We start from the raw sequence: 57671 nt of genomic DNA on the forward strand, positions 1-57671 counted from the left end.
AATCCAAATCACAACCGACATCGGGGTTGTCCAGATTAATGGTTGGCGTAACCACTTTATCTTGTAACGACAATACGGTAATGATGGATTCAACCGAACCCGCCGCACCCAGTAAATGACCAATCATTGATTTAGACGAACTGACCATCACTTTATCAATGTTGTTGGCAAATACCGATTTAATCGCCATCGTTTCAGCAATATCACCCGCCGGAGTAGAAGTACCATGAGCATTAATATAAGCAACTTGCTCAGGGTTAATTTGCGCATCGTTTAATGCATTACGCATAGCAGCGGCTGCACCAGCACCGTTTTCTGGTGGCGATGTCATATGGTAAGCGTCGCCACTCATACCAAAACCAACTAGCTCGGCATAAATTTTAGCGCCACGTGCTTTAGCGTGCTCGTATTCTTCAACTACCATTACACCCGCGCCGTCGCCTAGCACAAAACCATCTCGGTCTTTATCCCACGGCCGACTCGCTTGCTGTGGTGAATCGTTACGTGTCGACAGCGCCCGCGCTGCACCAAAACCACCCATGCCTAAAGGCGTAGAGGCTTTTTCAGCACCACCGGCAATCATAACGTCGGCATCGCCGTAGCTAATCATACGTGCAGCATGGCCAATATTATGCACACCTGTAGTACAGGCGGTTACAATACTGATATTAGGGCCTTGCAAACCCAACATTATTGATAACTGACCAGCAATCATATTGATAATGGTTGATGGCACAAAAAACGGTGATAACCGCTTCGGGCCACTTGCCATTAATTTAGTGTGGTTTTCTTCAATTAAGCCTAAACCACCAATACCAGAGCCTATAGCAGCACCAATACGTGGCGCATTTTGCTCAGTTATTTCAATGCCCGAGTCACGAAATGCCTGAATACCAGCAGCGACACCATACTGAATAAAGAGATCCATTTTTTTCGCGTCTTTTGTCGAAAAATACGGCTCCACATCAAAATTTCTTACCAAACCAGCAAACTTGGTAGTATAGGCACTAGTATCGAAATGATCGATCAGCGATATACCACTTTTACCCTGCTGTAAGCCTTTCCAGCTTGAGGCGACATCATTACCCAGCGGCGTTAACATGCCTAAACCGGTAACTACCACACGACGTTTTGCCACAAAATCCTCCGCCATGGAAATTTTCTTTTATAAACAAAAACGGGTAGCCAGGCTACCCGTTCTGCAAGCTGTTCGCTTACTCTGCGTGTGCTTTGATATAATCAATAGCAGACTGAACAGTCGTAATTTTTTCAGCTTCTTCGTCAGGAATCTCAGTATCGAATTCTTCTTCAAGCGCCATTACTAATTCAACGGTATCTAATGAATCGGCACCTAAATCTTCAACGAATGACGCTTCGTGCTTCACTTCGTCTTCTTTAACACCCAGTTGTTCGATAATAATTTTCTTTACGCGTTCTTCGATGTTGCTCATCTTTTTTTCCTTTTTCTCATATAAATCGCAACAATTCGTGCAATTTTGTGTGGCGCTAGTTTATGCGTAAGTTTTATGGGTTGCAAGTAAACAAAACAGCATTTTTTGCTGGTCAAACCTGCTTATATTCCCAATACTTACACCATATACATCCCGCCGTTTACGTGAATCGTTTCACCAGTAATGTAAGCCGCCTGATTAGACGCTAAAAACGCAGCTGTTGCAGCAATTTCTTCTGGCTTACCTAATCGGTTTGCTGGTACTTGGCCAAAGATACTTTCTTTTTGTTCTTCAGACAGCTCTTTAGTCATGTCAGTATCAATAAAACCTGGAGCAATAGCATTTACGGTAATTCCGCGCGATGCAACTTCACGGGCTAATGATTTAGTAAAACCCAGCACCCCGGCTTTAGCTGCCGCATAATTGGTTTGGCCTGCGTTGCCCATAGAGCCCACTACCGAACCAATATTAATGATACGACCAAAACGTTTTTTCATCATGCTACGCATTACCGCTTTGCTTAAGCGATAAACTGATGTCAAATTGGTTTGTATTATGTCAAACCATTCATCATCTTTCATGCGCATTAGTAAATTATCGCGCGTAATACCGGCATTATTAACTAAAATATCGATATCACCAAACTGGTTTTTTATTTGCTCTAAGCATTGTTCAATTGACGCTGTATCGCCAACGTTTAACACTAAGCCACAGCCTTTATCACCTAAATAACTACTAATAGCCGCCGCGCCTTTTTCTGAAGTTGCCGTACCAACGACTTGCGCTCCTAGCGCCGCTAACTGCTCGGCAATCGCGCGGCCTATACCACGGCTAGCGCCAGTGACCAGTGCTACCTTGCCTTCTAATGAAATAAAATTTGTCATTTTTAACCCTTATTCATTAGCTAACGCTGCTTGTAGTGCTGCGCTATCGCTAACCGAAGCTGTAATTAGTTCTTTATTGATACGTTTAATCAGACCACTTAATACCTTACCCGCACCTAATTCTATTACCTGTGTTACACCTTGTGCCGCTAACCATTCAATGGTTTCTGTCCAACGCACTGGGCTGTATAACTGGCGTACTAACGCATCTTTAACTGCGGCCGCATCGGTAGCGATGGCAACATCAACGTTATTAATCACAGGTATTGCCGCGTCGCTAAAATTAAGCGCAGCTAAATCAATGGCCAATTGCTCGGCAGCTGGGCGCATTAATGCGCAATGTGACGGCACACTTACCGGTAATGGCAGTGCACGTTTAGCGCCGGCCGCTTTACATAGTTCACCAGCGCGCTCAACAGCCGCTTTATTACCAGCAATCACCACTTGGCCTGGCGAATTAAAATTAACCGGCGATACTACTTCGCCTTGCGCCGCGTCAGCACAGGCTTTGGCAATAGCAGCATCGTCTAAACCAATAATAGCCGACATAGCCCCGACACCCGCAGGTACGGCTTGCTGCATGTAGTTACCGCGCTTTTCAACTAACTTAACCGCATCTGCCAGTGATAACACACCTGCACACACTAATGCTGAGTACTCTCCTAAAGAGTGACCCGCAAAGTATACTGGCGTCGTGCCATTTTGCTGCTGCCATAACCGCCACACTGCAACCGATGCAGTTAATAGCGCGGGTTGGGTGCGGTGCGTTTCGTTTAAATCAGCCTCAGGACCATTAGCAACTAGTGCCCATAAATCATAACCTAAGGCTGCAGATGCTTCAGTAAAGGTATGCTTTACTACATCATATTGCTGGTGTAAATCGGCCAACATACCTAAGCTTTGCGAACCTTGACCTGGAAATACAATCGCCAATTTTGTTGTCATTTTAGATCCTGAAAATTGTATTGTTGGTATTGGCGTTTAATAACGCACTAACGCTGATGCCCATGCAAAACCACCACCGAAAGCTTCAAGTAGTAAGGTTTGTCCGCGTTTAATGCGACCATCACGAATGGCTTCATCTAATGCGGTAGGCACAGTAGCTGCCGAGGTATTGCCGTAACGGTCTAGGTTAATAACTACCTGATCCATCGACATATCCAGTTTACGCGCAACTGCAGCAATAATACGTAAGTTAGCCTGATGCGGTACTAACCAGTCAATTTCTGATTTTTGCATATTATTCGCCGCTAACGTTTGCTCAACAGCTTCAGAAAGTTTAGTTACGGCTACTTTAAATACGTCGTTACCTTTCATCGAACCCCAAGATTCATGTACCGATTGCTCGTTACCACGAATAGGATTATCAACGTACAGTAATTCAGAATACTTACCATCAGCGTGAATATGGGTAGATAAAATGCCAGATTGCTCTGAGGCTTCAAGCAATACCGCACCAGCAGCATCGCCGAATAAAATAACCATGCTGCGATCTTCTGGCGAAATTAAACGCGACAAACAATCTGAACCAATAACTAAAATACGCTTGGCCATACCGGTTTTAATATACTGATCGGCAATACTTAAACCGTAACAAAAGCCGGCACAAGCCGCAGCAATATCAAAGGCGGGAATAGCAGGTATTTCTAGCTCACGTTGAATTTCACAGGCCGAGCTAGGTAATGCGCGCGAACCACTCGTGGTTGCACAAATAATCATATCGATGCTGTTTTTATCAATACCGGCTGCTTCAATGGCTTTTAGTGCAGCTTGCGCGCCCATAGTGGCAACGGTTTCGTTCTCACCAATAAGCCTGCGCTCTCTAATGCCGGTACGTTCGATAATCCATTCGTCGGTAGTTTCTACCATTGTTTCCAAATCCGCGTTACTGCGGATCTGTGACGGGAAGTAACTCCCGGTACCTATAATGCGTGAATACATGCGAACCTACGCTTTATCAATTAATACGTGTTCCAACCGGTCTTTAATTTTAGCAGGCACTTGACGTTCAACCTCACGTACCGCTTGCCGGATGGCACTTAGAAATGCATCTTTAGTCGCATTTCCATGACTTTTCACTACAATTCCGCGCAATCCTATCAGACTTGCCCCGTTATAGTGGTCGGGGTTCACCCCCTGATAAAGGCTTTTTATAAAAGGTTTAATCATCCAGCCGAATAATTGCGCAGTTACACGATCTTTGATACTGGTTTCAAAGCGGCGTAAAATGAGTTTGGCAACACCTTCACAGGTTTTAAGCGCGACATTACCAACAAAGCCATCACAAACCACTACATCAGCTTTACCACTGAAAATATCATTACCTTCAATGTAACCAATGTAATTAATGTCGTTGCATTCAGATAACAGCATAGATGCGCGTTTAATCTGATCTGAACCTTTAATTTCTTCTTCGCCCATATTCAGTAACGCCACCTTGGGTTTACTGATCCCAATAACCTCTTCTGCCATTACTGCACCCATTACCGCGAACTGAAATAAGGTGTCAGCGTCAGAGTTTACTGTAGCGCCTAAATCGAGCATATAAACGGGTGTGCTGTCTAATGATGGCAAGGTACTGATAAGCGCAGGGCGGTCAATACCATTAAGCATTTTCAGTACATAATGTGCCATCGCAATCAGTGCGCCGGTATTGCCGGCACTAACACAGGCTTGTACCTCACCCTTTTCGACCAAATCTAGTGCAACCCGCATCGACGAGTTACGCTTAGAGCGCAGGGCAACAGCTGGCTTATCAGCCATGGTTACAACTTGGGTACTAGGATGCAAAGTAAGTTGTGGATGCGGAAATACACCGTGCAATTTTAATTGCTCGGTCAAAATAGCTTCATCGCCACACAAGATAAGGTGTAACTCAGGAAATTCACATACCGCAGCGAGTGCCGCAGGAATAGTAGTATGGGGGCCGTGATCGCCCCCCATCATGTCTAGTGCAAGTGTCAGCTTAGTGGGCTGCACTGAGTGCATCCAAACTTACTTAACTTTACGGCCTTTGTAGTAACCATCGGCAGTAATGTGGTGACGACGATGCGTTTCACCAGTAGTAGAATCAACTGACAGCGTTGGGCCAGTTAATGCATCGTGTGAACGACGCATGTCGCGGCGGGCACGTGATTTTTTGTTTTGCTGAACAGCCATGGTATATCTCCTAAACTCACTTTTTCTTTAATTCTGCCAGTATAGCAAAAGGATTGGGTTTTTCTGGTTCGGGACCAATATCACCAAAACTCATCAATGCCGCACTAACGGCGCAAACCGCTTCGTCATGCATCGGAAATAATGGTAATGCCAAAATCAGCTCATCTTCCACTAACTGCCGTAAATTTATTTCGCCGTGTTCATCTTTATCGATCACGTCGTAACGCTCAGGAATTAATTCCAAAGCTGCGTTATCTCCCGCTTTTACAGGAGTGTATGCAAAATTGCAGTCCAGCGACATGTTAATGGCTTCGCCACAACGTTCGCAGGTTACACTGACTTCGCAAGCGGCGCTACCCTGTATTACGGTTAGGCCTTGCTGATCAGTACTGCATTCTATTCGAACCGCCACATCGCCCTGCGGGTTAAGCAGGCTTTCAGTTAATCGGGTTAAATCTACTAATGGCGTATTGCCTTCATAGTCAGAGCGTTTTTGCGCTGCTTTAACCGGATCTATAGTAATGGGCATTTTTACTTTTTGCATAAGGCGCGCATCATATAGAACCGCCCCGTTGCTGTCAAAGGGAACTGACAGATTTTTATCGTTTTTATCGCGCATTTTTTCCATTCTGTTTATAGTACCGCATATTCTGAATATAAAGGCTGTTTCCTCAATGCCACAGCGCACTATCCCAAGCTTATACTTAGCATCTACCTCGGTGTATCGTCAGCAGCTATTAGCCAAATTAACACCGCGCTTTACCATGATAAAACCAGAGGTTGATGAAACACCTTTACCTAACGAAACAGCAACTGAACTTGTTAGCCGATTAGCTATCGCTAAGGCGCAAGCCGTCGCCGGTAACTTAAGCGAGGGTTTGGTAATAGGTTCAGATCAGGTTGCGCTATTTAATAACCACATTATCGGAAAACCACACACCTCAGCCAACGCTTATCAGCAATTAAGCGACTTTAGTGGCCAAAGTGTCACATTTTTAACGGGGTTGGCGCTAGTTAATGCCCAAACCCGACATATCCAAGTTATTACCGACCCCTTCACGGTACATTTTCGTCAACTATCAGCAGCTGAAATAACCGCTTATATTGAAAAAGAACAACCGTTAGATTGTGCCGGTAGTTTTAAAAGTGAAGGCTTAGGTATTAGCTTATTTAGTAAGCTCAGCGGCGATGACCCCAATAGCCTTGTCGGTTTGCCGTTAATTCGCCTTAACCAACTGCTACTTAACGAAGGTGTAAACCTGCTATTAGGTTAAAGCACCTGCAACAGTTGTGGTATTGAATCAATAATGGCTTTAGGCGCAAATTGGCTTAATACCTCGCGATCATGCACGCCGTGCGTTACGCCAACGCGCGGCATATTTATCGCTTGTGCCATCTTCATATCGTGACTGGTATCGCCCACCATTACCGCATGCCCAGCCTTAACACCTAGTTGCTGCAAAATTTGCTGTAACATATCAGGGTGTGGTTTCGACTGTGCTTCATCGGCGCAGCGGCTGGTATCAAAGTATTGTTCTAGTCCAGTATCGGCAAACATACGGTTAAGGCCTTTACGCGCTTTACCGGTGGCAACGGCTAATAATACATTTTGTTCTTTTAGCTGTTTAAGCACCTGCTCAACACCAGCAAATAACGGTGTTGGTGTGGTATCGTGAGTAAGATACTGATCGCGATAATGATCAAACAGCTGTTGGCGTTGCTTGTCGCTAACACCTGGAAACAACACATCAAATGCTGGGTCTAGGCTTAAACCAATAATTTGCTTTACCGCAAACTCGCTAGGAACAATTAACTCGGTTTTCTCGGCCGCCGTGCGCATTGATGAGACAATGCGACCAACCGAGTCCATTACCGTGCCATCCCAATCAAATACCACCAGCGATACCTTATCCGTTACATTTTGCATTACACTCTCATTAAATTACTTTCTCGTTAATCTTGTCAGTGCTTGTTCTAAGCTAGGGTCCAAAGGTGCTTCTATCCGCATTGTGGTTTCGGTATTAGGGTGAATAAAGCTCAAACTTTTAGCGTGTAAAAATAGCCGATTTAAGCCTATTTTCTGCATTTGTGCGGTAAAGGTGTTATCGCCGTATTTATCATCACAAGCTATTGGGTGGCCTTTACATGCCGTGTGCACCCGAATTTGGTGCGTGCGGCCAGTTACCGGAAATGCCTCAACTAAGGTGCCTTCTTGATAGCGCTGCAAAATACGAAACCGAGTTTCTGACTCTTTACCCTCAGCTTCGTCAACCCGCACTACTCGCTCGCCAGATTGCAGGGTATTTTTCTTTAATCGCTCAGTAACCTTGCGTACGCGGTTGTCCCAATCGCCAGCAACTAAGGCCCAATATTTTTTTTCTACAGTTTTATTACGCAATTGTTCATGCAAATGCGTAAGTACTGAGCGTTTTTTGGCAATTAACAAGCAACCTGACGTATCGCGATCTAAGCGATGTACCAACTCTAAATGTTTTGCCAACGGCCTAAGCGCACGTAAGGCTTCTATTACACCAAATTGCAAACCGCTACCGCCATGCACTGCCATGCCTGATGGCTTATTCAGCACAATTAAATCGTTATCTTCAAATAAAATATGTTGCTCTAAATTTTTCACCATCGACAACTTTATCGATATCGGCTCACCCTCAGGTGCCACGGTTAATGGCGGAATACGTACCACATCATCTTGTTGTAATTTATACTCAGGTTTAATGCGTTTTTTGTTTACTCGCACCTCTCCTTTTCGCAAAACCCGATAAATAACACTTTTGGGCACGCCTTTGAGCCGTGCTAACAGAAAATTGTCTATACGCTGACCAATAAAATCAGGTTCTATTTCAACTATTTGCACAGGTAACTTGATTTCATCAGTCATGGGTTTCGAATACTCTGCTAATATAAGATTTCAGTTGCTATCGGCTGCTTATTAGTGGGATAATCCCGTTGCTAATTATGCCAAAACTGGCAATTAGGGCGCTCAAAGTAACGTAAGAGAATTTGTGCGGCAGCGCTTGGGGAAGTGATCATACCGAATTCGTGGTGAAAACCAACGTTTTTTATACCCCCAACGTAAACCAAACGCCATTTGCCTGAGATAATGTTGCGTAATCTATTATCAACAACGGCAAAACATGAATTCCGGTTAACCAGAGCAATAAAAGATATTGCTATAACGCAGCGCTGCAAAGCGGTGTGTTTCAGATTCAAAAACGAAAACAGCATACGCTGTGCAGAAGCTACATTTAGCTAGCATAGTGACAATTTGGTTTCTTCAGACATTCCAGTCGTGAGACTGCACCAATTAGTGTTTGATAACGTCTGAACACGCAGGTGCCCATTGGGCTGCGTTGTGGCTGCAAAAATGCGAGTCACTACACATGAAAAGAATGTTAATAAATGCAACGCAAGAAGAAGAAATTCGCGTTGCGCTGGTCGATGGCCAGAAGTTATATGATTTAGATATTGAAAGCCCAGGTCACGAACAAAAAAAAGCCAACATTTACAAAGGTAAAATTACCCGCGTTGAACCAAGCCTAGAAGCGGCGTTTGTTGATTATGGTTCAGACCGACATGGCTTTTTACCGCTAAAAGAAATCTCACGCGAATACTTCCCTTCTGGTTACAGCTTCGATGGTCGTCCAAACATCAAAGAAGTAGTAAAAGAAGGCCAAGAAGTTATTATTCAAATTGATAAAGAAGAGCGCGGCCAAAAAGGTGCAGCGTTAACTACCTTTATTAGTCTTGCCGGTTCCTATTTAGTTTTAATGCCTAACAACCCTCGTGCCGGTGGTATTTCACGCCGTATCGAAGGCGACGAACGCCAAGAGTTAAAAGACTCGTTAGGCCAATTAGAAATGCCCGATGGCATGGGTTTAATTGTTCGTACTGCAGGTGTTGGCAAGTCATACGAAGAACTAGACTACGACTTAAAAGCGTTATTAAAACATTGGTCAGCTATTACTGCTGAAGCCGAAAAACGCCCGTCACCGTTTTTAATTCACCAAGAAAGCAACGTAGTATTTCGCGCTATCCGCGATTACTTACGCCGCGATGTCGGTGAAATTCTTATCGATAACCCACGTATTTTTGAAGAAGCCAAAGTATATATTCAGCAATTTCGCCCAGACTTCGCGCATCGCGTTAAGTTATATCAGGGTGAAGTGCCACTATTTATGCATTTTCAAATTGAAACGCAAATTGAGTCGGCATTTCGTCGTGAAGTGCGCCTACCCTCTGGTGGCTCTATCGTTATCGACAGCACTGAGGCCTTAACCGCTATCGACATTAACTCGTCAAAAGCGACTAAAGGTGGCGATATTGAAGAAACGGCATTTAATACCAACCTAGAAGCGTCTGACGAAATTGCCCGCCAATTACGTTTACGTGACTTGGGTGGCTTAATCGTAATCGACTTTATTGATATGACGCCAGTACGGCATCAGCGTGAAGTAGAAAACCGTTTAAAAGACGCCGTTAAACATGACCGTGCCCGCGTACAAATTGGCCGCATTTCACGTTTTGGTTTGTTAGAAATGTCACGCCAACGTTTGCGCCCTTCTTTAGGTGAGTCAGCCACGCATGTATGTCCACGCTGTCATGGCCGCGGTACTATTCGTAGTATCGAATCGTCAGCCTTATCTATTTTACGTTTAATCGAAGAAGAATCGATTAAAGATAATACCAGCCAGATCCACGCCCAAGTGCCAGTATCTGTAGCAACCTATTTAATGAACGAAAAGCGTGATGCTATTCGCCGCATTGAAACACGCCAAGGCATTCGCGTGTTTGTTATACCAAACGAGCACATGGAAACGCCTAACCACGAAGTTATCCGCATCCGCATTGATGAAGAGATAGACGACGTAAGCTACAACATGGTTAAAGCGCCTGAGTTATCAAGCACCTTATACCAACCGAGTTCAGATGCCGTAAAAGAAAAACCGGCTATCTCTGCTATTAATATCGCCGATGCTAATGCTCAGCGTCCTGCACCTAAAGCTGCACCTGTTGCAGAGCCAACACCAAGTCTATTTGCTGCAGTAAGCAACTGGTTTGGTAAGTTATTTGCACCAACAGAAACTAAAGCTGAAGTTAAAGCTGTAACGACAAAACCAACTGAGCGCAATGGCTCTCGTTCAAGCAACAACGACAGCAATCGCGATAACAACCGCAACCGTCGTAATAAGCCACGCCGTCGTAACGAAAACGAAGAGCGTACAGTAACAACGGCTGTAACTAAAGATGATGCGCAGCCAGTTAAAACTGAACGTCAGCCACGGCCACAGCAAGAGCCTCGCGCACCGCGGCCACAACAGGACATTAAAAAGCCAGTTGAAAAACCCGCTGTCGTAAAAGAACAAGACGACGATAGCGCACCGCAACGTGTAGCTGAGCGCCGTCAACGTCGCAATGTGCGCAAGTCAGTGCGTATGGACAAGCCTGTTGCTGCAATTAGTACTGCTGCAGCCCCAGTTGCTACCGCAGTAGCAGCAGAAGCTGAGGTTACTGCCGTTATTACACCGGTTATCGACACCACGGCAAACACAGTTACTACACCAGTAACTGAAGCAATGCCCGTAGTTGATGCAACAGCCCAAAGCGGAGTCACTGAAAGCAACACCGATAATACTACTGAGCAGGATCCTGCGGAGTCACGCAGCCGTAATCGTCGTTCACCACGCCATTTACGTGCCGCTGGGCAAAAGCGTAAGAAAGATCAAGAGCAAAGCGAAGCCGCTACTGATACTGCAGATGCCGCTACTGAAACCAAAGTCATAGCCGACGTGCCAGTTACTGCCACTTCTACTAACGAAACTTTAGCCAATGAAACATTGGTTAGTGAAGCTTTAGTTAGTGAAGCTAAAGCGACTATCGTAACTGAGCCAGTAGATACTGAAAATGGCGCTGAAGAAAAGCCAAAAACGCGTAGTCGTCGTAAACCAGCAGTGAAAAAAGCTGATACAGTGGCCACCGATACTGCAGCGGATACTGTGCTAGAAACTAGCACCAGCGTTCCAACAGAAGCCACAGTTGAAGCTAAACCAGCTAAAGTAGCTAAGGTAGCAACCGAAGCAGCGCCAGTAATTGCTGAAGTAACTGCGCCGGTAGAAACCCCAGCTGTTACAGCTGAAGTTAAAGCCGAAGCAAAAACAGAGTTGCCAGTTAAAGCTAAACCAGCGGGTAGCCGTTATGCGCAAATGGTTGTTGCTACCATGACTAAACCTGAAACAGCAGCAAGTACCGCGGCGGCAGAAGCAGCACCGGTTGCTATGCTAGCAGCTGAGCGCCCTGTTGTTGCCAGCTCGTCACGCCCTGCGGGTTCAGCGTTTGCTCGTCAAGCCGTATCCGCACCAATGACCAAACCTAAAGCGGATGAGTAATCCGCTTTAGTTAATAAAAAAGCCAGACATTGTCTGGCTTTTTTGTTGGCTTATTTAACAGCACTACCGCTTTTTAAGCATCTAGATAAAAGCTATACCAATACTTGGCGGGTATTGGCAATAAAGTGATGAACTTCAGTTTCAACCTTAATATCAATCATTTGCTCTGGACGGCGCCCTTGTGGGCAAGGCATGCGCGGTGTAGTACCAAATAACCGACAAATTAACGGCCGCTCATCATAAACAGTGCAACCATTAGGCCCCAAATGCACACAGTTAAAGTGTTCTAATGCCGCTTTATACTCAGCATCAGTTTTTACCGGCAAACGCGATATCTCTTCTGACGACGTAGTGACTGGGCCACAACAATCGTGACAACCTTTTACACAGGCAAATGACGGAATATTATCGCGCAGCCGTGCAATGGTATCTCTATTTTTGTACATTAGCGTTCACCCTTTTCGTTCGCCAGCATGTCATGCAGGCTTGTTGCTTACTCAGTTGCCAATAGTGTTGCTAGTAGCTCATCTATCTCTAGTTTAAACTCTTTATCTTCACTTTTATTGGCATGAGTTTTAGCGTTTTGCAGGTTTTTTATCGCGGCATCAGTCTGGCCTAATTCAATTTGCAACACTGCCATAGAAAATGCAATTGATGCCATATGATCTTTGGAGTTTATCGCAGTAGCTTAAACTAAGGCTTTTTCGTAACCGGCTAAAGCTTCATCCATCTCAGCAGTAAAGTCCGCCAATGTTTCCCATTGCTCTGGATGGTCTTTGTCGGTATTTTCATTTGTTATACAAATTGCTTTTAACTCTGCATACAAGGCATCAAAGGCTTGCATATTGCCTTTACTATCAGCATCCATTAGCTTTTCAGCTAACTGATAAACCGACTTATATATTTTGGTATTAATCATGTCTCGTTACCCTATTTATCATTGCGATTTACCCATTATACCTTTGGTTCTGACCAGACGGCATTTCAAGATAGTTAATTTTTCCCGCCGGTTACTTACCCGTTAACTGCCTAACCTTGATTTAAATACAAAAATAGCGTAACATATTGATTGTAAAATATTTTTTATTTGGGGTTTATTCTAAGATTAAGGAGAACATTATCACTATTAATCAAGGCGATCGTATCTATCATCCCGGTTATGGTATCGGTATTGTAAAATTGATTAGTAACAAAAGCTTTGTCGGAGAGAAAAAAACCACGTTTATCCAACTCTATTTCGCACGCAATGGCCTAACGTGGCAGGTACCAGCTAACAATATCCCAAGCACTATTCGCAGTATTATCAGTGCCACAGAAGCCAGAAAAATTATTAGCCATTTGCAAAGCTGGAAAGGCAAAGTAAGCGAGCAATGGAAAGTTCGCGCTACGGCTAACCAAGCAGCTATCGCTATAGGTGATCCCTACCGCTATGCCGAAGTTGTAAAAGGTTTAAGCCTAATGAAAGAGCACAGCACATTAAGTGCAACGGATCTTAAGCATTTAAGCCTAGGCTTAGAGTTTCTTTGTGAAGAGCTCGCAGAAGCGTTAAACAAAACGCAAGAAAGAGTCGGTGAGTTGATTAAAGACGCCATAGCGTCACCACCTGCCGTAGCTTAACCTCTTAAAGCCACGAAAGCCGCATACACTCTGCGCTTTACGTGGCTTTAATAGCGGCTTTTTTGTAGCTAGAATTGTTTAAGTTTAAGGCTTTATCGGCGCTTGATACGCCTCGGTGCCCCACAATGGCACGGTAGACATAGCATGTTTATAGCTGCCACTGGTTTCTTTAGTACTGTACGCTAGATACACTAATGACTGACTTGTCTCATCATATATACGTCGAATTTTTAGACTTTTAAAGAAAATGCTTTTTGATTTTTTAAAAACAACATCACCGCTTTTTGACTTATCAATGGCGTCAATCATGGCCGCCGTAATTTGTCCAGTTTGCCGGCAACTTATCGACATGTCAGAAGGGTCAGCCAAGTTTAAATCGGCAACGATGTTCGACATATGACAGGTTACACCCGGCACTAAAGGGTCGGCTAGTACCTCTATTTTAATGTCTTTGGTGGTAAATAAGCCAAGAGAGACATCCCCTACTTCATTGTTATCACAACCACTTAGCATTATGGTTACCATAGCTGCTAGCATCAATTTGTTCCACATAGAATGTCCTCGTTGGCTGGCGATAAGATTTGTTTGTTAGCGCTCTTTGTTTTCACTTCTTTACTGCACGGCTTGGTTCATGACCATCGTACCTAGGCATTACTGCATCCAGCTCATCCCAGTTTGCTCGGGATGATACAAAATTGTGCGACATTGGCCTCTCCACAATATCGGTATCTAAAATGCCTAGCCGTAAGCGTATTAGCTCTGGTGATGCATCGTTACTGCTAAAAATTGGCGATGCACAAACTTTACAAAAATGCCGTTTTTTGCCAGGAGCAGTTTCATAATAACCAATTTGCTCTTCGCCTGTTTTAATTCGGAAACCCGCTTTAACTACAAAACCATTTGTTGCGTATGCCGTGCCGCTACTTTTTCTACACGTTGAGCAATGACAGTGAATAATTGAATCAATACCACCATTTACCGCTATTGCTACCGCACCGCATAGACAGCTACCCTGATACATCTAATTTCCTTATGCTAAGCCCGCTTAAGCGGGCGGAAATAGTTGATTAAGATTGTGAGGAACGAACAATCGCCAACTGTTGACGTTCCGTTTAAAGCGCTTATTAGGCGTAACTATATTAATCAGCTAGATATTTATTAAAATTTTGAACCATCTACAATACATAAATTATCTTTTTCGATTGCTTTTTGTAATTCATCTGTACTTCGCAAAAAAAGCTCACTAACATTTGGTATAGCTATTCGAAAGGTATGCTTTAATTCAACTACGTTAACGCTGCCATTGGGAAATGAAACACCGAGCTCTTTTTCAATTGCAAACATGCCAATGCCATTTGGCTCAATATTAAAATCACCTCCATCCACAACGTGCCTAACAACACAATTACTCATCACAGCCACTTGTTAAAAGTATAGAAGTAATGGCTGATGCAATAATTAGTTTTTTCATGTTATTTCCTTGTTTTATTAAATTTGAGATTAAAATTAAAATAGCTGTATGTTGGCAGCTACGCCTAACACCGCGCTTTGCGGCTGATTTGGAGCGCCGCAACGGAAAGACCGTCCCAGCCCCAAAGGGGCGTTTTGATACAACTTGTTATGTTTACCTATCACTTGTAGCATTGATTAAAACGATATTACAGCTATAACGCCCAAAGCAAGCGCGCGGTACGCGTCGCCGTGCCTTTACTTATTAGAAAACTGTGCTTCCGATTGATAGATGAATGGTGTTACCAGCAAATGCCCAAACACCCATTAGTAGCCCAAAGTGGTACCAGCTATGGTTATTGTTCGTTTCATATATGCTGACGTTTGGATTGAATAAAATTATTAAAAAAAATAGAGGCATTAATAGACCATGCCACAGCCCCGATAGAAACGTTGCCGGTGATTCATCTTCAATTTTATATTTAGAGCCGCTACCTGGCATTGATAAGGCATTACTCACTTGTTACTCCTTAATTGATTGAAAGATTTTCTAACAGCTTAATATGATGGAAAACCCACGCTTTCATTCTGCCACACGTCCCTTCTATCACGAATTTACATTTCGCTAAACTAACTAACATGTTTCAGTAAATCAACTGCATCTTTCATCTTTATGCTGGAATGTTCGGTATGAAAGCGTGTTTTAAGCTTGCCATTAACTGGTTAGCACTACATTAACTAAAGCTGAGGGTTTAAACAGTATGAAATAAACGATGTGGTACTGGCGGGTATAACAGCAACCGCATTTAATAATAGGGTTGCTGTTAATAAATATACGGCTTAGTAAAAATTATTAAAAATCGTATTTAGCGCTAAATTGTACGCGGTTCATATCACCATCTAAACCTGATTCAACTTCGCGGTTGGCAAACTTATACTCAACGCCTACCATCAGTTTTTTATTGGCTTGGTACAATAAATTGGCGCTATAGCTTTGCGTCGTTTTAGTTACACCTAAACCCGTTAAATCGGTATTGTTATCTGCCATTAGGGTTGAATACAAGAACGTAGAGCGCCACTGATCACTCCATAAATGCCGGTAGGCAACTGAAAACGCCGTAACATCTATCGATTTTAGCTTGCCGTTAGCATCTAGCACGGCGCCATTAACGGTATTTAAGCCAACATAGCGGCCCAAACCTTTGCCAGTGTTAACGGTAATACGAATATCGTCTTTGCTTGCTAAGTCTATTTTAGTGCTTACCGATAAGCCGTAAGAGGTAATTTGGTCGTCATAAACACCGTCATCTATGGCAATTTGACGCAGTAAACCGGCAACCTTCACCACACCCCAATCAGTTTTTAGGTTATAGCTGGCGGTAAAGTCAGGCATGGCGTTGTCGTCGGTGGTAATTCTTCCACCGGCACGATATGGCGTAATGGTTGATTCAGGGTTTTCAACTGAAAACGAAAAATTGCCTTGTGTATATCTGACCTGAGCTTGGCGAATAAACACTGCGGCATCGGGGTTACCAACAAAATCTAGCGTGTCTGGTAACGAGGCAACGTCCATAAAGTTTGACCAAGTTTGGCCAAGCGTCCAGTTGTTATATTTAATGAACGCATGGCGTAGTACAGGGCTGTAACCATTGGTTGTGCGTTCGTCATTACCGTTATTACTGGTCATAAAGTCAAATTCTAGATGCCCAGTAATTTTATCGCCACCCTCAAGTTCGGTAGCTGTAGAGAAGAAAAAGCGCGACTGACGTGCGTGCATATCAAAGCGCGTTGCTGTATCGCCGCCTATTGGTGTTAACGATGGTACATAGAAATCACGGCCTAGAGCGGCAATTTCACCGTCAGAGCTGCTTACCATTGCATCTAGTTTTACAAAACCACCAAAGTTAACCGTTGTGCCGCCAATATCAAAACCATTGGCCTGAACACCGGCTGAGGCCAGCGCCATGCAGGCACTGAGGTAAGATAATGTTATTATTTTTTTCATTTCCCGTCTCTCCATCTATATGCTTTTAATAATAATTTAACGCCACAAATGTGGTTCATCGATACCATTACTGCAATTAGCCTTTAGTCGCACATAACCTGATGCGGTAATTAATAACGCAACTGTACGCTTGAGAGAAATGCGTTAACATTCCCCTCAAGCGTGTGTTGTCTATTTATGATGAGGTAGGTGTAAGTGGGTATAGCTTTATCTAGTAAATTAACACTCGGCAATATTTACCGCGATGGCAAGGCCACCTTCTGAGGTTTCTTTAAAGCGCTCATTCATGCTTTGTGCGGTTTCCCACATGGTTTGAATAACTTCATCTAAGGTTACTCGAGCATTAGCCGGATCACTTTCAATGGCAATGTTAGCGGCGGTAATTGCCTTAATTGCGCCCATTGAGTTACGCTCAATACATGGAATTTGCACCAAGCCCGCAACTGGATCACAGGTTAAACCTAAATGATGTTCCATCGCTATTTCAGCGGCCATTAATACTTGTGCTGGTGTGCCACCCATAATTTCTGTTAAGCCTGCAGCGGCCATGGCTGAGGACACACCCGTTTCTGCTTGGCAACCGCCCATAGCCGCAGAGATGGTCGCGTTTTTCTTAAATAGCGTACCTATTTCGCCAGCTACTAATAAAAAGCGAATCACCTTGTCATCACCAATATAATCAGTAAAGGCTTGTGAATACATGAGTACTGCCGGAATAATGCCGCTGGCACCGTTAGTGGGCGCAGTAATAATACGGCCAAAATTAGCGTTCTCTTCATTAACCGCTAAGGCAAAACAAGAGATCCACTTATTAATATTAACAAAGTTTTCTTCAGCATCAATCACCATCTGATACCATTCATCACGGCTAGTATAATGCTTGTCTTCACCTAGAAGTTTGCGGTTTAAGCCCGCAGCACGACGCATTACACGCAAGCCACCGGGTAACATACCGGTTTGGTTTACGCCTTTGTAAATGCAGTCTTTGATGTTTTCCCAAATGTTTAACGCATGGGCTTCGGTTTCTTCCCGAGTGCGCCAGCTTTCTTCGTTGATATAAATTAGATCAGAAAAGGAAACGCCTAACTTATCGCAATAAAACAACACGTCTTTACCGTGGTGACAAGGATATAAGGTACGCGTTAACACCTCATCCGCTGAGGTTTCTTGCTGTGTTGCAACAAAACCGCCACCGATAGAATAATAGTCTTGCTCTAGCTCAGTGCCATCATTAAACACGGCTTTAAAAATCATACCGTTGGGGTGAAAGTCTAAACTTTTCTTCATATTTAAAATAAGGTGATGGCCATAAATAAATGGGACATCCACTTCATTACCCAACTTTAACGCTTTTGCAGCTTTTATTGCCGCAATTTTTTCGCCTATTTTGGTAGTATCTATGGTTTTAAAATCTTCGCCAGACAAGCCCAACATACCCGCGATATCCGTGCCATGGCCAATACCGGTTTTGGCTAGTGAACCGAAAAACTCGACAAATACCTCTTTAACATCGGTCAAATTTCGATTTTTTCGAATGAGATTCAAAAACAACTCAGCTGCATTCCAAGGCCCCATGGTATGTGAACTCGACGGACCTATACCTACCTTTATAATTTCAAATACACTAATTGATTCCATTTTGACGTCTCATTCTTAAAAAAGATTACGATTTAATAGGCGCAGCCAATGCCCGAATTATCTAACGGTAATATTACTGTTGTTATTATGAACTTTTTGGCGCTTTAGTTTAACGTGTTCTTACCCTATTTACACCGTGTGTTTTGCATATAACCACAACCTTAGCTAAGCACCGAGGGTTAGCTAAGGTTGTCGCTGATATTTAATAAAGCCTATGCCAACGCGTAACAATTGCGTAATGTGGTGCAAATGAGTGATAAACCGCCAATTAAAATCACAGTTAGCGCCGCAGTAAAACGTTAGCTAGACTAAGGTCTAATTTCAATTGCCACGCGGCTTAGATAGAAAGATAGTATAAAACTTACAACAGCTCTTACAGGGGAAGTTATGTCACATCCAACAGTTTATCCGGTACCCGCTAGTGCAGCGAAACGCTCACATCTTACCAACGAGCAGTATCTGCAAATGTATCAGCAGTCGATTAGCTCGCCAGATACCTTCTGGGCGGAACATGGTAAACGTCTGCATTGGTTTACCCCGTTTACTAAAGTTAAAAACACCAGCTTTAAAAGTGGCAAAGTAAATATTAACTGGTTTAGCGATGGTATGTTAAATGCCAGCTACAACTGCCTTGACCGCCACTTACCTGAACGCGCAAATCAAGTCGCCTACTTTTGGGAAGGCGACTCACCCGATGCACAAAAATCAATTACTTACGCTCAATTACATCAGCAGGTATGTAAGCTAGCCAATGGTATGAAAGCCTTAGGTATTAATAAAGGTGACCGGGTAACAATATACTTACCGATGATTATAGAAGCGACTGTCGCCCTACTCGCTTGCGCTCGTATTGGCGCGGTACATTCAGTGGTGTTTGCCGGTTTTTCGCCTGATGCCCTTGGTAGCCGTATTGTTGACTGTAATTCAAAACTGGTTATTACTGCCGATCAATCACTACGCGGCAGCCGCGTTACTAATTTAAAACATAATACTGATATGGCCTTGGCGCACCTAGGCCATGACTCGCCAGTTAAAAACGTATTAGTAGTAAAACATGTTGGCAAAAACGTTGATATGCAAGCCGGTGTTGATGGCCGCGACATTTGGTATCACGAATTATTAAATCAGCACAGCGCTGATTGCCCAGCCGAACCCATGTCGGCAGAAGATCCGTTATTTATTTTATATACCTCTGGCTCAACCGGTAACCCTAAGGGCGTGTTGCATACCACTGGCGGTTATATGGTATATGCCTCGATAACGCACCAATATGTATTTGATTACCACGATGGCGATGTGTATTGGTGTGCCGCCGATGTTGGCTGGGTAACCGGCCACACCTACATTGTGTATGGGCCGTTATCGAACGGCGCAACCAGCGTGTTATTTGAAGGTGTGCCTAACTACCCTAGCGTAAAACGCATGGCGCAAATTGTTGATAAATATAAAGTTAACATTCTCTATACTGCGCCAACGGCAATTCGTGCGCTAATGGCTTACGGTGACGCACCGGTCGAAGGTTGCGATCTGTCATCACTACAAACCTTAGGCAGTGTTGGCGAACCCATTAACCCAGAAGCCTGGTACTGGTATCACCAAAAATTTGGTAAAGGTAACTGCCCTATTGTTGATACTTGGTGGCAAACCGAAACCGGCGGCATACTTATTGCGCCACTACCAGGTTGTACTGAATTAAAACCGGGTTCGGCAACACGGCCGTTTTTTGGTGTGCAACCTGGCATTGTGGATAACGACGGTAATGAGGTAACGGGCGAAGGTGAAGGTAACCTAGTTATTAAAGACAGTTGGCCGGGGCAAATGCGCACTATTTTTGGCGACCATGCGCGTTTTGAGCAAACCTATTTTAGTACTTACCCTGGCTTATACTTTACCGGTGATGGCGCCAAACGTGATGCTGATGGCTATTTTTGGCTAACTGGCCGCGTGGATGACGTACTCAACATTTCTGGCCACCGCTTAGGTACTGCTGAAATTGAAAGCTGTTTGGTAGCACACGACGCAGTAGCAGAAGCCGCAGTAGTCGGTTACCCACACGATATTAAAGGCCAAGGGATTTATGTTTATGTAACGCCGCGTGTCGGTGTTGAACCCAGCGATGAACTAACTAAAGCATTACGCGATTGGGTACGTGAAGAAATATCCCCCATTGCCACGCCAGATTTGATCCAGTGGGCGCCAACCGGTTTGCCTAAAACCCGGTCGGGTAAAATTATGCGGCGTATTTTGCGAAAAATTGCCGCAAACGAGCATGACCAATTAGGCGATATTTCAACACTGGCTGATCCGTCAGTAGTAGAAACCTTGATAAATAATCGCTTAAACCGCAAATAAGCTTGCTGAACCTGCGCTTGACACAGCGCGCTCCTACCAGCAGTATAAAGGCCGCAAAAGCGGCCTTTATTATAATAATTACAACAAGCTTAGCTGGAGAAAAAGATGGCAAAACTGATCGTCGCTGACGACCATCCGTTATTTCGCAATGCACTTATCAACGCCATTAGTAGCACCTTTGCCACTAAAGCCACCATTGAAACGGACAGTTTTGACAGTACCTGTATTGCCCTTGAACAACACCCTGACACTGATTTATTACTACTTGATTTGCATATGCCTGGAAACTGCGGTTTTTTAGGTTTAATCCAGCTACGTAAAAACTTTCCGTCTTTACCTATTGTGGTGATTTCAGCCAGTGAAGAGCTCGATGTTATTCGCAGAGTAATGGCGTTTGGTGCCTCGGCCTATGTGCCAAAATCAGCCAACCCTGCCGACATTAGCACTGCGTTAAATAGCGTAATGGCTGGCGAGCTATGGGTGCCTGCGGCGTTAAAAAAGCTAGTTTTTGAGCATAACAGTAACGAAGCAGAAGACGATTTAGATCTTGCCGCCAAAGTAGCTCAGTTAACTCAGCAACAGTATAAAGTGCTGTATTACTTAACCGAAGGCTGGCTAAATAAACAAATTGCCTATGATTTACATATTTCTGAAGCCACAGTTAAAGCCCATATTACGGCTATTTTTCGCAAGCTTGGCGTAACTAACCGCACCCAAGTGGTTATTCAAGCACAGCGCTTAACACTAGAGCCGCCAGTAAATAAAGCTATGGCCAGCCCGCATTAACTCGCCGGCCTTAATTATTAGCGCGCTTTAACATTTTTAAATGGTTTAAACTGGCCCTAAGCGCGGCAGGTTTAATGGGTTTAGCTAAAAACATTAAGCCTTGTTGCTTGGCTTTCATCGCCAAACCGGCCTCAGGTGACGCGGAAACTAAAATACCATTCACATTACCCCAAACCAGCTTAACCTTTTCGTATAGCTCTAAGCCGTTAAGGTGCTGGCCTAACTGATAGTCAATGAGTAGTGCATCTGGCGCGGCGTGGTTTCTAGCATAATCGAGTAAGCTTTCTTCATCATAAAAGCAAACCACATTATCAATTTGCCACTGTTGTAGTAATACCGCTAAGGCGGCTAGGTTTGCGGCGTCGTCATCAACACACACCACCGATAAACCGGTTATTGGCCGTTGTATTGTATTACTAGGTAAAGGTAGCTCAGTGCGATTACTCGCAGCGACTAAAGGTAACTGTAAACTAAACATACTGCCTTTGCCCGGCCAAGACGCTACTTTAAGCGGGTGACCTAGTAACTTTGCCATACGGTTAACCACACCCAAGCCCAGCCCTACACCTTGTTGGCCCTTGGCGGTTGCGTCGATACGATAAAAGTCTTCAAAAATACGCTGTAAATCGGGTTCAGAAATACCCGGGCCAGTATCCCATACCTGTATGAGTAATTGGTTACCACGTTTACGCGCGCCTAATAAAATACGGCCTTGCTTGGTATATTTAATTGCGTTAGATAACATGTTTTGCAAAATACGCCGCAAATAAGTTGGATCGGTTTGTGTTTGGTAGTCCACTTTACGTACCACTAAACGCAAGCCCTTTTGCTTCGCTAGTAAACTAAATTCGTCAGCCAATTGCGCTAACAGCTCTTTAAGTGACACAGTTTGCACATCAGGTGACAGCTTACCATCGTCTAGTTTCGCAATTTCTAATAGGGTTGAAATAAGCTCTTCTGACGCTTTAAGTGAGTTATCTAACTGACCAATAATATGCTGTTGCTGCTGGATGTCATTGCTACCGGCTAACGCGGCAGTAAATAAGCGCGCGGCATTAAGTGGTTGCAAAATATCATGGCTGGCTAGCGCTAAAAACCGTGTTTTAGAAGCGTTGGCAACGTCAGCCTCGCCTTTGGCTTGCAGTAATTGCTGCTCGGTTTCGCGGCGCCGTTTTACTTCAGATAACAACTCATGATTAATTTCAGAAATAGTTTGCGTTCGCTCTTGTACCCTATCTTCTAAGTGTTGCTTAGCTTCTGCCAGCGCCAGCACGGCTTTTACATGATCAGAAATATCAGTAAAGCTGGTAACAAAGCCGCCGCCAGGAATAGGGTTGCCGCGCATTTCAATAACCTTGCCATCTGGGCGTACGCGCTGAAATACATGGGCTGTGCCATTTTGCATATGACCAATACGTTTTTGTACATGCTCATCGGCACTGCCTTCGCCGCACAAGCCCCGTTCAGCGTTAAAGCGGACTATATCGGCAACCGGTCGCCCTACTCGCACCATGGCATCGGGGTAGTCAAACATTTCAAGGTAAGCTTTATTCCATGCCACTAAATTAAGATCCCGGTCTACAACACTTACGCCTTGGCTTAAATGCTCTAAGGTAGAAAACAAAATTTTACGCGAGAATTGAATGGCCTGTGTCGTATCGTCAAATAGGGTTACTACGTCTTCTAACCCCAGCTGACGCCCTTCAAGCACTGCATTAACCATGGCCGAGGCTGACGACGCACCGATAACACCCGCAAGTTCACGTTCAACATATTCAACTAAACCGCTACTGGGTAAATCATCTAGTTGCAAGCCTATTTGTTGGCGCCTAGCGTATTCTTGTAAACTTTCATTCGCTCGGCTAACACCAACAAAACGTTCTAACAAAATTTTTAAATCGGCATTACGAATGCGAATACGCCGTGCCACGGTGTCTTGATGATTTACCGGCAAATTGGGTTTAACAAAGGCCACGGCTTGCAGTCGGTCTTGTAAGCTAACGTGACTCAGCAGTGAACCAACAATATAAAACAATAAGTTAAAGCCAAGTGAAAACATTACGCCGTGGCTAAGCATATCCAGTTTGGCGCCAAATAACGCGGTAGGTATCAGTGCCGACCAACCAAATAACCCTGTTTGCATAATATCGCTGTCAACGGCGCCAGTACTTACCAGCTGTGGCAGCATTAGGGTATAAAACCACAAGGCAAAGCCAATACTAATACCAAAGTATACGCCCCAGGCATTACCACGACGCCAGTACAAGCCACCAATAACCGCTGGCGCCAGCTGAATAACTAAAGCAAAAGCTAATAAACCCGTTTCAGCCAGTTCATAATTACGAGCAAACATACGGTAATACAAATACGACAGTGCCATCACCAAAATGATCATCGCGCGGCGGACTAATAAAATCAGTAAGCTGTAATCGTGTGATAACCCTTGGCGCTTACTACGTCGCAGCAAGCTTGGCATAACTACGTCGTTGCTAATCATGGTTGATAGCGCCAGCGTAGCAATAATAATCATTGAGGTAGCAGCAGAAAAGCCACCAATAAACACTAACACACTAAGGGTGTCCCAGCCTGACTTGGCTGGGAGCAATAAAACAAAGCTATCGGCAGAATTTAGTGCATCGGGAAATAACTGCATACCGCCAATGGTAATAGGAATAACCATTAACGTAACTAAAAATAAATATAACGAGAACCAGCGCCTAGCATGGCGTAAGTGATGATGTGATACGTTTTCAACAAAGGCAACGTGGAATTGGCGTGGCAGTAAAAACACTGCGACCATCGCTAGTACCGTTTTGGTAATAAACTCTAGCACGCCAAAGTTGCTGTTTTGATGTTGAGCTACGGCATGCGAAGCAAAGCGCTGCAAGATATCGGCACTGTCGCCTAACACAAAGATATACACCGCCATACCTAAGATCATTAAAGCAAACAGTTTAACCACAGATTCAAAGGCAATGGCGACCATTACACCGCGGCTTTGTTCAGTAAGGTGTAGCTTACGGGTACCAAATAAAATGGCAAAAAATGCCATGGCTAACGCGCTTAAAAATGCACTGTCTTGCCACCAGATAGTGCTCTCGCTAGTAAAGTCGCCGCCTAATAATACCTGATACGAGCTAGACACCGCTTTAAGCTGCAACGCAATATAAGGTACTACTACGACCAAACATACTAACGATGCTAATAGCGCAATATTTTTTCGTTTGCCATAACGCGATGAAATAAAATCGGCGACAGAGGTCACGTTTTGCTTTTTTGCTACATACAGCAATTTAAATAAGAACGGTTGAGCGAAAATAAACAGCAGTGCTGGGCCTAAGTAAATAGCAAAGTAGTCCCAGCCTTTAGTAACTGCTGTGCCTACCGCACCGTAGTAGGTCCATGATGTGCAATATACGGCTAACGCTAGGCTATAAATTAAGCCACCATACTTTCGTATTAGTTTGTCATCGGCATGCCTCTCGCCCCAGTTGGCAATAAGGAATAAACCGCCAACATACGCCAATGCTAGTAAAGCAACTACCCAAGCGGCCACAGCACTCTCCGTTTCTTATTATATTAATGCGCTTATTGAATACTTTGGTCTTAATTGCCTAGCTAAGTCAAATAACCTTAACCAGCTTCGACTAAAGTCGGGCTTTCACTTGCCTTAACTACTGCTAGATTAACGTTGCGAGATAAAAATAACAAAGAAAAGGAGTGTATTTATGAACGAGCACGATCGCAACGCGGCGGCTTATTGGTCAGCGAACCTTCGCCTGATCATTGGCAGCCTAATTATCTGGGCTTTAGTGTCCTACGGTGGCGGTATTTTATTCCGGCCATGGTTAACAGACATTCGAGTAGGCGGCACCGATCTTGGCTTCTGGTTTGCGCAACAGGGGTCTATTTTAACCTTTATCGTTTTAATCTTCTTCTATGCTTGGAGAATGAATAAGCTCGATAAAGAATTTGGCTTAAGCGAGGAGTAAACCCGTCATGAGTCAATTTGCAATCAATCTTATTTTTGTCGGCAGCTCGTTCGCGCTCTATATTGCTATTGCAATTTGGGCTCGTGCCGGGTCAACCAAAGAGTTTTATGTTGCCGGCGGCGGTGTAAACCCGGTAATGAACGGTATGGCAACCGCAGCTGACTGGATGTCAGCGGCATCGTTTATTTCTATGGCCGGCATTATTGCTGCTGGTGGTTATGCAACTTCAAGCTACCTAATGGGCTGGACCGGTGGCTATGTGCTGCTTGCCATGTTACTCGCACCCTATTTACGTAAGTTTGGTAAATTTACCGTACCAGAGTTTATTGGCGATCGGTTTTACAGTAAAAACGCACGTTTTGTTGCGGTAGCCTGTTTAATTATTGCCTCAGTAACCTATGTTATCGGGCAGATGACCGGTGCGGGTGTGGCCTTTTCTCGCTTCTTAGAAGTAGAAAGCGATACAGGGCTTATTATTGCTGGCATAGTGGTGTTTTTGTACGCGGTATTAGGCGGCATGAAAGGCATTACTTATACCCAGGTAGCACAATATGTCGTACTAATTATTGCCTACACTATTCCGGCCGTATTTATTTCACTGCAACTAACGGGTAATTTTTTACCGCCACTGGGTTTATTTTCTAACCACCTTGAATCAGGTATGCCACTGTTACACAAGCTAGACTTGGTAGTACGTGAACTTGGCTTTGCCGATTACACTGCCGATGTGCCTAACAAGCTAAATATGGTGTTATTTACCTTATCATTGATGATTGGTACGGCTGGTTTACCTCACGTTATTATCCGCTTTTTCACTGTGCCTAAGGTATCAGACGCGCGTTGGTCTGCCGGCTGGGCATTAGTGTTTATTGCCCTGTTGTACTTAACTGCACCAGCAGTGGCATCCATGGCGCGGTTAAACTTGTTAACTACAATTTATCCATCTGGTGAAGTAACCAACCCCATTGATTACGCGCATCGCCCTGATTGGGTAAAAAACTGGGAGCAAACGGGTTTAATTACCTTTGAAGATAAAAATGGTGATGGCTTGATCCAGTTATATAACGACCAATCAGAAAGCTATAAGCAGGTAGCAACAGAACGGGGTTGGAAGGGTAACGAACTTACCGTAAACAACGATATTCTGGTATTAGCTAACCCTGAAATTGCTAACTTACCAAGTTGGGTTATAGGTTTAATTGCGGCTGGTGGTTTAGCTGCGGCATTGTCTACTGCTGCCGGTTTACTGTTAGCAATATCGTCAGCTATTAGCCATGACTTAATAAAGGGCTCAATTAACCCTAATATTAGTGAAAAGAATGAGCTACGTGCTGCACGTATCTCCATGGCGGTGGCGATAGTCGTCGCCACTTGGCTAGGTATGAACCCACCCGGGTTTGCCGCGCAGGTGGTAGCACTCGCCTTTGGTATTGCAGCAGCGTCAATATTCCCAGCACTAATGATGGGCATATTCTCCAAGCGGGTAAATAACAAAGGTGCCATTGCTGGTATGCTGGCTGGGTTATTATCAACCATGGTATATATCTTCTTATACCTAGGCTGGTTCTTTATTCCTGGTACCGCCGCCTTTGCTAATACACCAGAAAACTGGTTATTGGGTTCTATGGGTTATGGTATTTCTCCGTTGTCGTTCGGTGCAGTAGGTGCAATGATTAACTTTATCGTCGCCTTTGCCGTATCGTCAGTAACGGCAGCACCGCCTAAGCACATTCAAGAATTAGTTGAAAGTGTGCGTTACCCTAAAGGTGCGGGTGTAGCTACCGGTCACTAAACATAACTAAACGGGCTTTCATGGTGAAGGCCCGTCTTTTTAGGAAATCGCGATGTTTTGGGAATTAATTGCTACTATATTTGCCGGTTTAGGTGCTGCAGGTATTGCCCTATTACTGCGTAAACTTAGCCGTAACCGCGCGCCGCGCTGGTTGGTGCCGGTATTTGCTGGTGCAGCCATGCTTGGCTTTCAAATTCAAGGTGAATATAGCTGGTATCAATATCAAGCACAGCGCTTACCCAGTGGCGTGGTGGTGGTTAAAGCGATACAGCAACAAACACCATGGCGGCCTTGGAGTTACCTGTATCCACAAACACTACGTTTTATCGCCGCGGACATTGCTAACGCCTCAGCCAATACGAAAAATTCAGATGTAAAATTGGTTGACCTGTATTTTTTTGAACGCCGAGCTATGGCGCGACGAGTGCCGGTAGTACTGCATTGCACTAAGCATGCTAGAGCCGATTTTAATCAACAACTCGACATCCCACTTTCTGATACGCCGTTAAACGGTCAGTGGCAACAGCTGGATGCCGACGATGCGCTAATTAGCGCCGTCTGTGCTAGTTAAACGATATTAGCTAAGCTTTGCTAATTCACCCTGCTTGTTTTTGCCGGAGCCCAAATGGAAGTTGCTGATGTTAGCCGTTTTCTTGCTGAAACCACACCGTTTGATCAACTAAGCGACAGCGAACTTAGCCAATTATCAGCGCAAATTAATGTATTTTACTGCCAAGCTCAAGGCAAGGTACGCATCGATTCCGACCGTTTACTGATAGTGCGTACCGGTATATTTTCACTGTATAGCGATCAGCAGCAGTTACTCACTAAGCTACAAAGCGGTGACTTTTACGGTTATCAACAACTGCTTACTGGCTTAGTGGATAATGACACGCTTTTATGTGAAGAAGATGGCTTAATTTATTATCTAGATGCTAACGCTTTTAATCAATGTCGTTATCAGTACAAAAATATTGATATTTTCTTTCAGCGTTTATTTAGCCGACGCTTACACCAATATCGCGATCAGCAACAAAATACCCGCTTTACGCTTAAAATTAGCGATATTATACAACAACATAAAATTGCTATTGCGCCAGAGAAAACCGTACAAGACGCAGCTAAACTGATGTCTGATAGCCGAGTATCATCATTATTAGTTGAAGAAAAAGACAAACTGGTGGGCATTATTACCGATCGTGATTTGCGTAATCGTGTGTTAGCAGAAGGCTTACCGGCCAGTACTCAGGTTGGTCATGTTATGACCCGTCAACCACACAGTATTGATCGTCATGCCTACTTGTATGAAGCTGTACAGCAAATGAGCCAGCATAATATTCATCATTTGCCAGTACTAGAACATGGTGTGTGCTGCGCTATGATCAGTGCCACCGACATTATTCGTAGCCAGCAAGATCATCCGGTTTATCTGATTGGTGAAATTCATCGGCAGCAGAGTGTTGCTGGTTTAGAGCGTTGTAGCCAACAAATAGCCGCACTTGCCATTACGTTGAATAAACAACAAGTGCCAGCGCATGAAGCTGGACATGTTATCACCACTATTACCGACGCCCTTACCCAGCGGTTAATTTATTTAGCTAAACAGCAATTAGGCGAACCACCTTGTGTGTTTAGCTGGTTAGCCTTTGGTTCACAAGCCAGAATGGATCAAAGCTTAAATGCCGATCAAGACAATGCATTATTACTAGAAAAAGAGCCGATTGGCGCAGTAGATGATTATTTTTCTGCTCTAGCCGAGTTTGTTTGCCACGGCCTTGCCCAGTGCGGTATTACACTATGCCCCGGCAATATTATGGCCACCAATCCCGAACTACGCTTAAGCTTAAAAGGTTGGTCAAGCCGCTTTACACGCTGGATAGCCACACCAACTCCTGAGGCAATCTTAAAATCGAGTATCTTTTTTGATCTTCGAGTAATCGATGGCAGCAAAGGCTTATTTAATGCCTTACAACAAGATATTTTACAGCGCACCACGGGTGCACCGCTATTTTTATATCATTTAGCTCAAGCCGCCCTGCAGCGCACGGCACCTCTTGGTTTGTTTAAAAACTTTATTTTAGAGCAAGACGGAAAATATAAAAAAGGCTTAGATTTAAAAAAGCGCGGTATCAGCTTACTCACCGATTTAGTACGGGTATATGCCCTATCGGCCGGCATTACTGAAGTAAACACCCGGCGCCGACTACAACAACTGGCCGCACAGGGTATTATTGATAGTAAGGATAGCCAAAACATTAACGATGCCTTTGATTTAATGGCGCAGTTACGCTGGGAAAAACACCAACGCGATCTGATGCAAGGCCATGATGTAAGCAACTTGCTTGATCCAGTGGATATGTCAGGTTTAGCGCGGCATCAGTTAAAAGATGGCTTTGCGGTAATTAACGAAGCGCAAGGGCGTTTAAAGCAGCGCTTTTGTCGAGATATGTAAATGATCAATTGGTGGTGGCGACAAAAAAACCTAACCGACAATGTCGTTACAGGCTTTGCTAGCACCGTATTGCCAGCGGGCAATAGTCTAGTTGAACAGAGTAACTTTCTCGCGTTAGATTTAGAATTAACCGGCCTAAACCCAAGCAAAGACTATATTGTTAGCATTGGTTGGGTGCCAATACGTCAACAAGAAATTGTATTAGCAGAGGCTAAACACTATTTAATAAATAGCCCAATAAGTGTCGGCCAAAGCGCTATTTATCATGGCCTGCATGATAACCAACTAAAACAGGGTATTGACATAAAAACGGTATTAACCGAACTATTACGCCAATATGCAGGTTATGTATTTGTTGCCCACCACAGTAAATTAGATGAACAGTTTTTACGAGTGGCCTGTAAACGTAGTTTTGGTAAAGCGCCGCGCTTTAAATTTGTTGATACCATGCAAGTAGAATGGCAGCGCCTATTACGCCAAGGTAAGGTAGTAAAGCATGATGCATTAAAGCTATCTAGCTGCTTACAGCGCCATGGTTTGCCAGTTATGCCTAATCATCACGCACTTGAAGACGCATACAGCTGTGCGCTGTTACTACTTAGCCAGCTAAGGCTTGGCGGCAATAATATGACCTTAGCTGACTTATATTTATTGTCGCGTTAAAAGCGTTATTTTAACCCTAACCTTATATTAAAGGCTTTTGCATATATACCGCCTGTTGGCCAGTATAGCTGTGCAGCGCTTGCTGGCCCTGATCACTTGTTACCGCTACTGTGCTAAACCCATTCCGTTGCCAATACGGCACCGAACCCTGCACCGCCACTAAGGCTAAACGGCTTAGCCCAAGCGCCACCGCAAACTGCTGTGCTTGCTGTAGTAATTGCTGCGCTAAGCCTAAACCTCTAGCCCGGTTATCTACAGCCATATCGTGTAAATACAGCGTATTAGCATTAACAACTTGTTTAAAGGGGCTTCCTAACGGCGCAATGTCGCCAATCATCGCGGGATAACTTAATAAGTACGCCAATACGTGTTTAGCATTATTTTCGGCTAACCAGCAGCTTTGCGGTTGTGCTGTTACGCGTTGGTTTAACAGTTCAGGCGCCTCAAACAGTGCATCGCTGTAACAGCTATCTTGAATAGTTATTATTGCCGGTAAATCAGCCGGCGTTATTAATCGAATGGTTGTCACGTGTACTACTCTGTAATTAATTTAATAACCTTGCAGGGGTTACCTGCGGCAACTACACCGGGCGGAATATCTTTACTCACAACGCTACCCGCCGCAATTACGCTGCCAGCACCAATAGTTACGCCGGGTAAAATAATGGCACCGCCGCCTAGCCAAACGTCATCGCCAATAACGACCGGTAAGGCTTGTTCCAATAAAGTACGCCGTTTTATTGGCTCTAACGGATGGTTTACAGTATAAATTTGTACTGCGGGACCAAAAAACACGTTATTACCGATATGCACCGGCGCGACATCTAACACCACGCAATTAAAATTAAAAAATACTTTATTGCCAGCATGAATGTTAGAGCCATAGTCGCAGAAAAACGGGGGTTCAATATAAAAATGCTTACCGGTGTCGGGCAACCAGTGACTTAATAGGCTTCGCCGCAGTACCGCATCGTCAGGCGAGCTTTGGTTAAATTGGTGCTGATAACGCCGAGATACTTCCCGCTCAGCAACTAAGGCTTTATCTAACGGGTTATACCACTGCCCTGCTAGCATTTTTTGCTTTTCTGTTAGCATAGATGGCTCCCCCAAATTTGCCTCAGCATAAAAAAAGGCGCCGCAGCGCCTTTTCTCAAGTAGTTACGCTTATTTAGCGCGGCTACGGTATTCGTCGGTACGGGTGTCAATTTCAATCTTGTCACCTTCATCTACAAATGCTGGAACCATTAACTCAAAACCAGTTTCAATTTTAGCTGGCTTTAACACTTTACCTGACGTATCACCACGGGCTGCAGGTTCAGTGTAAATTACTTTGCGTACTACTACAGTTGGCAAGTCTACAGAAATAGGACGCTCGTTGTAGAACACCACTGAACACTCCATACCGTCAACCAGGTATTTAAGTGCTTCAGTCATGTTTTCGGCTTCAACTTCAAACTGGTTATATTCCTGATCCATAAATACATACATAGGATCAGCGAAATAAGAATAGGTTACTTCTTTAGTTTCTAATAAAACCTGTTCAAACTTGTCATCAGCACGGTATACCGTTTCCATGCCCTGACCATTTAACAGGTTTTTCATTTTCATTTTAACAACGGCTGAGTTACGGCCTGATTTATTAAATTCGGCTTTTAAAATTACCATCGCTTCGGTGCCAACCATTATTACCTGACCCGCGCGAAGTTCTTGAGCTACTTTCATCATGACTGTTATATCTTCTCGTTAGGAAAAATTGTGACGTATTATAAATTTTTTTTCAGCAAAGTGCACGAGGTTGCTAGCAAGATCCCCATTTAAGGTTAACTCTGTGTGCCACTTTAGGTTATGTTCGGCTATCTGCGGCAATAATGCACTAAATACTTGCCAACTGTCGGCTAAATCAGCAGTTGTATTCCACGCTAGCCAGAATTCCTGTACTATTTCAGCCATGTTTTCTGACATTTTTTCGCAATAACGCTGCATAAATGCCTTAAGTTTATCTAAATGTGCTTGCTCGGCTTGACGATAAATTTGCCAAATAAAGGGTTTAGCCGCCCAATGTGCGCGGATTATTGAGTCTTCACCGCGAACAAAATTAACATCACAAGCCCATAGTAGCTTGTCATAATTATCTTGCGCCATAAACGGCAGCACTTTAAGCCTAAGTGCACCTAGCGTTATATCCCCACTGGCAGCTAGCGCAGGATATAAGCTCAACAGTTGTTGTGCTAACACGCCCTCGGGTACCAGGCATAATATTGATCGGTCTGAATGCTGCCAGTACTGTAATAAGCTATCGATTTTAGGATGATCGTAGGCAAACAAGGAAATTTTTTGTTGATAGTTAATACTGTTAGTTATGCCTAGCTCGCACCAAAATTTATGCTGTAAATCTGCGTTAGCGATAAATTGCTCAGCCAGCTGACGTAAACCTTGTTCTTGCAACAAACCACCTGTAGCAGAAGTAAAACCTGGGAAATAAAAGTATTTATCTAAGGCTAAATGCGGTTGTGGTGAGGGTAACGCGTGGCAGCCCTCGACCCAAGACTCAGCCGATAAATATTCTAAATTTAACCATAAAGGTTTTACTGATTGTGCGGCCATTAGTTGCTGATATGGCATAGGAATAGTGCAGGCTAAGGCTTCAATAACGACATCGGCAACAGCGTTTTTCTGCCAATCCGTTGTTGTTGACCACAAGCATATTGTTACGCCAGCAAGTTGCTGCACTGCTAGATTGGTATCTAATTGAGGGCAAATTTTGGCAAAACTGGCTAAATCATCAACCCATAGTTTAACGGCGATAGTGTGTTCAGTAGCTAATTGTCGGCTTAAACGCCAACAAATACCGATATCGCCAAAGTTGTCGATAACGGCACAAAAAATATCCCAACGCCAATTTACTAATGTCGTCATTAATTAGGCTCATTTTCGGTTAATTCAGACGGATATAATGCAAGAAGACCACTTTTCCCCTGGATATCGCCGATAAGCCAGATTTGCTCAAACGGATGCTGTTTGGGCATATTTAACCGTTTGCAATTGCTGAGTATGTCTTGTCGGGTCCACAGTGGGTTAGCATTACGGATCACTAGCCAAACTCGGTCGGAATTATATATTTTCTCTGCTTTGTTGCTGATCAGTCGATTAAGTGCCGCCACTAGCCTACGCTCTGGTGGTGTGCGCAGTAATGCAATCAACTCTTTATGAATATTATCGCCAATTTCACGGCCAAGAATAAGCATGGCTTCGGCTTCACTGCCATATAAGTGGGCTATTTCTAAATCAAGCCGTTGTTCAGCTAAGTAACATGACACATCAGGCTGCGACGGTTCGTTATGCCAAATATGGCGCATTTCAATACCAAAACGCTGTTCATATAAACGCATAAATAACCGTGCTGCGTCATGCTCTAAGCGAATTTTCTCTTCACTTCCGTTCATGTTCGCTATTAAGTTTCTGCTTTAAATCTTCATAACCGCCTTTATTAACCACATTGCTGTAGCCAAGTTGCTGTAAGGTTTCTAGCGCTACATCGGCTCGTCGACCGCTTTTACAATATACGGCGATTGGGGTGTCCTTACTTAGGTTGAGCTTGGCTACACCCGATGCAATCTCGGTATGAGGAATATTAACGGTATTAACAAGATGACCAGCGGCATATTCATCTGCGCTTCGCACATCAATCCATACCGTCTGTGGCGGTGTTGCTGTACAAGCTGTAATTACCAACAGCAATAAAGCTATTAACGTTTTCATTAGCACGGCTCCAAACAATAATTAAATAATATTCACGGGTGTAAAATAGTAACGCCAAACCTCTACTACCACAGGTACTATCGACAATAACAAGATAACACCCATGCTAATGTTGAAAATACGTTGAAAGATAGCTTTGGTTAACAATGAGCGCAACGCAGCACCAAACACTAACCATAAACCAACACAGGGAAACGCCATCAATAAAAATGCCAGCGTAATAACGCTAACATCAATCCAATATACGCCGCCGACCACAGTAAAAGCGGCCACAGCACTACTGGCCATCACCCACGCTTTACCGTTAATCCACTGAAATAACGCTGCTTGGATAAAACTAAAGGGTTTACTTTTGCCCTGCTCTATCGATTTGGGCTCAGCACTAGCAATTTTCCAAGCCAACCATATAAGGTAAGCAACGCCTAATACTTTAATTAGCTGATGTAAATGTGGATAACGCTCAAACACCACACCAAAACCTAGCCCGACCAACATCACCATCAACGGGAAACCCAAACAAATGCCAAGCCAATGTGGCACGCTGGCTTTAACGCCATAATTCATGCCTGATGACATGATCATGACGTTATTTGGCCCAGGCGTAATAGTGGTCGAAAAGGCAAAGAACAATACCGCTAAAAAAAGTTCCATGATAAACCTGCAGTTTAAGTAAGCTGTAATGGTTAACAATAATACCAGAGTCAACTGGCAATAAATAACTATAACAAGACTTTACATCGTTAAACACTTTGCATCGTTAAATATTTGTGTCATGTTATATAAGCAGTACTTGCTAGGTTGGTAACAACCTAATATGCAAGGCAATAACATATTCACACTTAACACCGTAAAATATAATATAACTACAGTAATGGAGCATGTATGAATAAGATTATTGGTTTAGCGCTATTAGTTGCCGGAGCTATTTTGCTATATTTTGGCTACACCGAGTACAACTCTACCGCTTCACAGGTAACAGAAATGGTAACCGGTAACCCAACCGACAATTCAATTTGGTTTTTAGTCGGTGGCGCTATTGCCGCCATTGTTGGTCTTGGTGTGTTACTGAAAAAGTAATAACAATAAAAAAAGCCGCTACTGTACTAACCAGAACAGTAGCGGCCTTTTTATACAGATATATTTTACTCTTCTTCTTTACCCCAGCTGTCACGCAAGCCTACGGTGCGATTAAACACCAACTTGTCAGCGCTTGAATCACAATTATCGGCGCAGTAATAACCTTCTCGCTCAAATTGATAAGCCTGCTCTGGTTGTGCATTTTTCAACGATGGCTCTGCCAAACCGTGTTTTACTACTAACGAGTCCGGGTTAACTACCGTAAGAAAGTCTTCTTCGGCTGCGGGGTTAGTGCAACTAAACAGTCGATCATATACACGAAACTCTACAGGTAAAGCCTGAGTTGCCTCTACCCAATGAATAACACCACGCACTTTACGGCCATCGGCTGGATTGTTGCCTAAGGTTTCAGGTAAATAGCTGCATTTTAATTCAACTATATTACCCTCTGCATCTTTAATCATTTCATCAGCATGAATAACATAAGCATTACGTAAACGCACATCGCCATTTAAAACTAAGCGTTTGTACTTTTTATTCGCTTCTTCTTTAAAATCGGCACGGTCGATAAACACTACTGGGCCAAATGGCAGTTTACGGCTACCCATGGTCTCGTCTTTAGGGTGGTTAGCCGCGTCAATCCATTCGATACCATCTGATGGGTAGTTAGTAATCGTAACTTTAAGCGGCTCTAGCACTGCCATCGCACGCGGCGCCTTGCTATCGAGATCTTCACGAATACAGGCTTCAAGCGCGCTCATTTCAATCACGTTATCTTGCTTGGTAACACCAATCCGCTTAGCAAACTCGCGTATCGCTGCCGGTGTATAACCACGGCGACGTAAACCGGCAATAGTTGGCATGCGCGGGTCATTCCAACCAGATACCACATTTTTTTCGACTAAGGTTTGCAGTTTACGCTTGCTCATTACCGCGTATTCGAGATTTAAGCGCGAAAACTCAATCTGCTGCGGATGACAGGCAATAGTAATATTGTCTAAGATCCAGTCATACAAACGGCGGTTATCTTGAAACTCTAACGTACACAGTGAATGAGTAATACCTTCTAACGCATCAGAGATACAATGCGTAAAGTCGTACATCGGGTAAATGCACCACTTATCGGCGGTTTGATGGTGATGAGCAAATTTAACACGGTAAATAACCGGATCGCGCATACACATAAAGCTAGAGGCCATATCAATTTTGGCCCGCAATGAGCAATCGCCCTCTTTAAAACCACCAGCGCGCATTTTTTCGAACAACGCTAAGTTTTCAGCTGGGCTGGTATCACGGCTTGGGCTATTTTTACCTGGCTGAGTTAAATTACCGCGATACTCACGCATTTGCTCGCCATTTAAAAAACAGACATAAGCTAAGCCTTTGTTGATCAGCTCTACGGCATAGCCATACAAGGCATCAAAATAGTCTGAAGAATAGCGCACTGCGCCATCCCACTGAAAACCTAGCCAATTAACGTCTTGCTGAATAGAGTTAACAAACTCGACGTTTTCTTTTTCTGGGTTAGTATCATCAAAACGTAGGTTACATTTACCCTGATAGTCTTGCGCAATACCAAAGTTAAGACAGATAGACTTGGCATGACCAATGTGCAAATAGCCGTTTGGCTCAGGCGGAAAACGCGTTTGCACTGCGCTATGTTTGCCTGAAGCTAGATCGGTATCAATAATTTGCCGGATAAAATTGCTGGGGCGATGTTCAACGTCCGCCATAAAATACTCTGTCCTTTTTACGCTAAAACTTAGTTAAGATGCGGCATTATAGCAGCAGAAACCACGCTGGCTACTACCACCGCCATGAAAAACATTGCCTTGCGCTAGTTTTATAGCAATAAAAAAACCCGCTGTAGCAGCGGGCTTTTTAGCAAGCTAATAGCAGGTATTACCAGCCAGTTAACTCTTTCAGTGCTTTACCAATGTCAGCTAAGCTTTTCACGGTTTTAACACCTGCGTCTTCTAACGCAGCAAATTTTTCTTCAGCTGTACCTTTACCACCAGAGATGATAGCACCGGCGTGGCCCATACGCTTACCAGCAGGTGCAGTAACACCAGCAATATAAGATACTACAGGCTTAGTCACGTGAGCTTTAATATAAGCTGCAGCTTCTTCTTCAGCTGAACCACCAATTTCACCGATCATTACGATGGCTTCAGTTTGTGGATCTTCCTGAAATAATTTCAGAATATCAATGAAGTTAGAACCTGGAATTGGGTCGCCACCAATACCAACACAGGTAGACTGGCCAAAACCGTAATCAGTAGTTTGCTTAACGGCTTCATACGTCAACGTACCTGAACGTGAAACAATACCAACTTTACCTGGCAAGTGAATATGACCTGGCATGATACCAATTTTACATTCGCCCGGTGTGATAACGCCTGGGCAGTTAGGGCCAATTAATACTACACCTAACTCGTCACATTTTACTTTCGCATCTAGCATGTCCAGTGTAGGAATGCCTTCAGTGATACAAACGATCAGTTTAATACCGCCGTTTGCCGCTTCTAAGATAGAGTCTTTACAAAATGCTGCAGGTACATAGATTACTGATGCCGTTGCACCAGTGGCAGCTACTGCTTCAACAACAGTATTAAATACTGGTAAGCCTAAGTGAACTTGACCACCTTTACCTGGCGTTACACCGCCAACCATCTTAGTACCGTAAGCAATGGCTTGCTCAGAGTGGAAAGTACCCTGTGCGCCAGTAAAACCCTGACAAATTACTTTAGTATCTTTATTAATTAAAACGCTCATTGCTTACCCCTTATGCCTTAGCCGCTGCAACAACTTTCTGAGCAGCGCCTGTTAGGTCTGTATCAGCGATAATGTTCAGGCCGCTTTCAGACAGCACCTTAGCACCTAATTCTGCGTTGTTACCTTGCAGACGTACCACTACTGGTACTTTAACGCCGACTTCTTTAACCGCGCCGATAACACCTTCCGCAATCATATCGCAACGTACGATACCGCCGAAAATGTTGATGAAAACGGCTTTAACCGCATCGTCAGACAGGATAATTTTGAACGCTTCAACTACGCGCTCTTTAGTTGCACCACCGCCAACGTCTAAGAAGTTAGCTGGCTCGCCACCGTGCAATTTAACGATGTCCATAGTACCCATTGCTAGGCCGGCACCGTTAACCATACAACCAATGTCGCCACCTAGAGCTACATAGTTCAGTTCCCATGCAGCAGCATGTGCTTCACGCGGATCTTCTTGTGATGGATCTTGCATCGCTTTTAATTCTGGATGACGGTACAACGCGTTACCATCAACCACTAACTTAGCGTCTAAACAATGTAAGTCGCCAGCCGGTGTAATAACCAATGGGTTAACTTCTAATAAGGCTAAGTCTTTATCTTTAAACAGTTGAGCTAAACCCATGAAAATTTTCACGAACTGGTTAATCTGTTTGCCTTCTAAGCCTAATTTGAACGCTAATTCACGGCCTTGGTATGGTTGAGCGCCAACCAGAGGATCAACCGCTGCTTTCAGGATTTTTTCTGGTGTTTCGTGGGCAACAGTTTCAATTTCAACGCCACCTTCAGTTGATGCCATAAACACGATACGACGTGATGAGCGATCAACTACTGCACCTAAATACAATTCTTTAGCGATATCTGTGCAAGGCTCAACCAGAATACGGCTAACAGGCTGACCTTTTTCGTCTGTCTGGTAAGTTACCAGATTTTTACCAAGCCATTTTTCTGCGAATGCCTTGATGTCTTCTTTGCTCTTAACCAGTTTTACGCCGCCCGCTTTACCGCGACCACCAGCGTGAACCTGAGCTTTGACAACAAACATATCGCCGCCGATTTTGTCTGCAGCTGCTACCGCTTCTTCAACTGTAGCTGCGGCAATGCCTTTAGATACAGGCAAACCATACTGGGCAAACAGTTGCTTACCCTGATACTCGTGCAAATTCATGGCTATTTTCCGTTCATTTGAATATGGAAGCTGTCCGTTATGGTACAGCCTGACGTTTGATCGGCACGTATTATAATACCAACCACTAAGATAAAAAATGCTGTTGTAGCAAAACAACAGCATTTTTAGTTAATTTCACTGAATAATTAAATATCCAGCAGAATACGGGTAGGGTCTTCTAACAATTCTTTAATTGTTACCAAGAAACCAACAGATTCTTTACCGTCGATAATACGGTGATCATATGACAGCGCTAAATACATCATTGGCAAAATTTCCATCTTGCCATCAACAACCATTACGCGATCCTGAATTTTGTGCATACCCAGAATAGCTGACTGTGGTGGGTTAATTATTGGCGTAGACATTAACGAGCCAAACACACCACCGTTAGTGATGGTGAAGTTACCGCCAATTAAGTCATCCATAGCTAATTTGCCATCACGACCTTTTAACGCTAACGCTTTAATGGCCTGTTCAATTTCAGCCAAGTTCATTTTATCGCAATCGCGCAATACCGGCGTTACTAAACCACGTGGCGTAGATACCGCGATACTTACGTCAAAGTAGTTATGATAAACGATATCGTCACCATCAATGGCTGCGTTAACTTCTGGGAAGCGCTTTAATGCTTCAGTTACCGCTTTCACATAAAATGACATAAAGCCTAAACGAATACCGTGACGCTTTTCAAACACGTCTTGATACTGCTTACGCAAGTCCATAATTGGCTTCATGTTAACTTCGTTAAACGTGGTTAACATGGCGGTAGAGTTTTTCGCTTCTAATAAACGGTTGGCAATAGTTTTGCGTAAACGTGTCATAGGCACACGTTTTTGGCTACGATCGCCAACGGGTGCTGCAACTGTCGCAGCTGCAACTGGTGCACCGGCAACAAACTTCTCTACGTCTTCTTTGGTCACACGGCCATTTTTGCCGCTACCCTTAATTTTGTTAGCATCTAAGCCTTTTTCTGCAATCATGCGACGTACTGATGGGCTTAACGCATCATCATTACTGTCATCTGCAGTAGCCGCAGGTGCGGTATCCGCTTTAGCTGCTGGTGCCGCGTCAGCTTTAGCAGCAGGTGCACCACCGGCTTGCATGTTACCGATAACTTGCTCTGCTAATACCGTAGCGCCAGTGTCATGAATGATTTCGCCCATTACGCCATCGGCTTGAGCAACAACTTCAAGTACCACTTTGTCGGTTTCAATATCAACTAATACCTGATCGCGTGTAACGGCTTCGCCTGTTTTAACGTGCCAGGTGGCGATGGTTGCATCTGCAACGGATTCTGGAAGTACGGGTACTTTAATTTCCACTTTTTCACCTTTTACCGGTTGGTCTTATTTTGTTTAATCGGCCCAATCTGGGCCGATCAATCTATTATTTAATGCTCAACGCGTCGTTTACTAACGCTTGCTGCTGTTTGTTGTGTACAGATAAATAACCTACAGCAGGCGATGACGATGCATCGCGACCAGCATAAGTAAGGTTACCCGCTTTAGGAATTGCAGCACGGAAGTGATGCTGGCTACAATACCAAGCGCCTTGGTTTTGCGGCTCTTCCTGACACCAAACATAGTCAGTAACATGTTGATACTGGCTCAATACTGCTGCCATTTCTTCATGTGGGAACGGATATAACTGTTCTACACGAACAATAGCAACGTCTGTTTGTTCACGCTTACGGCGCTCTTCTAGCAAGTCGTAATAAACCTTACCACTACAGAACACTACTCGCTTCACATCTGCTGGCTTAAGATCATCAATTTCGCCAATCACGTTATGAAACTTACCATCGGCCAACTCTTCTAACGTTGAGGTTGCCAATGGGTGACGTAACAATGATTTAGGCGACATAACAATGAGTGGCCGACGCATTGGGCGAACCATCTGCCGGCGTAGCATATTGTACACTTGCGCAGGTGTGGTAGGCACACAGACTTGCATATTATGATCAGCACATAATTGTAAAAAGCGTTCTAAGCGCGCAGACGAGTGCTCTGGGCCTTGGCCTTCATAGCCGTGTGGCAGCAATAATGTTAAACCGCATAACCGGCCCCACTTTTGCTCACCTGAACTTAAGAACTGGTCAATAACTACCTGAGCACCGTTAGCAAAGTCACCGAACTGACCTTCCCAAATTACCATAGCGCGTGGCTCAGCAGTGGCGTAACCATATTCAAAGGCCATTACGGCTTCTTCTGACAATGCAGAGTCGTATACCTGGAATGGGCCTTGGTCTTTACTGATATGCTCAAGCGGCGTGTATACCGAACCGTCAGTTTGGCTATGCAGCGCAGCGTGACGATGGAAGAAAGTACCACGGCCAGAATCTTGACCAACAATACGTACTCGGCTACCTTCAGCCACAATTGATGCATAAGCTAAGATTTCAGCAAAACCCCAATCAATTTTCTTTTCACCAGTTAACATTAACGCTCGGTCTTCGTAAACACGACCAACCTGACGCTGCAGCACGTGGTTTGCGGGAATACGCGTCGCTTCTTTACCAAGCGTAACCAGCTTGTCTACCGACATGCTAGCATCGTATGCACTATCCCAATCACGGCCTAAAAACGGTGTCCAGTCGGACGAGGCAGAAGTAACCGCTTTACGCTCTTCTACGACACAATCGCCTTTATCTAACGCATCACGATATTGTTCAACTAGCGCGCTAATTTGCTCATCGCTGAATAACCCTTCCGCTACCAGCTTTTTCGCGTAAATTTCGCGTGCGGTTGGATGCTTTTTAATTTTTTGGTACATCAATGGCTGCGTTGCATTTGGCTCGTCCGCTTCGTTATGGCCGTTACGGCGATAACATACTAAGTCGATAACCACATCACGCTTAAAGGTATTGCGGTAATCTACCGCCAACTGCGCCACAAAAACTACCGCCTCTGGATCATCGCCATTAACGTGGAAAATAGGTGCCTGCACCATTTTCGCAATGTCAGTACAGTATTCTGTTGAGCGCGTGTCTTCTGGGTTAGACGTAGTGAAACCCACTTGGTTGTTAATAACAATACGTACCGTACCGCCCACTTTAAACGCGCGCGTTTGCGAGATGTTAAAGGTTTCTGCTACTACACCTTGGCCAGCAAATGCCGAGTCGCCATGAATAGTAATAGGTAGGGCTAATGAACCATCGGTACAACCACGACGGTCCAAGCGAGCACGAATTGACCCCATAACTACGGGGTTTACAATTTCTAAATGCGAAGGGTTAAACGCCAATGCTAAGTGTACATTGCCACCTGCGGTAGCAAAATCAGATGAGAAACCCATATGATATTTAACATCGCCGGCACCGACTACTTCGTATTTACCGGCGAACTCATCAAATAGTTTTGATGGGTTTTTGCCTAGCACGTTAATAAGTGTATTTAAACGACCACGGTGCGCCATACCAATTACGCAATCTTTCGCGCCCTGCTCACCAGCGTGATGAATCATCGCTTTAAGCATTGGGATCATGGCATCGCCGCCTTCTAAACCAAAACGCTTTGCGCCTGGAAATTTAGAAGATAAGTATTTTTCAAGACCATCAGCTGCAACTAACCCATTTAAAATGCGGGTTTTAGTTGGCTTATCATACGAAGGTGTTGATTGATTGGCTTCAAGTCGCTGTTGGATCCAGCGCTTTTCGTCAGTAGAAACAATGTGCATATACTCCGCACCGATAGAACCACAATAGGTTTTCTCTAATGCTTTGTATAGCTCACCCAGTTTCATGGTTTCTTTACCTACGGCAAAAGAGCCCACATTAAACTCGGTATCAAAGTCGCTTTCTGACAAATCATGGTGCGATAATTCTAAATCACGCACTCGTGACTGTTGCCATAACCCTAACGGATCCAAATTGGCTTGCTGATGACCGCGAAAGCGGTAAGAGTTAATCAGCTGTAACACCTTCACCTGACGGCTATCGGCGGCGGTGGCAGAATTGACCACCACCACTTCGCGATGCTTATTACGAGCAAGTTCAGAGAACTGCTGCCTTACGTCAGAATGACGGGTTTCAAGATCGACACCGTCAAGCTTTGGCAATTTAGCGAAAAACTCACGCCATTCATCGCCAACGCTGGTAGGTTCAGCCAAGTAGGATTCATACAGCTCATCGACGTAGGCCATATTGCCGCCGCCAAGATGAGAAGACTCTAGCCATGCCTTCATTACACCTTCGTGCATTTAGTAGTTTCCCTTAATTTCCGCGCACCTGGAAAAATAGCAAAAAAACAGCCTGTTCGCAGGTTACCAGGCCGTTTTTTACTTACATACCAAAAAAGGGCGCATTACAGCGCCCGATTTAACAACATAGATTTAATTTTACCAATTGCTTTGGTTGGGTTCAAACCTTTAGGGCATACGTTAACGCAATTCATGATGCCATGGCAGCGGAATACGCTGAATGCATCATCTAGATCGTTTAAACGCTGCTCTGTTGCTGTATCACGGCTATCTGCCAAGAAACGGTATGCATTTAGCAAACCGGCCGGGCCGATAAACTTCTCTGGGTTCCACCAAAATGATGGGCAAGAGCTTGAACAACACGCACATAAAATACACTCGTACAGGCCGTCAAGTTTAGCACGTTCTTCCGGCGACTGCAGAAACTCACCGGCTGGTGGTAACTTGCTGTCGTTAATCAAATACGGCTTCACTTTTTCATACTGCGTATAAAACTGGCTCATATCAACCACAAGGTCACGCACTACCGGTAAACCTGGTAATGGACGAACAACAATTTTGCCGCCTTTAGTGCCCGCTGCAGTTAATGGCGTAATACAAGCTAGACCATTTTTACCATTAATATTCACACCATCTGAGCCGCAGACGCCTTCACGACAGCTACGACGAAACGATAATGTTGGGTCTTGCTCTTTCAACTTGATTAGTGCATCAAGCACCATCATGTCGCGTCCTTCAGGATTATCTAACGTGTAATCCTGCATCCGTGGTGCTTTATCAACATCAGGGTTGTAACGATAGATTGAGAAAACTAACTTCTTCATCGCTGTGCCCTCTTAATATGTACGTGCTTTGGGCGGGAAGGCATCACGGAACTTAGGTTCCAAGTTGACTTCGCGCTTACTCATTGTTTCGGTTTCTGGTGTATAAACACTGTGACATAACCAGTTTTCATCATCGCGATCTGGGAAGTCAAAGCGAGCATGTGCACCGCGGCTTTCAGTACGGAAATTTGCAGCTACTGCAGTAGAAAATGCCGTATCCATTAGGTTATCTAGCTCTAAACATTCAATACGCTGAGTATTAAAATCTGAGCTCTTGTCATCTAAGCGGGCGAATTTCAACCGTTCACGAATTTCTTTTAACTGCTCTAAACCTTCAGCCATAGCTTTACCTTCACGGAATACCGAGAAGTTTAGCTGCATACACTGCTGTAAGTCTTTCTTAATTTGTACAGGGTCTTCACCTTGACCAGGTGTCGTTGCTTCCCAGCGGCGAACACGTACTAACGCCGCGTCAATATCTGACTGCGATGCATCACGAGTTTCAGTGTTTGCCGCAAGTGCTTCACCTAAATGTAAGCCAGTCGCGCGGCCGAATACCACTAAGTCTAATAGCGAGTTACCACCTAAGCGGTTAGCGCCGTGTACCGACACACAAGCAATTTCGCCACAAGCAAATAAGCCTTTAACGATTGGCGTTGAGCCATCGGCTTTAGGTGCAAGTACTTGACCATGCACGTTAGTTGGAATACCACCCATCATATAGTGACAAGTTGGAATAACTGGAATTGGCTCTTTAGTTGGGTCAACGTGGGCGAAAGTTTTTGATAGTTCGCACACACCTGGTAGACGACTTTCTAATACTTCTGCGCCTAAGTGATCCAGTTTTAACTTAAGGTGAATACCCCAAGGGCCTTCACAACCACGGCCTTCACGAATTTCGGTCATCATTGAACGTGCAACCACGTCACGGCTAGCTAAGTCTTTGGCGTTTGGTGCGTAGCGCTCCATAAAACGTTCGCCATCTTTATTTAGCAAGTAACCGCCTTCGCCGCGACAACCTTCAGTAACTAATGTACCCGCACCGGCAATACCTGTCGGGTGAAATTGCCACATTTCCATATCTTGTAATGGTACACCAGCACGGATTGCCATGCCGATACCATCACCGGTATTAATATGAGCATTAGTGGTAGACGCATAAATGCGCCCTGCACCACCGGTAGCTAATACTGTAGCTTTTGCCTTGAAATAAACGATTTCGCCGGTTTCAATATCAATAGCAGTACAGCCAACGATAGTGCCGTCTTGGTTTTTCACTAAATCAAGTGCATACCACTCAGAAAATACCTGAGTTTTGTTCTTTACGTTTTGCTGATAAAGCAAGTGCAACAAAGCATGGCCAGTACGGTCAGCTGCTGCTGCGGTACGAGCAGCTTGCTCACCGCCAAAATTCTGCGATTGACCACCAAATGGGCGCTGATACACGCGACCATTTTCAAAACGAGAAAACGGTAAACCCATATTTTCTAGTTCAGTTATCGCTTCTGGTCCGGTTTTACACATATATTCGATAGCATCTTGGTCGCCGATATAATCAGAACCTTTAACGGTATCAAACATGTGCCATTCCCAGTTATCTGGGTGGCTATTACCTAACGCAACTGTAATACCGCCTTGGGCAGAAACAGTATGTGACCGCGTTGGGAATACTTTTGATAATAGTGCGCAGGTTAAACCTGACTCTGTAATCTGCAATGCGGAGCGCATACCAGCACCACCTGCACCAATTACAATGGCATCAAACTCTCTTACTGGAATAGTCACTTAAGCACCCCACAAAACAAACAGGCCTACCGCTACATAAGCGAAAACCAGGGTATAAAGGAAGAATTGTAATACAGCACGTAATGCTGGTGACTTAACGTAGTCAGTCAACACCTGCCATAAACCAATGCGGGTGTGCACAGCAATAGAAATTAACGCTAACAAAGTAAAAACTTTAACCAGAATATTGGCAAACAAACCATGCCAAATTTCAAAGGTTATTTCTGGGGTGCAAAGAAAGAAACCCAGAATAAACACGATATAAAGTGTCAGTACAACGGCCGTTGCACGTAGTGACACAAAATCCTGCACGCCATCGCGTTTCAGGCTTGCTTGGTTTAAAACCATAGCCAGACTCCTGCTAATACTGCTAATACTAACCACAGTGCAATAGTCACTTTGGCGCTTATACCACCTGATTTAAGCTCTTCCCAGTGTCCTAAATCCATAACCAAGTGACGGATACCGCCAACTAGGTGATAAAGCAGAACAGTGATAGTGCCCCAGGCTATAAACTTAGCGAGGTGAGATGTCATCAGCTCTTTGACGAAGTCAAAGCTCTGTTGGTCTTGTAGCGAATAAGCCCAAGCCCAGATGACGAATACCAAAGCAAAAAATAATGCTACGCCGGTAACCCGGTGCAAAATTGACGCTATGGCCGCTGCCGGAAACGATATGGTAGAAAGGTCGAGATTTACTGGTCTTTGTTTTTTCACAGTGCTTGCCCATCGATGCCCATAATCGAGCTCTTGTTGTCATTGTCGTTGTCATTGCTGTATAAACAGTCAACACCCAAAATCAATACACCTTATCGCCCAAACTGGATCAGTGCTGCCAGACAGCCGAAAAAGTGCTTGCCGAGTGAACTGTTTAAAAACCGCATTAGTATATATTTCGTAAGCTGTTATTACAATTTTTGTTTGGTTTTACTGAAAAATAGTCGTATTCAAAACATTACACATTTTACCCGTGAGAGCAATAATACTAGAGTCGAATACTTATTAAGCAAATATTCATTAAAATTGACTTTATGGGGGCGTTTGCAGTTAGAATAGCGGCCAACTTGCAAAATTCCTTTAACCCGATACTACAACAACAGGAGAAATCCAATGGCAGATAAAAAGGCCGTCGTGCAGATCGATGGGAAATCGTTCGAGTTGCCAATATACTCGGGCAGCGCTGGCACTGACGTAATTGATGTTCGTGCCTTGGGTCAGCATGGTTATTTCACCTTTGATCCGGGTTTCATGTCTACCGGTTCTTGTGAATCAAAAATCACTTACATTGATGGTGATAACGGTGTGTTATTACATCGTGGTTATCCGATTGAACAACTGGCAGATCATTCAGACTATTTAGAAGTATGCTACCTGTTGTTAGAAGGCGAGTTACCAAACGCAGAACAATATAATCATTTCAAAGGCACCATTACCCGCCACACAATGGTACATGAAAAAATTGCGGCCTTTTTCCAAGGTTTTCGCGTAGATGCGCACCCTATGGCAATGCTGTGCGGTGTGGTTGGTGCAATGTCGTCTTTTTACCATTCCGATTTAGACATTAATGACCCAGAGCAACGTAAACGCAGCGCCCATCGCTTAATTGCCAAGATGCCTACGTTGTCAGCCATGGCATATAAATACACCGTCGGTCAGCCTTTTGTGCATCCACGTAACGATTTAAGCTATTCAGCAAACTTCTTACATATGATGTTTTCGGTACCTGCAGAAGAATACGTAGTTAGCCCCGTTTTAGCTAAGGCCATGGATCGTATTTTTATGCTGCATGCTGATCACGAGCAAAATGCGTCTACCTCAACAGTACGTTTAGCGGGCTCATCAGGTGCTAACCCATATGCATGTATTGCCGCGGGCGTAGCCTCACTTTGGGGGCCTGCACATGGCGGCGCCAACGAAGCTTGCTTAAAAATGTTACAACAAATTGGCTCTGTTGACCGTATTCCAGAATACGTTGCCCGTGCCAAAGATAAAGATGACTCATTCCGCTTAATGGGCTTTGGTCACCGCGTGTATAAAAACTTTGACCCACGTGCCAAAGTAATGCGCGATACCTGCCATGAAGTATTAAAAGAGCTAAACGTTAAAGATCCGCTGTTAGATGTAGCAATGGAACTAGAGCGTATTGCGCTGGAAGACCCGTACTTCATCGAGAAGAAACTGTATCCGAACGTTGATTTCTACTCAGGTATTATCTTAAAAGCAATTGGTATTCCAACGAGCATGTTTACTGTGATTTTTGCTATGTCACGTACTGTTGGCTGGATTTCACATTGGGACGAGATGCTGGGAGAAAAAGGCCATAAAATTGGCCGTCCGCGTCAGTTATACACTGGTTATACCCAGCGTGATTTTACTCCACTGAATAAGCGTTAAGTTAATTCTGCATAAAAAGCGGCCTAGGCCGCTTTTTTCTTAATTAAAATACCGCGCTTAATTTGCGCTACCTTAATAAAACAGGCAAGATCGCGCCATCTTAGTTAGCGGACCCCTGCCCTTATGCCGGTTTTTGATGTTCAGCAGTTTCGCCAGCAATTTGCTTTTTTTCAGCATAATCCCAACTGGGTCTATCTTGATAATGCCGCCACTATGCATAAGCCTAATGCCGTGGTACAGGCAATAATTGAGTTTTATCAGCAGCATAATAGTAATGTACATCGCGGTGCGCACCAGTTAAGCCAGCAGGCAACGTTATTGTTTGAGCAGGCACGCGGCACGGTTGGCAACTATATTAACGCGGAGTTTAACCATGAAATTATTTTTACCAGTGGCGCTACCGCAGCATTAAATCAAATTGCCTTTGGTTTAATGCATAGCTTGCTTAAAGCCGGTGATCGCATTTTACTTACCCAACTTGAGCACCACGCCAATATTGTGCCTTGGCAACTGCACTGTCAGCGTTTTGGTGTCATTATTGATGTTGTGCCATTAACGGCAGAGCATCAACTTGATTTAGTCGCCTACCAACAATTACTCGCGCTTAAACCTAAAGTAGTCAGTTTTAGCCATATCTCTAACGTGTTGGGCCATATTCAGCCGGTAGCGCAGATGGTTGCCTTAGCTAAAGATGCTGGCGCCGTTACGGTAATAGACGGTGCGCAAGGCATAGTGTACGAACAGCCCGATATGCAGCAGCTTAACTGTGATTTCTATGTATTTTCCGGCCATAAAGTTTACGGCCCAACCGGTATTGGTGTGTTATACGGCAAAACTCAGTGGCTTGAGCGCTTAACACCGGTATTTGGTGGCGGTGAAATGATAGACGAGGTTAGTTTTGCAAAAACCAGCTTTAACCAATTACCGTTTCGTTTAGAAGCGGGTACGCCGAATATCGTCGGTGCTATTGGCCTTATGGCAGCGCTAAGCTGGTTACAACACTATAACGTCGCAGACATAAAAGCACATAAGTCACTACTACTAAAAGCGTTTTACCAAGGGTTAGCAACCATTAACGCTATAGATATTTTATCGCAGCCTGCGCATAATGCCGGTATAGTGGCATTAAACGTTAACAATGAACACCACTCCGATGTGGCTGAACTGTTAAATCAGCAGCACGTTGCAGTACGTTCTGGGCAACATTGTGCGATGCCACTATTTAGTTATTTGGCGCAACCCGGCGCGGTGAGATTTTCTTTTGCTGCATACAACACACTAGACGATGTAAATCGCTGTTTACTCGCATTAGAACAGTCTGTGGAGATACTAACTAAATGATTTTAAGTCAATTATTAGAAGATACTAAGCACGGGCTGCTCGATATAAAACACCATGATTTGCTCGCTATGCAACAGTCGAGCGACTGGCAAAATAAATACCGTATATTGATGCAATTAGGCAAGAAATTACCAATTATTCCCGAAAAAATGAAACAAGCAGAGTTTTTAGTAAAAGGCTGTGAAGTTCGAGCTTGGTTAATGCATTACCATGATCAGATCGACGACAAGCATTTTTTTGTGCTTGATAGCGACGCCCGCATCGTCAAAGGTTTAATGGCCATTATGTTGTCTTTAGTTAATGGTTTAACCAGCGCTGAGCTAAAAAAGTTTGATTTAACCAATGCCTTTGAACAATTAAAACTGAAACCTTATTTAAGCCAATCTCGCGGTAATGGTTTAAATGCAATGATTGCTAAGATAAAAAGCTATACCCATTAAAACTATACCTAGCAAAATAAGCACGCTTAGCGTTCAGTTACACTTGGTTTTGTCGGCATATTAGCCAATTTAACTAATAATTTTGATACCGCAGCCAAACCGAAGCTAGCAGTAACCACAGACGCCGCACCAAAACCACCGCTACAATCTAAACGCATACTGCCATTCATCTCAGGTTTTTGTTGGCAAACACTACCATCGGCTTGAGGGTATTTTAATTGCTCAGTTGAAAATACACAGTCAACACCAAAACGACGCTTAGTATTACGGGTAAAATTATGATCACGGCGCAACGCATTACGCACTTTTGCCAGCAACGGATCGTTATAAGCTTGACTTAAATCCGCTAATTGAATTTGTGTAGGGTCTAATTGCCCACCCGCGCCACCGGTTGTGATCAACGGGATCTTATTGCGCTTGCAATAGGCAATTAACGCTACCTTTGCTCTTACCGAATCTATGGCATCAAGCACATAACTAATATTGCCTACTAATAAACTAGCCATATTATCAGCATCAATAAAATCGGTAACTTGGTTTATCTTACACTCCGGGTTAATCGCCAAAATACGCTCTGCCATCACCGCCACTTTATCTTGGCCTATGGTGTTGGTTAACGCATGCAACTGACGATTAATATTACTAATGCAAACATCATCTAAATCTATTAACGTAATTTCGCCTACACCTGAACGTGCTAGGGCCTCTGCTGCCCAACTGCCAACGCCGCCAATACCAATAACCACCACATGCGCTTGGCGAAATATTTCTAATGCATTGACACCATATAAACGGGCAATGCCGGCAAAACGTAATAAATAATCTGACATCAAATCTCTACTGTATTTCGAATTAAGTAACTAAATTTAATTATTGCTCGTTATGTTTGGCTGTTTCGCTGCAATATAACTAGGCCAAGGTAACGCCCAAGGCTCAGCCCATTGTTCAAGTGCGTTGCTACTGGTTAATTGTAAAAATCGGTCGCCCTCATCGGGTGGGCACACATAGCTATAACGCTGATTATATAAGTTAAAAACAAGGGCGTAAGCATGCAGATATACACGTTGCTCAGCACTAGCTTGATATAATACATCACCCGCAATCGGCGCTGATACACTTTTTAACGCTACCCGTATTTGGTGTGTTTTACCCGTAAATGGCTTAATTAAAAACAATCTAAACGGTAAATCAGTAAAACCTTGGCTAATAAAATAGCTAACCGCCGGCTTGTGCATGGTTTGTAGCAGCTTCCAGCTAGAGCGTCGACCAATCACCATATCGCCTTTAATCCAGCCCTGCTTTTTTAGTGGCTTATCTAAACTAATGGCCAAGTAATATTTTTCAATCTGCTGTTGATTAAATAACTGAGTAAATTCCGCCGCAGCAGCTGAACTGCGCGCCAGAATAATTAGCCCCGAGGTTACCTTATCTAACCGATGCACCGGATACAGCGGCATTTGCAATTGTTGCTCAGCTAATACCACTAACCCCGGCTCCGCTTCAGAATGAAAACTAACACCTGGCGCTTTATTTAATACGACAAAATGCTCGGTAGTGGCAACAACACGAAATGCACTCACCGTTTAAACCAAACCTTGAGCATAACGGCAGGCTGCGCCGAGATCAGCGGGGGTATCCACACCTACCGCTGGCGTTTCTAGCGCGGTAGCAACATGAATAGCTTCACCTTGCCAAAGCACTCTTAATTGCTCTAAACATTCTATTTGTTCTAACCGTGATGCTGGCCACTGCACATAACGTTGAATAAATTCCGCACGATAAGCATAAATACCAATATGTCGGCGATAATTCGCGGCTATATCTGCGCTAAACGCGCTATCTCGATCAAAAGGGATCGCAGAACGACTAAAATAGAGGGCATAACCTTGCTGATCGCAGACTACTTTTACCACGTTCGGGTTATTTATTTCTTCAATACTATCAATAGCGACAGCAAGCGTGGCCATATTAGCTTTGCTTTGCGCCGCTAAATTAGTTGCTACCTGCTTAATAATGCTCGGTGGAATAAAGGGCTCATCACCTTGCACATTTACCACTATAGTATCTGCGGCTAAATTTAATTGCGTTACTACCTCAGCTAAACGTTCTGTACCCGAATTATGTTTGGCTGAGGTTAAACATACCTGACCACCAAAGCGTAACACCTCGGCTTCAATACGCGCATCGTCCGTTGCGACTACTACTTGGCTAGCGCCACTTAGCATAGCTTGCTGGTACACGCGTTCAATCATCGATTTACCGGCAATATCGGCTAACGGCTTACCGGGTAAACGACTACTAGCGTAACGCGCGGGAATAATGACTACGAACGCCATTGCTCAACCTCATCGGCACTTAACAACTTCGCTTCATCGGCAATTAACACCGGAATATTCTCTCGTATTGGGTAAGCCAATCTGTCGACTAAACAAATAAGCTGTGCTGAGGCTTTATCGTATTTAAGCTTACCTTTACATACCGGACAGGCCAAAATATCGGTTAAGGCAATTTTAAGTGCCATAGGTGCTCCGTAACTGAGTTAAAAGGGTTGTAAGTTTTGCCATAGCTGGCATATCTAATTGGGCATTTACGCCTAAACTAAACCAATCATCTTTGGCAAACGCGCGGCATTTTACTGCGTCTTTTTCGGTCATCAGAATAGGCGTGGTAATAGTGGTAAAATCTGCTGGCGTAAATTGATGATGATCAACAAAATAATGCTGCTGCACAATGCTAAAACCGGCTAGCTGCGCTGTTTGGGCAAAACGTGCTGGGTTACCAATGGCCGCCACTAAATTAACCGGCCCTGCGCTGAGTGTTTGCGCCGAGTTAAGTGCTCTAGCCTGGTCAGGCACAATGTGCATTACACCATCGCTATAGGGCAAAGCTTTGCTATTACTGAGCACTAAATCTACCGAGCTTAAACGCCAGCGCCGCTCACGTAGCGGCCCCGCCGGCAGTAATTGCTCGTTACCCAAACCACGTAAACCATCTATTAAAACTATTTCGATATCGCGTTGCATTGCATAATGCTGTAAACCGTCGTCGCTGATAATAATATCGATGTCAGCTTGTTGTAATAAATACTCTGCTGCCTGCACCCTATTGGCATACACCACCACCGGACAACCACTGCGTAGCGCTAATAATAACGGCTCATCACCAACATCTGCGGCATTATCATTCGCAGCAACTAAGCGCGGCTTAGCTATTTTTGCGCCATAACCTCGGCTAACGATACCCGGCCGCCAGCCTTGGCTTTGTAATAACTGACATAACATTAAAGTAAACGGTGTTTTACCAGTACCTCCAATACTAATGTTACCCACGACAATGACCGGCACCGGTAAGCGATGGGTTCGTTTTAAACCAACACGAAACAGCCAACGCCGAAAAGCGGTAATAGCAGCATATAACCAGGCTAGCGGCATGAGTAGCCAATATACGCGACTATTACTGTACCAGCATTTTTCTATCCAGCTCACGCGTTTATACCGTTCATTATTCTGCCTAGTTTGGTGTTATACCGCTGTTTGTTCAGAACCAAATTGCAGTTTATATAGCTGTGCGTAGGCACCATCTTGTTGCAATAAACTGTGATGATCACCCTGCTCTATAATGCGGCCTTGATCCATAACGATAATAATATCGGCGTTTTCAATGGTAGATAAACGATGCGCAATCACAATGCTAGTGCGATCTTTTAACAACTCGTTCAGTGCCGCCTGAATTTTCCGCTCTGACTCGGTATCCAGTGCAGATGTCGCTTCGTCCAGCACCAAAATAGGCGCCTCACGTAATAAAGCACGTGCAATAGCAATACGCTGGCGTTGCCCACCTGACAAGCTAACGCCGTTTTCACCAATCATGGTATCTAAGCCATCTTTTAGGTTAGCGGCAAACTCCATAACATGGGCTTTTTCCGCAACATCTTGCAAACGTTGCAACGAAACCGGCTCGGTAAAACCATAGGTAATATTGTTGGCTATAGTGTCATTAAATAAGGTGACATGTTGCGACACCACAGCCATTTGCTGACGTAAAGAGGCTAAAGTACAACTTTTAATGGGTATGCCATCTAATGTAATGTCACCGTCTAACACATCATAAAATCGCGGTAATAAGCTAGATATTGTGGTTTTACCGCTACCAGAACGGCCCACAAGGGCCACAGTTTTACCAGCTGGTGCGGTAAAGCTAATATCATGCAACACTTGCTGCTCATGGCCGGGGTAGGAAAAATTAACGTGTTTAAAACAAATTTCGCCTTTAATATCAGCTAAAACATGGCTGCCAGTATCTTGTTCTGCCGGTTGGTCTAATATCAGATACACACTATCGGCAGCCGTTAAACCTCGCTGAAATTCACTATTTACCGTAGTTAATTGTTTTAATGGCCGCAGTAACATCATCATAGAACCAACAATGGTGGTGAATTTTCCGGCGGTTAAACTATCTAACATCTCAGGAAAACTGGCCATATAAATAACAAAGGCCAGGGCAAAAGACGCAATAATTTGAATTGACGACACGCTAATAGAACGTGTTGCTTCCATTTTCACGTCTTGACGGCGAGTTATATTATTAACTTTGAAAAAGCGTTTACTTTCTATTTCTTGCCCACCAAAAGATAAAATTACCTTGTGGCCGTTAAGCATTTGCTCTGAGCAGGTTGTCACCTCTCCCATGGCGTTTTGAATGTTTTGACTTAATAATTTAAAACGCTTTGACACAAAACTGACGATAACCGCAATGATTGGCGCAATAAGAATAAAGATTGACGATAACTGCCAGCTGTTCCAAAACATTACCACCAATAAACCCAGTACAAAGGCGCCCTCACGAATTAATACCGCCAGTGCACGCGATGTGGTTTGTTTAATTTGTTCCGTGTTATAGGTGATTTTAGAAATTAAATCACCAGTAGAATGTTGATCATGAAAACTAACGGGTAAGCGCATTAGATGTTGAAATAGTTGCTGCCGCATTTCTTGCACTACATGCGTGCCAACCCAGTTTAAGCAATAGCTGGCGATAAAATTAAATACGCCGCGTAAGATAAAAATAATGACGATAAAAATCGGTGCAAAGCGCAAGTAGTCAGTATTTTTTTGATTAATACCAACATCAATAAAGTCTTTTAATTGTGAAACAAAATACACATCAACTAACGCATAGCCAAGCATGCCAATAGCGGCGGCAATAAAGCCCCAACGGTACGGTTTTACATAAGACAGTAATCGGCGAAAGCTGCGCTGCTTTATAGTGGGTGAAGCCGTCAAAGGATCGTCCTACCTAAGTTTTTTGTTTATTCTAACGTGTTGCCGCCAAGGTTTCAGCATTTCCATCTGGCTTTTGTAACCAAAAGGGGATTCTTTGCGCTCTATATTCAATTAATGCCATAGAATTGGCAGTAATGTCTAAGCGCAAGGCGCCACTTTGCGCGGTGTTATGTAACGGGATACCTAGTGCGGCAAGGCGTGCGACAACTTGTTCAGCCGGATGCTGATAGCGATTATATAAACTTGCACTATTTAACGCTAACTGCGGAGCTAGCTGATATAAAAACGTAAAATGGCTAGAACTATTACTACCATGATGCGCTAACACCAGCACATTGGCAGTAAGTGTTGGGTACCGTTGTATTAATTGACGTTCAACTTGCTGACTAATATCGCCAGGAATTAATATTTGCCAACCGTAAAGGTTAATCAGTAGTACACAGGAACTATCATTTTTATTGCTAAAATTCCCAGTCTCAAGCACGGATAGCTGAGCATGCAAATAATACTCTGGTAACTGCGCACAAGGCATTGCGTTATCAACATTGGCAATGTCGGTATATATGTGCACTTCTGGGTATTCTTGCTTAAGCAGTTGCCAGTCACCGGTATGATCACTGTCATCATGGCTTAATATTAAATAATCTAACGTTTTAACACCTCGTTGGCGCAAATAAGGTAATACCTGCGCTGCGGTAGCGCTATGCTCACCATAACGTGGTCCAGCATCGTACAGCATACCTCGATCGCCATATTGTAATAATGCGGATAAACCTTGCCCGACATCTATCAGGTGCAGTTGCCATGTGGGCGCCTTAACAGCCTGCTGCAATAACGGCAAAAATAAGAACGGTAATATAAAATACAATAAACGGGGGGCTGCAAGATAATGCCATAGCAACGACACTAAAACGGCAATAATCAGTACATTTGAAATGTCGGGTAGCACTAACCAGCTACCATACTCGGCACTCCAGTTTAACCACCACAGTAGCGGCTGAAATAGCCAATCACATAGCTGCCACATTGCGCTGCTGCCGGGCAACCCTATTAACTCGGCTAACAAACACAGCAGCAAGATTGGGATTGCTACTAAACTACACCAAGGCACAAATAACAGATTAGATAACAAGCTAAGCAGCGTAGTGCCATTAAATAGCAACATACTCAGCAACGCCATAAATAAGGTTAGGCTAAAGTGAAAACTAAAAAACAGTGTGAGTTTATCTCGCCAACGAGAACGACGTTGCGGCTGTCGCCAAAGCACAAAGAAAATTACCGCCACGGCTAATAACGACAACCAAAAACTCTTACTCAAGGTAAAAAACGGTTTGCTTAATAGTAAAATGGCCGCAAGCAACAACCAGTAACCAAGATAGCTAAGCGACTTTTTTTGTAACAACGCTAAAACTAACAACATTAAAGCGACAGAGGCCCTAATGGTTGGCACCGCAAACCCTGCTAGCCACGCATAGCTAAAGCTCAATAACATGGCGCCCATCAGCGCTATCGGCTGACGCCAGTTTAGATAACGTATTGGCCACGGTAATACACGTAACAACACTAAACCCCAACCGAACACCAAACCTATGTGTAACCCAGATATCGCCAATAAATGGGCTAATCCAGATTGCTGTAAGCCGCGCCATAAGCTAGGCGAAAAATTACGCTCGCCCATAGTTAGCGCCATTAACAATGGTTTTGTTTGCAGCGATGAAACGGCAAAGCTTAACTTGTCTAGCCAATACTGACGTAAACTGAACTGCTGCTCCAATAGCATTGCCTCTGTTTCTGCCGTAACGTTGCCTTGCGCAATGACATTATCTAGCAAGGCCTGGGCTTCTTTATTAACCGCTCCTGGGTTAGCGACACCGGCAACTGGGCGTAATTTTGCCGTAAGCTGCCAACGTTGGCCGGGGTTTAAAGTGTGTGGCGGTAAGTGCCAATTAAGCTGAATGTAGTAGCCTTTAGCTAAACCGC

57 protein-coding genes (2 of these 57 running past the window's edge) are annotated in these 57671 nt (G+C 44.1%); 14 read left to right on the forward strand and 43 right to left on the reverse strand.

Annotated features, from left to right (window positions below; translation table 11 throughout):
- The 8 genes from fabF to yceD form a co-directional block, all read right to left on the reverse strand.
- Positions 1-1138, reverse strand: partial view of a beta-ketoacyl-ACP synthase II gene (gene fabF, locus MN199_RS06425; protein WP_132583581.1) — the 5' portion only. The gene continues 101 nt to the left of window position 1, outside the view; the window shows 1138 of its 1239 coding nt (coding positions 1-1138); its start codon is at positions 1136-1138; its stop codon lies beyond the left edge, outside the window.
- A 76-nt stretch (positions 1139-1214) separates the two neighbouring features.
- Positions 1215-1451 (reverse strand): acyl carrier protein, encoded by a 237-nt coding sequence (acpP, locus tag MN199_RS06430; RefSeq protein WP_132583583.1) that lies wholly within the window; start codon positions 1449-1451, stop codon positions 1215-1217.
- Positions 1452-1588: 137 nt separating this feature from the next.
- Positions 1589-2335, reverse strand: a complete 747-nt coding sequence (gene fabG, locus MN199_RS06435) for a 3-oxoacyl-ACP reductase FabG (protein WP_132583585.1) — start codon at positions 2333-2335, stop codon at positions 1589-1591.
- A 9-nt stretch (positions 2336-2344) separates the two neighbouring features.
- The gene (gene fabD, locus MN199_RS06440; protein ID WP_132583587.1) at positions 2345-3280 is read right to left on the reverse strand and encodes an ACP S-malonyltransferase; all 936 of its coding nucleotides are present in this window, start codon (positions 3278-3280) and stop codon (positions 2345-2347) included.
- A gap of 36 nt (positions 3281-3316) precedes the next feature.
- On the reverse strand, positions 3317-4276 hold the full coding sequence (locus tag MN199_RS06445; RefSeq protein ID WP_335738825.1) for a beta-ketoacyl-ACP synthase III: 960 nt from the start codon (positions 4274-4276) through the stop codon (positions 3317-3319).
- A 6-nt stretch (positions 4277-4282) separates the two neighbouring features.
- A complete protein-coding gene (plsX, locus tag MN199_RS06450) occupies positions 4283-5323 on the reverse strand; it encodes a phosphate acyltransferase PlsX (protein WP_207903047.1) in 1041 nt (346 codons plus the stop codon).
- Positions 5324-5329: 6 nt separating this feature from the next.
- Entirely contained in the window at positions 5330-5494 is a 165-nt protein-coding gene (gene rpmF / locus MN199_RS06455) for a 50S ribosomal protein L32 (protein ID WP_008223049.1), read from the reverse strand.
- Positions 5495-5510: 16 nt separating this feature from the next.
- Positions 5511-6038, reverse strand: coding sequence for a 23S rRNA accumulation protein YceD (yceD, locus tag MN199_RS06460; protein WP_132583591.1), 528 nt, complete (start codon positions 6036-6038; stop codon positions 5511-5513).
- 130 nt (positions 6039-6168) lie between these two features.
- On the opposite strand from yceD, the gene MN199_RS06465 reads away from it, so the two are divergent.
- Positions 6169-6768: a Maf family protein gene (locus MN199_RS06465; protein ID WP_132583593.1), complete on the forward strand. Its 600-nt coding sequence runs from the start codon at positions 6169-6171 to the stop codon at positions 6766-6768.
- Here MN199_RS06465 and MN199_RS06470 read toward each other — a convergent pair.
- The gene (locus MN199_RS06470; protein WP_132583595.1) at positions 6765-7421 is read right to left on the reverse strand and encodes an HAD family hydrolase; all 657 of its coding nucleotides are present in this window, start codon (positions 7419-7421) and stop codon (positions 6765-6767) included. The two genes, MN199_RS06465 and MN199_RS06470, sit on opposite strands and share 4 nt — an antisense overlap.
- 15 nt (positions 7422-7436) lie before the next feature.
- Entirely contained in the window at positions 7437-8390 is a 954-nt protein-coding gene (rluC, locus tag MN199_RS06475) for a 23S rRNA pseudouridine(955/2504/2580) synthase RluC (RefSeq protein ID WP_132583597.1), read from the reverse strand.
- A gap of 502 nt (positions 8391-8892) precedes the next feature.
- On the opposite strand from rluC, the gene rne reads away from it, so the two are divergent.
- Complete coding sequence (rne, locus tag MN199_RS06480; protein ID WP_335738826.1) at positions 8893-11895, forward strand: ribonuclease E; 3003 nt, start codon at positions 8893-8895, stop codon at positions 11893-11895.
- 92 nt (positions 11896-11987) lie between these two features.
- Here rne and MN199_RS06485 read toward each other — a convergent pair whose 3' ends face one another.
- The 3 genes from MN199_RS06485 to MN199_RS06495 are packed head-to-tail and all read right to left on the reverse strand — an operon-like array spanning position 11988 to position 12814.
- Positions 11988-12341 (reverse strand): YkgJ family cysteine cluster protein, encoded by a 354-nt coding sequence (locus MN199_RS06485; RefSeq protein ID WP_132583599.1) that lies wholly within the window; start codon positions 12339-12341, stop codon positions 11988-11990.
- 47 nt (positions 12342-12388) lie between these two features.
- Positions 12389-12556: a hypothetical protein gene (locus tag MN199_RS06490; RefSeq protein WP_335738827.1), complete on the reverse strand. Its 168-nt coding sequence runs from the start codon at positions 12554-12556 to the stop codon at positions 12389-12391.
- Positions 12557-12583: 27 nt separating this feature from the next.
- Positions 12584-12814 (reverse strand): hypothetical protein, encoded by a 231-nt coding sequence (locus MN199_RS06495; RefSeq protein WP_335738828.1) that lies wholly within the window; start codon positions 12812-12814, stop codon positions 12584-12586.
- 146 nt (positions 12815-12960) lie between these two features.
- Here MN199_RS06495 and MN199_RS06500 point away from each other — a divergent pair, with 146 nt between their 5' ends.
- Positions 12961-13512, forward strand: coding sequence for a CarD family transcriptional regulator (locus MN199_RS06500; protein ID WP_335738829.1), 552 nt, complete (start codon positions 12961-12963; stop codon positions 13510-13512).
- Positions 13513-13596: 84 nt separating this feature from the next.
- Here MN199_RS06500 and MN199_RS06505 read toward each other — a convergent pair whose 3' ends face one another.
- From MN199_RS06505 to MN199_RS06530, 6 genes are all read right to left on the reverse strand, one after another.
- A complete protein-coding gene (locus MN199_RS06505) occupies positions 13597-14064 on the reverse strand; it encodes a CreA family protein (RefSeq protein WP_335738830.1) in 468 nt (155 codons plus the stop codon).
- Between the two features lie 52 nt (positions 14065-14116).
- Positions 14117-14533: a GFA family protein gene (locus MN199_RS06510; protein WP_132583607.1), complete on the reverse strand. Its 417-nt coding sequence runs from the start codon at positions 14531-14533 to the stop codon at positions 14117-14119.
- Between the two features lie 137 nt (positions 14534-14670).
- Positions 14671-14898 (reverse strand): hypothetical protein, encoded by a 228-nt coding sequence (locus MN199_RS06515; protein ID WP_207903051.1) that lies wholly within the window; start codon positions 14896-14898, stop codon positions 14671-14673.
- A gap of 328 nt (positions 14899-15226) precedes the next feature.
- The gene (locus tag MN199_RS06520) at positions 15227-15481 is read right to left on the reverse strand and encodes a hypothetical protein (RefSeq protein ID WP_132583611.1); all 255 of its coding nucleotides are present in this window, start codon (positions 15479-15481) and stop codon (positions 15227-15229) included.
- A 333-nt stretch (positions 15482-15814) separates the two neighbouring features.
- Entirely contained in the window at positions 15815-16966 is a 1152-nt protein-coding gene (locus MN199_RS06525; protein WP_335738831.1) for a DcaP family trimeric outer membrane transporter, read from the reverse strand.
- A 219-nt stretch (positions 16967-17185) separates the two neighbouring features.
- Complete coding sequence (locus MN199_RS06530) at positions 17186-18604, reverse strand: L-serine ammonia-lyase (RefSeq protein WP_132583615.1); 1419 nt, start codon at positions 18602-18604, stop codon at positions 17186-17188.
- Positions 18605-18991: 387 nt separating this feature from the next.
- Here MN199_RS06530 and acs point away from each other — a divergent pair, with 387 nt between their 5' ends.
- Together acs and MN199_RS06540 are read left to right on the forward strand one after the other, a co-directional pair.
- Complete coding sequence (acs, locus tag MN199_RS06535; protein ID WP_335738832.1) at positions 18992-20956, forward strand: acetate--CoA ligase; 1965 nt, start codon at positions 18992-18994, stop codon at positions 20954-20956.
- A 105-nt stretch (positions 20957-21061) separates the two neighbouring features.
- Positions 21062-21742 carry a LuxR C-terminal-related transcriptional regulator gene (locus MN199_RS06540; RefSeq protein ID WP_132583619.1) on the forward strand — a complete coding sequence of 227 codons (681 nt, stop codon included), beginning with the start codon at positions 21062-21064 and terminating at the stop codon, positions 21740-21742.
- Positions 21743-21752: 10 nt separating this feature from the next.
- Here the strand turns inward: MN199_RS06540 and MN199_RS06545 are convergent, their stop codons facing one another.
- Positions 21753-25298, reverse strand: a complete 3546-nt coding sequence (locus MN199_RS06545; protein ID WP_335738833.1) for a hybrid sensor histidine kinase/response regulator — start codon at positions 25296-25298, stop codon at positions 21753-21755.
- Between the two features lie 172 nt (positions 25299-25470).
- On the opposite strand from MN199_RS06545, the gene MN199_RS06550 reads away from it, so the two are divergent.
- The 5 genes from MN199_RS06550 to MN199_RS06570 are packed head-to-tail and all read left to right on the forward strand — an operon-like array spanning position 25471 to position 30641.
- Positions 25471-25734 (forward strand): DUF4212 domain-containing protein, encoded by a 264-nt coding sequence (locus MN199_RS06550; protein ID WP_335738834.1) that lies wholly within the window; start codon positions 25471-25473, stop codon positions 25732-25734.
- 7 nt (positions 25735-25741) lie between these two features.
- Complete coding sequence (locus tag MN199_RS06555) at positions 25742-27526, forward strand: sodium:solute symporter family protein (protein WP_335738835.1); 1785 nt, start codon at positions 25742-25744, stop codon at positions 27524-27526.
- A 52-nt stretch (positions 27527-27578) separates the two neighbouring features.
- Complete coding sequence (locus MN199_RS06560; protein WP_335738836.1) at positions 27579-28097, forward strand: hypothetical protein; 519 nt, start codon at positions 27579-27581, stop codon at positions 28095-28097.
- Positions 28098-28151: 54 nt separating this feature from the next.
- A complete protein-coding gene (locus tag MN199_RS06565) occupies positions 28152-29978 on the forward strand; it encodes a DUF294 nucleotidyltransferase-like domain-containing protein (RefSeq protein WP_335738837.1) in 1827 nt (608 codons plus the stop codon).
- Entirely contained in the window at positions 29979-30641 is a 663-nt protein-coding gene (locus MN199_RS06570) for a 3'-5' exonuclease (protein WP_132583631.1), read from the forward strand.
- Positions 30642-30663: 22 nt separating this feature from the next.
- Here MN199_RS06570 and MN199_RS06575 read toward each other — a convergent pair whose 3' ends face one another.
- The 7 genes from MN199_RS06575 to MN199_RS06605 form a co-directional block, all read right to left on the reverse strand.
- On the reverse strand, positions 30664-31170 hold the full coding sequence (locus tag MN199_RS06575) for a GNAT family N-acetyltransferase (protein ID WP_335738838.1): 507 nt from the start codon (positions 31168-31170) through the stop codon (positions 30664-30666).
- A gap of 5 nt (positions 31171-31175) precedes the next feature.
- Positions 31176-31736: a sugar O-acetyltransferase gene (locus MN199_RS06580; protein ID WP_335738839.1), complete on the reverse strand. Its 561-nt coding sequence runs from the start codon at positions 31734-31736 to the stop codon at positions 31176-31178.
- Positions 31737-31805: 69 nt separating this feature from the next.
- The gene (gene efp / locus MN199_RS06585) at positions 31806-32366 is read right to left on the reverse strand and encodes an elongation factor P (RefSeq protein ID WP_243695476.1); all 561 of its coding nucleotides are present in this window, start codon (positions 32364-32366) and stop codon (positions 31806-31808) included.
- Positions 32367-32384: 18 nt separating this feature from the next.
- Positions 32385-33557 carry an elongation factor P maturation arginine rhamnosyltransferase EarP gene (gene earP / locus MN199_RS06590; RefSeq protein ID WP_335738840.1) on the reverse strand — a complete coding sequence of 391 codons (1173 nt, stop codon included), beginning with the start codon at positions 33555-33557 and terminating at the stop codon, positions 32385-32387.
- Complete coding sequence (locus MN199_RS06595; RefSeq protein ID WP_132583639.1) at positions 33557-34084, reverse strand: hypothetical protein; 528 nt, start codon at positions 34082-34084, stop codon at positions 33557-33559. Before MN199_RS06595 ends, earP begins: the two co-directional genes overlap by 1 nt.
- Positions 34071-34400, reverse strand: a complete 330-nt coding sequence (locus tag MN199_RS06600) for a rhodanese-like domain-containing protein (protein ID WP_132583641.1) — start codon at positions 34398-34400, stop codon at positions 34071-34073. Before MN199_RS06600 ends, MN199_RS06595 begins: the two co-directional genes overlap by 14 nt.
- A gap of 21 nt (positions 34401-34421) precedes the next feature.
- The gene (locus tag MN199_RS06605) at positions 34422-35051 is read right to left on the reverse strand and encodes a LysE family translocator (RefSeq protein ID WP_132583642.1); all 630 of its coding nucleotides are present in this window, start codon (positions 35049-35051) and stop codon (positions 34422-34424) included.
- A gap of 231 nt (positions 35052-35282) precedes the next feature.
- Between MN199_RS06605 and MN199_RS06610 the strand changes: the two genes are divergently transcribed.
- On the forward strand, positions 35283-35477 hold the full coding sequence (locus MN199_RS06610) for a DUF3185 family protein (RefSeq protein ID WP_132583644.1): 195 nt from the start codon (positions 35283-35285) through the stop codon (positions 35475-35477).
- Positions 35478-35542: 65 nt separating this feature from the next.
- On the opposite strand, the gene glnS is transcribed toward MN199_RS06610, so the two are convergent.
- From glnS to sdhC, 9 genes are all read right to left on the reverse strand, one after another.
- Positions 35543-37210 (reverse strand): glutamine--tRNA ligase, encoded by a 1668-nt coding sequence (glnS, locus tag MN199_RS06615; protein WP_132583646.1) that lies wholly within the window; start codon positions 37208-37210, stop codon positions 35543-35545.
- A 169-nt stretch (positions 37211-37379) separates the two neighbouring features.
- Positions 37380-38252 (reverse strand): succinate--CoA ligase subunit alpha, encoded by an 873-nt coding sequence (gene sucD, locus MN199_RS06620; protein WP_132583648.1) that lies wholly within the window; start codon positions 38250-38252, stop codon positions 37380-37382.
- A 10-nt stretch (positions 38253-38262) separates the two neighbouring features.
- The gene (sucC, locus tag MN199_RS06625) at positions 38263-39426 is read right to left on the reverse strand and encodes an ADP-forming succinate--CoA ligase subunit beta (protein ID WP_132583650.1); all 1164 of its coding nucleotides are present in this window, start codon (positions 39424-39426) and stop codon (positions 38263-38265) included.
- Between the two features lie 146 nt (positions 39427-39572).
- Positions 39573-40751 carry a 2-oxoglutarate dehydrogenase complex dihydrolipoyllysine-residue succinyltransferase gene (odhB, locus tag MN199_RS06630; protein WP_335738841.1) on the reverse strand — a complete coding sequence of 393 codons (1179 nt, stop codon included), beginning with the start codon at positions 40749-40751 and terminating at the stop codon, positions 39573-39575.
- Between the two features lie 64 nt (positions 40752-40815).
- The gene (locus tag MN199_RS06635) at positions 40816-43626 is read right to left on the reverse strand and encodes a 2-oxoglutarate dehydrogenase E1 component (protein ID WP_132583654.1); all 2811 of its coding nucleotides are present in this window, start codon (positions 43624-43626) and stop codon (positions 40816-40818) included.
- A 104-nt stretch (positions 43627-43730) separates the two neighbouring features.
- Positions 43731-44450 (reverse strand): succinate dehydrogenase iron-sulfur subunit, encoded by a 720-nt coding sequence (locus MN199_RS06640; protein WP_132583656.1) that lies wholly within the window; start codon positions 44448-44450, stop codon positions 43731-43733.
- 12 nt (positions 44451-44462) lie between these two features.
- Positions 44463-46235 (reverse strand): succinate dehydrogenase flavoprotein subunit, encoded by a 1773-nt coding sequence (gene sdhA / locus MN199_RS06645; RefSeq protein ID WP_335738842.1) that lies wholly within the window; start codon positions 46233-46235, stop codon positions 44463-44465.
- Entirely contained in the window at positions 46236-46583 is a 348-nt protein-coding gene (gene sdhD / locus MN199_RS06650) for a succinate dehydrogenase, hydrophobic membrane anchor protein (RefSeq protein ID WP_132583660.1), read from the reverse strand.
- Complete coding sequence (gene sdhC / locus MN199_RS06655) at positions 46574-46951, reverse strand: succinate dehydrogenase, cytochrome b556 subunit (protein ID WP_335738843.1); 378 nt, start codon at positions 46949-46951, stop codon at positions 46574-46576. Before sdhC ends, sdhD begins: the two co-directional genes overlap by 10 nt.
- Before the next feature lie 393 nt (positions 46952-47344).
- Between sdhC and gltA the strand changes: the two genes are divergently transcribed.
- The 3 genes from gltA to MN199_RS06670 all read left to right on the forward strand — a co-directional run bounded on the left by gltA (position 47345) and on the right by MN199_RS06670 (position 50409).
- On the forward strand, positions 47345-48628 hold the full coding sequence (gene gltA, locus MN199_RS06660; RefSeq protein ID WP_335738844.1) for a citrate synthase: 1284 nt from the start codon (positions 47345-47347) through the stop codon (positions 48626-48628).
- 123 nt (positions 48629-48751) lie between these two features.
- Positions 48752-49969, forward strand: coding sequence for an aminotransferase class V-fold PLP-dependent enzyme (locus tag MN199_RS06665; protein WP_132583666.1), 1218 nt, complete (start codon positions 48752-48754; stop codon positions 49967-49969).
- Complete coding sequence (locus MN199_RS06670) at positions 49966-50409, forward strand: SufE family protein (protein WP_335738845.1); 444 nt, start codon at positions 49966-49968, stop codon at positions 50407-50409. The genes MN199_RS06665 and MN199_RS06670 overlap by 4 nt, the downstream gene beginning before the upstream one ends.
- Before the next feature lie 26 nt (positions 50410-50435).
- On the opposite strand, the gene tcdA is transcribed toward MN199_RS06670, so the two are convergent.
- The 7 genes in view from tcdA to MN199_RS06705 are tightly spaced (at most 36 nt apart) and all read right to left on the reverse strand, a layout consistent with a single transcriptional unit that may run on beyond the window.
- Positions 50436-51239, reverse strand: coding sequence for a tRNA cyclic N6-threonylcarbamoyladenosine(37) synthase TcdA (gene tcdA / locus MN199_RS06675; protein ID WP_335738846.1), 804 nt, complete (start codon positions 51237-51239; stop codon positions 50436-50438).
- Positions 51240-51275: 36 nt separating this feature from the next.
- The gene (locus MN199_RS06680; protein ID WP_132583670.1) at positions 51276-51989 is read right to left on the reverse strand and encodes a pseudouridine synthase; all 714 of its coding nucleotides are present in this window, start codon (positions 51987-51989) and stop codon (positions 51276-51278) included.
- A 3-nt stretch (positions 51990-51992) separates the two neighbouring features.
- Positions 51993-52745 carry a 3-deoxy-manno-octulosonate cytidylyltransferase gene (gene kdsB, locus MN199_RS06685; protein WP_335738847.1) on the reverse strand — a complete coding sequence of 251 codons (753 nt, stop codon included), beginning with the start codon at positions 52743-52745 and terminating at the stop codon, positions 51993-51995.
- On the reverse strand, positions 52733-52930 hold the full coding sequence (locus MN199_RS06690; RefSeq protein ID WP_132583674.1) for a Trm112 family protein: 198 nt from the start codon (positions 52928-52930) through the stop codon (positions 52733-52735). Before MN199_RS06690 ends, kdsB begins: the two co-directional genes overlap by 13 nt.
- On the reverse strand, positions 52920-53894 hold the full coding sequence (gene lpxK, locus MN199_RS06695) for a tetraacyldisaccharide 4'-kinase (RefSeq protein WP_335738848.1): 975 nt from the start codon (positions 53892-53894) through the stop codon (positions 52920-52922). The genes MN199_RS06690 and lpxK overlap by 11 nt, the downstream gene beginning before the upstream one ends.
- A 36-nt stretch (positions 53895-53930) precedes the next feature.
- Entirely contained in the window at positions 53931-55691 is a 1761-nt protein-coding gene (gene msbA, locus MN199_RS06700; protein ID WP_335738849.1) for a lipid A export permease/ATP-binding protein MsbA, read from the reverse strand.
- A gap of 31 nt (positions 55692-55722) precedes the next feature.
- Positions 55723-57671, reverse strand: the 3' portion of a protein-coding gene (locus MN199_RS06705) for a DNA internalization-related competence protein ComEC/Rec2 (protein ID WP_335738850.1). It continues 295 nt past the right edge of the window; only the last 1949 of its 2244 coding nucleotides appear in the window; its start codon lies off the right edge, out of view — the gene reads right to left on this strand; its stop codon occupies positions 55723-55725.

The sequence above is a fragment of the Rheinheimera metallidurans genome (assembly GCF_036983985.1).
GTDB classification, from domain to species: Bacteria; Pseudomonadota; Gammaproteobacteria; order Enterobacterales; family Alteromonadaceae; genus Alishewanella; species Alishewanella metallidurans.

Excerpts from the sequence above, each read along its gene's own strand:
- MN199_RS06445 (WP_335738825.1), bottom strand. The coding sequence starts at position 4,276 with ATGTATTCACGCATTATAGGTACCGGGAGTTACTTCCCGTCACAGATC.
- plsX (WP_207903047.1), bottom strand. The coding sequence starts at position 5,323 with ATGCACTCAGTGCAGCCCACTAAGCTGACACTTGCACTAGACATGATG.
- MN199_RS06595 (WP_132583639.1), bottom strand. The coding sequence starts at position 34,084 with ATGAACGGAAGTGAAGAGAAAATTCGCTTAGAGCATGACGCAGCACGG.
- rne (WP_335738826.1), top strand. The coding sequence starts at position 8,893 with ATGAAAAGAATGTTAATAAATGCAACGCAAGAAGAAGAAATTCGCGTT.
- MN199_RS06525 (WP_335738831.1), bottom strand. The coding sequence starts at position 16,966 with ATGAAAAAAATAATAACATTATCTTACCTCAGTGCCTGCATGGCGCTG.
- MN199_RS06530 (WP_132583615.1), bottom strand. The coding sequence starts at position 18,604 with ATGGAATCAATTAGTGTATTTGAAATTATAAAGGTAGGTATAGGTCCG.
- MN199_RS06555 (WP_335738835.1), top strand. The coding sequence starts at position 25,742 with ATGAGTCAATTTGCAATCAATCTTATTTTTGTCGGCAGCTCGTTCGCG.
- glnS (WP_132583646.1), bottom strand. The coding sequence starts at position 37,210 with ATGGCGGACGTTGAACATCGCCCCAGCAATTTTATCCGGCAAATTATT.
- MN199_RS06635 (WP_132583654.1), bottom strand. The coding sequence starts at position 43,626 with ATGCACGAAGGTGTAATGAAGGCATGGCTAGAGTCTTCTCATCTTGGC.
- tcdA (WP_335738846.1), bottom strand. The coding sequence starts at position 51,239 with ATGTCAGATTATTTATTACGTTTTGCCGGCATTGCCCGTTTATATGGT.
- acpP (WP_132583583.1), bottom strand. The coding sequence starts at position 1,451 with ATGAGCAACATCGAAGAACGCGTAAAGAAAATTATTATCGAACAACTG.
- MN199_RS06580 (WP_335738839.1), bottom strand. The coding sequence starts at position 31,736 with ATGCTAACAGAAAAGCAAAAAATGCTAGCAGGGCAGTGGTATAACCCG.
- MN199_RS06505 (WP_335738830.1), bottom strand. The coding sequence starts at position 14,064 with ATGTGGAACAAATTGATGCTAGCAGCTATGGTAACCATAATGCTAAGT.
- MN199_RS06550 (WP_335738834.1), top strand. The coding sequence starts at position 25,471 with ATGAACGAGCACGATCGCAACGCGGCGGCTTATTGGTCAGCGAACCTT.
- MN199_RS06610 (WP_132583644.1), top strand. The coding sequence starts at position 35,283 with ATGAATAAGATTATTGGTTTAGCGCTATTAGTTGCCGGAGCTATTTTG.
- rpmF (WP_008223049.1), bottom strand. The coding sequence starts at position 5,494 with ATGGCTGTTCAGCAAAACAAAAAATCACGTGCCCGCCGCGACATGCGT.
- gltA (WP_335738844.1), top strand. The coding sequence starts at position 47,345 with ATGGCAGATAAAAAGGCCGTCGTGCAGATCGATGGGAAATCGTTCGAG.
- sucD (WP_132583648.1), bottom strand. The coding sequence starts at position 38,252 with ATGAGCGTTTTAATTAATAAAGATACTAAAGTAATTTGTCAGGGTTTT.
- MN199_RS06640 (WP_132583656.1), bottom strand. The coding sequence starts at position 44,450 with ATGAAGAAGTTAGTTTTCTCAATCTATCGTTACAACCCTGATGTTGAT.
- fabD (WP_132583587.1), bottom strand. The coding sequence starts at position 3,280 with ATGACAACAAAATTGGCGATTGTATTTCCAGGTCAAGGTTCGCAAAGC.
- MN199_RS06470 (WP_132583595.1), bottom strand. The coding sequence starts at position 7,421 with ATGCAAAATGTAACGGATAAGGTATCGCTGGTGGTATTTGATTGGGAT.
- MN199_RS06600 (WP_132583641.1), bottom strand. The coding sequence starts at position 34,400 with ATGAAAACGTTAATAGCTTTATTGCTGTTGGTAATTACAGCTTGTACA.
- MN199_RS06565 (WP_335738837.1), top strand. The coding sequence starts at position 28,152 with ATGGAAGTTGCTGATGTTAGCCGTTTTCTTGCTGAAACCACACCGTTT.
- sdhD (WP_132583660.1), bottom strand. The coding sequence starts at position 46,583 with ATGGTTTTAAACCAAGCAAGCCTGAAACGCGATGGCGTGCAGGATTTT.
- sucC (WP_132583650.1), bottom strand. The coding sequence starts at position 39,426 with ATGAATTTGCACGAGTATCAGGGTAAGCAACTGTTTGCCCAGTATGGT.
- MN199_RS06485 (WP_132583599.1), bottom strand. The coding sequence starts at position 12,341 with ATGTACAAAAATAGAGATACCATTGCACGGCTGCGCGATAATATTCCG.
- MN199_RS06690 (WP_132583674.1), bottom strand. The coding sequence starts at position 52,930 with ATGGCACTTAAAATTGCCTTAACCGATATTTTGGCCTGTCCGGTATGT.
- MN199_RS06510 (WP_132583607.1), bottom strand. The coding sequence starts at position 14,533 with ATGTATCAGGGTAGCTGTCTATGCGGTGCGGTAGCAATAGCGGTAAAT.
- MN199_RS06670 (WP_335738845.1), top strand. The coding sequence starts at position 49,966 with ATGATTTTAAGTCAATTATTAGAAGATACTAAGCACGGGCTGCTCGAT.
- earP (WP_335738840.1), bottom strand. The coding sequence starts at position 33,557 with ATGACGACATTAGTAAATTGGCGTTGGGATATTTTTTGTGCCGTTATC.
- MN199_RS06540 (WP_132583619.1), top strand. The coding sequence starts at position 21,062 with ATGGCAAAACTGATCGTCGCTGACGACCATCCGTTATTTCGCAATGCA.
- kdsB (WP_335738847.1), bottom strand. The coding sequence starts at position 52,745 with ATGGCGTTCGTAGTCATTATTCCCGCGCGTTACGCTAGTAGTCGTTTA.
- MN199_RS06465 (WP_132583593.1), top strand. The coding sequence starts at position 6,169 with ATGCCACAGCGCACTATCCCAAGCTTATACTTAGCATCTACCTCGGTG.
- yceD (WP_132583591.1), bottom strand. The coding sequence starts at position 6,038 with ATGCAAAAAGTAAAAATGCCCATTACTATAGATCCGGTTAAAGCAGCG.
- rluC (WP_132583597.1), bottom strand. The coding sequence starts at position 8,390 with ATGACTGATGAAATCAAGTTACCTGTGCAAATAGTTGAAATAGAACCT.
- acs (WP_335738832.1), top strand. The coding sequence starts at position 18,992 with ATGTCACATCCAACAGTTTATCCGGTACCCGCTAGTGCAGCGAAACGC.
- efp (WP_243695476.1), bottom strand. The coding sequence starts at position 32,366 with ATGATGAAAGTAGCTCAAGAACTTCGCGCGGGTCAGGTAATAATGGTT.
- MN199_RS06665 (WP_132583666.1), top strand. The coding sequence starts at position 48,752 with ATGCCGGTTTTTGATGTTCAGCAGTTTCGCCAGCAATTTGCTTTTTTT.
- MN199_RS06570 (WP_132583631.1), top strand. The coding sequence starts at position 29,979 with ATGATCAATTGGTGGTGGCGACAAAAAAACCTAACCGACAATGTCGTT.
- MN199_RS06495 (WP_335738828.1), bottom strand. The coding sequence starts at position 12,814 with ATGATTAATACCAAAATATATAAGTCGGTTTATCAGTTAGCTGAAAAG.
- MN199_RS06490 (WP_335738827.1), bottom strand. The coding sequence starts at position 12,556 with ATGGCATCAATTGCATTTTCTATGGCAGTGTTGCAAATTGAATTAGGC.
- MN199_RS06560 (WP_335738836.1), top strand. The coding sequence starts at position 27,579 with ATGTTTTGGGAATTAATTGCTACTATATTTGCCGGTTTAGGTGCTGCA.
- MN199_RS06605 (WP_132583642.1), bottom strand. The coding sequence starts at position 35,051 with ATGGAACTTTTTTTAGCGGTATTGTTCTTTGCCTTTTCGACCACTATT.
- fabG (WP_132583585.1), bottom strand. The coding sequence starts at position 2,335 with ATGACAAATTTTATTTCATTAGAAGGCAAGGTAGCACTGGTCACTGGC.